This window comes from Alteribacter natronophilus, from assembly GCF_006007885.1.
GTDB lineage: Bacteria > Bacillota > Bacilli > Bacillales > Salisediminibacteriaceae > Alteribacter > Alteribacter natronophilus.
In genome coordinates, this window is record NZ_VCRO01000004.1 from 1 (window position 1) to 57,671 (window position 57,671).

The following is a 57,671-nucleotide window of genomic DNA, read 5'->3' on the forward strand; positions in this document are numbered from 1 at the left end:
AGGTCACACCCGTTCCCATGCCGAACACGGAAGTTAAGCTCTCCAGCGCCGATGGTAGTTGGGGGCTCTCCCCCTGTGAGAGTAGGACGCCGCTGGGCAGAAGAGACTCACTCGCATATGCGGGTGGGTCTTTTTTTGCGTTTCGAGGTGGGTGCAGGAGAGGAGAAGGAGGCATGGGGGAGTGAGAAGCGTCGGATTTTGTCGCTTCGCCGATATCGGGCCCTTGACCGTCGATTTCCCGGGTTTTACTGACGATTTCCCGGGTTTTTCTGTCGATATGAAGAAAACGGCAGTACATAAAACCGCAGCGGCCAAAGCCGCTGCGGTTTTCCAGGTTCAGCTCAGTTACTCAGCTATACTTGCTACAATTTTACCACGCACATGTCCCTCTTCAATTTCCCTGAGAGCATCCGGGATGTCCTCCATCTGCACTACTTTTCCAAGAAGAGTCTCGATCTTTTTTTCTGCAGCGAGGCTGCCTACTTCCCTGGCAATCTCACCGAGATCTCTGATCTGCCGCTCATCATCGCTTCGGTAGACAAATCCCAGGGCCACCTCGTGAATGGAGGGTGCCAGGGATTTTGGTTCGTACTCACTGAGATCAGGCAGACTTACCACACTGATCAGGTGGCCGTTAAAAGCAAGCATATCGAGTGCCTCTGTTGCGGTCTCCTTGCCCACCATATCCATTATGATATCCACACCACGTCCTTCGGTGTACTTGTGCACTTCCTCCAGGACATTTTGTTCATTATAATCGATAACTTTGTCTGCACCGAGCTTCGTTACATGCTCAATATTTTCCGGAGAGCACGTGGTCAGCACTTCAAGTCCCTGCAGTTTGGCAAACTGAATCGCAAAGCCGCCTACTCCGCCGGCCCCTGCCTGAACGAGGATCGTCTGCCCTTTTCGGAGGGGCACTTTACGGTTGAGGGACTGATAGGCGGTAAAGGCAGAAGTAGGAAGGGCAGCAGCTTCGTTGTAGCTCAGGCCGGGCGGCATAGGTGCCAAAACATCCTGGCGCGTCACAGCATATTCCGCAAAGCCGCCGTTACGGGCAAGGCTGCCGTGATAGTAAACCTCATCCCCGGGCTTCCAGTCAGTAACGCCTTCTCCAACTTCATCAACGACACCCGCCACATCGAGTCCGGGTACGTGAGGATACTCCCATTCGGGCAGGCCGTTCTGCGTCAGTTTGTAATCGACCGGGTTCAGGCCGACAGCGTGAACCTTTACCCTAACTTCGTGTTGCCCCGGGGCAGGGATGTCCATCTCCACCATCTTCAGGTGATCGATGCTCCCCGCTTTTTCAATAGCCAGTGCTTTCATGGATTAATCCCTCCTGTTCGTTTCCTTTCTGCTATTCCTTCTCATCCCTTCCTTTAAACCGGGTTGACTTCCTGGCAGAGGATGGATAAGATTAGAGTAACTATTCAGAGAACGGAGGTGGATGAGATGAGTCAGAATGTTTTTGATGCAGCACGTTCAGAACTCGATAAGTTTCTGTATATTGTTCGTGCTGTTTTTTATGTAACTGCCCTCAACGGGACACGTGTGTCCTTTTTTAAGCAGTTTCATAATGGGAAAACAGGAAGAACATCTCTCATCCACGTATAGAGGAACGTAATCCGGAGGCTGACGGCCACCGGAAATACTGATATACATGTGTGGACCACGGAGTTTTCTTCGTGGTCTTTTTATATTGGAAAAAAAGAGCGGAGGCGTACAGTATGATTTGCAGCGGAAAAGATATAACAATTAATTTTGGCGGAGACCCGGTTCTCGAGAAAGTCACGTTTGAGGCGTATGCAGGCGACCGTGTAGGCATCGTCGGGCGCAACGGAAGCGGCAAAACAACCCTGCTAAGTATCCTTGCAGGAAAGGAAACACCCGATCACGGTCAGGTACACTGGAAAAAAGGCTGCCGGGTCGGCTGGCTGGCCCAGCTCCCGGAATTTGCAGAAGACATGACGGTTTATGAGGTTATGGAAACAGCATTTGCGGAGCTTAATGACATTGAACAGCAAATGAAACGGCTGGAAAGAGAAATGAGTACAGCAACGGATGAAAAAGAGCTGACCCGAATGGCTGGAGAGTACGGAAATCTGCAGGAACAGTTTGAGCGGAATGGCGGTTACGGAAAAGAGGCGGAAATTGAGGGGGCTGCAAGGGGACTGCAGCTGTACCATCTTTTAAAGCAGCCGTTTCAGTCACTCAGCGGAGGAGAAAAGACGAAGGCAGGCCTGGCGGTGCTGCTGCTCGGAAAACCGGATCTACTTCTCCTCGATGAGCCGACGAATCATCTTGATCTCTCGGCGATCGAATGGCTGCAGGCGTTTCTGACTGACTACCCGGGGACAGTACTCACTGTCTCCCATGACCGGTACTTTCTCGATGAAACGGTGACGAAGGTCTTTGACCTGGAGAATGGCGAATTGACTGTCTACCACGGAAACTACTCGAGTTTTACCGAGGAAAAAGAGAAGTACCTCCTGCTGGAGTTTCAGAAGTACGAGGAGCAGCAGAAGAAAATCAAAAAGATGAAGGAAGCCATCAAGCGGCTGAAGGAGTGGGCCAATCAGGCGAACCCGCCAAACGAGGCGCTTCATAAAAGGGCACGGAATATGGAGCGGGCTCTGGAGCGGATGGAAAAAATCGACCGGCCTGTGCTGGAAAATAAGCGGATCGGTTTTGCACTTGATGCAGGAGGCAGAAGCGGTACCGATGTGCTGCTGGCTGAAGGCATCTCCAAAAGTTACGGTGAAAAGCAGCTGTTTGAGGGTGTGGATCTTCACCTGCGTTTTCAGGAACGTCTCGTGCTGATGGGGGACAACGGCTCAGGAAAGTCGACGCTTCTGAGAATTCTCCTGGGACAGGAAACGCCTGATTACGGGAAAGTAAAGACCGGCAGCCGGGTTAAAATCGGCTATCTCGCTCAGCACCTGCTGGAGAGCGAGGAAGAGAACATGTCAGTGCTCGATGCGTTCAGGGAAGAGGTGGCCGTCACAGAAGGAGAGGCCAGGCACATTCTCGCACGTTTTCTGTTTTACGGGTACGCAGTGTTTAAAAAGCTTGGACAGATGAGCGGCGGAGAGCGGATGCGTCTTCGTCTGGCCCAGTTTATGCATCAGGATTTAAACGTCCTCGTTCTCGATGAACCGACGAACCACCTTGACATTGAATCCCTGGAAGTGGTGGAGGAGGCTCTGTCCGGTTATACCGGGACCATTCTTGCTGTTTCCCATGACCGGTATTTTATCAATAAGGTATTCAACCGGGTGGCCTGGCTGAACGATGGGCGTCTCCACCACTTTACAGGCACGTACGAAGAAGTGAAGCACCGTATGAAGCGGGAGGAAAGCCGAATAGAGCCGCCGGAGGCTCATGAAGCTGAAAAAGAGGAACAGAAACCTTTAAAAAACAGCAGAAAAATTCAGGGTAAAACAGCTGCACAGCTGGAGACAGAGCTTACGGAGACAGAAGAGAGGATCGAGTCCCTCGACCGCCTGCTTTACGAAACGGGTGATCCGAAAGAGCTTGAAAAGCTGTACAGGGAAAAAGAGCAGATCGGGGAAAAAAGAGAAAAGCTGTACGATGAGCTGGCTATGCTTGAGGAGGAAACAGGATGAAAGAGATAGTGGAAAAAACGGAGCAGCTGAACACGGTGGAAACAATCACTGCAGACCTGAAAAAGCTTGGTGTAAAAGAAGGTGACACACTGCTTGTACACACGTCGCTCTCGGCCATCGGATGGGTGAACGGCGGGGCACAGGCTGTTATAGAGGCTCTAATCAGAAGTGTCGGAAAGAACGGCACCGTTGTCATGCCTGCACAGAGTGCCGACCTGAGTGACCCATCGGAATGGGAGGCACCGGCAGTGCCTGAGTCATGGTGGGAGGAAATCAGGGAGACGATGCCTCCTTACGACCCGGCTGTGACGCCAACGAGAGGAATGGGGAAAATACCGGAGCTGTTCAGGACCTGGCCCGGGGCAGTGCGGAGTGCTCATCCGGCTGTGTCCTTTGCTGCATACGGTGCAAAAAGCAGGGAACTGATGGCGGACCACGGCCTCGATTTCGGGCTCGGGGAGAAATCGCCACTTGCCAGGCTGTACCGTGAGAATGGAACAGTACTCATGATTGGCACGGAGTATGAAACGAACACTTCGTTTCACCTTGGCGAATACCGTGTACCGGAACCGAAAACGGAATCGAGGGGTGCGCCTGTTACCGATAACGGGAGGCGAGTATGGAAAACATACCGTGACATTGCTTTTCAGGATGAGCGGTTTGAAGAGGCCGGTGCAGAGTTTGAAAGACACTGCCCGGTTGTGACCGGCAGGATTGGGGAAGCCGGGTCACGCCTGTTTTCTTTGAGAGAATCAGTTGACTTTTCAGCGCGTTTTTTTACACGGGAATCGTGACTATCGGCTGAAAGGACACGTAGTGATTTTACAGGAAATTCCGGTAAACGACTGGCATACACAGGGCGTTAAGGTAAAATACAGATAAAAGCCCATGGAGTTAAAGGAAGTGGAGTTATTGTCAGTTATAAAGCTTGCAGCCGATCGCCCCGGAGCGGATCCGGGTCACGGGGAGTTTACAATTGAAATGGGGAAGGGAACGAGAACGGCAGTTCACCTGTATCCTGAAGTTCGCCAGAAGATGATTACCCGGCTCACGGGGAGAGGCAAAAAGGGCTCGTTTATTCTTACGGCTGATGGGAAAGACTGCCGGTCCGGGAGCCGTACATTTTTTGAAAAAACGGGATTCCTGCTGTTACAGGACGGCCATTACGAAAACCTCAGCGTCAAAGATCATCTGCTTTATTTCCGCAGGCTGTACAGTTCCGCTCTTGGCCTGGAGGATGCAGCCGGACTCGTGCAGCTTGACCGGAGCCTTTCTGTAAAGGTCAGAGACTTGACGCACTCTGAGAAACTGCGTCTCCGGTTCGGCACTCTCCTGTTTCAGGCTCCGGCGCTTTTTATCCTGGAGGAACCGGATCAGAATATCGATCTGGAAACGAAGCGGATTCTCGTCCATGCGATCGAGGTGCTTCAGAAGCGCGGGAAGACGTTTCTGACATTAACCGGCAACATGGAGAGTGCCTTTACGTTTGGGGAGCGGGTATACCGGCTCAGTGATCGCGGACTGGTGCAAGTGATAACCGAGTCTGCCCGCAGCAGTGATGATCAGACAGAGGAGTCAGCAGAAACGGCGGCTGAACCTGATTTTCAGTTTAATAAAATTCCCGCCAAAGTGAATGAAAAGATTCTCCTCTTCGATCCGCCGGATATTGACTATATTGAAAGTCATGATGGACAGTCCCACATTTACTCCCAGGGAGAATCGTACCCGTGTGTATTTACCCTGACGGAACTGGAGGACAAACTCCGCACATTCGGTTTTTTCCGCTGTCACCGTTCCTACATTGTGAACCTGCAGAAAGTGAGCCAGGTCATTACGTGGACGCGGAACAGCTACAGTCTCCGCCTTGAAAACAGGAGCAAATCCGAAATCCCCCTCTCTAAAAATAAAATGGCTGATTTAAAGGCGATGCTCGGTCTCAAATAAGCACCATTCACCCCCTGATCTGCTCTTTTCACCCGGAAACAGGTGTGCAGCACCCGCACGGCACGTACACTTAAAGCAGATCAGACGAAGGGGGACGTAATTATGAACGAGAGTATCAGAGTCGAGGGACTTGAAAAGGTGTTCGGCAATGAAAGGGCCATCGATGATATCACTTTTTCCGTCGGCAGGGGAGAGATTTTCGGTTTTCTCGGCCCGAGCGGAGCCGGAAAAACAACAACGATTAAAATTCTGACCGGCCAGCTGCGGGCAACCGGCGGTAAAGCGGAGGTGCTCGGCATCCCGGCAGAGAAGGTGAATACGCCTGATGTTTTGGGGCGGATTGGCGTTATGACCGATACGAGCGGGCTGTACGAACGTCTTACAGTCTATGAAAACCTGGCATTTTATGCGGATCTGTACGGGGTGTCAAATAAAAGGAAGCGGATCGGGGACGTGTTGGATGCGGTGAATCTTGGCGGTGAGGAAAAAAAGAAGGTGTCCTCCCTTTCAAAAGGAATGATGCAGCGGACCATTCTTGCCAGAGCCCTGCTTCACGAACCGGAGCTCGTGTTTCTTGATGAACCGACCGGAGCGCTGGATCCGGTGAACGCCAAGCATATTCACGAGGGGCTGAAGGAACTTAACCGTAACGGAACGACGATTTTTCTGACGACCCATAACATGCAGGAGGCGGAACTGCTCTGCGACCGGGTGGCTTTTCTCAATGGCGGGCAGGTCCGTCTGATGGATAATCCGTCAGTACTGAGACGGCAGTTTGCCGACGGCACGATCGTGGTGGAACTGGTCAGTGGAAAACAGGTAAGTCTGCCTAACCGGCCGGAGAGTGCCCGAAAACTGCATGACTACATGGCAGCAGGACAGGTGGCTTCCATTCAGACGAATGAACCGACACTGGGAGATATATTTGTAGACGTAACAGGGAGGGAACTGGCATGACATTTTCCATGCAGCGGATGTACGCGATTTTTGTTAAGGATCTGAAAGAACTGTCCAAGAATACATTTGTGCTCACCACGATCATTATGCCGGTGGTGCTTGCCCTTTTCTTCGGCAGAGGAGATGCCGTTCCCCTGGAGGTTCATTTTCTTGTTTTCAACACGGCGTTCGCGGCCGTAGCGGCCTATATTCAGAGTGTGGCAATAGCTGAGGAAAAGGAAAAGAACACGCTGCGGGGTCTGATGATGTCGCCCGCTACGACAGTGGAAATCCTGACAGGGAAAAGCATTGTCAGTATGGGGATGACTGTACTGACGATCGTTCTCTGTATCAGGCTGCTGGGGTTTGAAACAGCCAACTGGCTACTCGTAGGCGCGGGAATGGCAGTTTCTCTCGTTCTGTTCACGGCAATTGGTACGCTGATTGGTCTTCTGACCCGCACGCTGATGGAAGCATCGGTTGTCATCACTCCGTTTATCTTTATTCTCGGGATGGGGACGATCTTTGCCGAAATGCTGCAGGGGAACGTTATTCTGACTGTGGCAGAATACCTGCCGAACTTCCAGCTTGAGTACTTGGCTGCTGCCGTGGAAAGCGGAGCTGCAACCGGGGAAATTGCCGGGCACTTTGCCCTGCTCCTTGGATGGACCGCAGCTGTGATTGCCGCAACAGCACTAGTCTACAGGAAACGGGAAATGGGCAGCGAATAATGGGGAGATTTCCCGGGAAATGGCGAAAATAATATAGGTAAAGACTGGTGGCCGGGGCTTTAATAAGCGCCGGCTTTTTGTGCTGCCGGAATTTTCATTTCCATTTCGCAGGGGAAGATAAATATTTTGATTTATCTGTAAAAGGTTATATCCCTTGATAGATAAGGGTTTTTGGTACAAAATAGAATTTTTGTGTTATTGACACAAGGATAAATTATGCCTAAAATTAACTAGGAACTCGAAATAAATCTGGACAGGAGCAGTGGATATGCAGACAGAAGCCAGCACACCCCAGCAGGGATCCGATACCCGGGATATGATGGTTCGGATCGCCCATAAGCTTTTTATGGAGTACGGATACCGTTCGGTCTCCACGAGAAAGATAGCAGATGCGTGCGGCTTGACGCAGCCGGCTCTTTATCATCATTTTCCAAACAAAGAAGCGATATATCTTGAGGTTTTGCGCAGGGATCTGGGCCGTACCCGGGAAGCCCTCGTGAAGATGGAGGGACAGAAGGGGCCGACAGCCGATACGCTGTACGATATGGCCTACTTTATTATCGTAAATTCACCGGAAAACATGAGCCAGATGTTTCAGGATATCCGTCGTGAAACGAGCAAATCGTTCCAGGAGAAGATTAATAACTGGTGGCACGAAGCGTATCGCGTGCCGATATCTATAGTTTTTCAGCGCGGTATTGACCGGGGGGAACTTCGGGATCCTGCTGAATTTGGTGAGGATGCAGACAAGTATGTCTGCCTGATGGTAAATATGATCAGCCGCTCGATACCGTCTCCCGGTGAGGTGGCAGAGGGTGAAAATGATCAGCTGATCAAAAAGAGAGCATCTTTTGTTGTGGAAGTACTCCTAAACGGCGTCAGCAGCCGATAATACAGTTTGCCGTCCCAGTTATGGGCGGTTTCTTTTTTTTGTGTACTTATCGGTTGATAAATACTATAATGATAGATACTTACTTTTCAACTGTGGCCAGTGAGGCTGATCTCTCATGAAGGAGGATCCACCGCTGATGACGTGTAAACTGAACCTTGATCATTTTACAGGGCTTACTGTTACTGATGTGAAAAAAAAGAAACCGCACCCGCTCATTCTTGATTTCTGTTCCGGAGGGCTTTCGGTTGAATGCCCCTGGAGGCTCACTGCCAAGGGCAGTATAGTGGTCGGGCAGACGGATTTTCTTGCATCAGGGAAAAACGAATACTATAAGACGCTGCTGTCTGATTCCCTTGATAGAAAGACAGTCAAAAAGGCTGAATGGCTGGATGACTGTTATATGCTTCGGATTGTTCTGTCAGAAGGATACATACTGGATATGTTCCACGACAGCTCAGAGCAGGAAGGTTGGGAACTCTATCATCATGACGGCTTTTCTCTCATTTCCCTGCCGGGAGGAGAGCCTGAGATATCGGGTAAAAAGAGGGGAACGGAATGACAAAGGGTAAAAAAATACTGCTTTACACCGGTCTGTCGCTCCTGGCTGTTCTTGCAGCCGGGGCGGCAGGTTTTGTAATCTGGGCAGTAAATGGCTACACTGCCGAAGCGGAAGCCCGGTTATGTGCAGAACGGGCAGATGGGAATGATCCGATTACGTTCGGCGATGGCAGTGAAACAGCAGGATTTATCTATTACCCCGGTGCACGGGTTGAAAGCGGGGCCTACGCATGTTTTGCAGAGGAGCTTTCATCCTACGGCTATCTTACGGTTATACCGGACATGCCGCTGAACCTGGCAATTTTCGGCCGCTCACGGGCAGACGGGGTAATGGAGGCTTTTCCGGAGGTTGAGGACTGGTATCTGGGCGGTCACTCACTCGGGGGAGCAATGGGGTCGTTCTACGCTGCAGGGGAGGTGGATCGTCTCGCAGGTTTCATATTTACCGGCTCCTATCCAGGCGGGGATCTTTCCGAAACGAACCTTCCCGTTCTCTCGGTATACGGCGGCCGGGACGGGCTGTCGACGCCGGAGGATATACGGGAGCGGCGGGATCTGCTTTCCGAGGATACGGTGTATAAGGAGATCAAAGAAGGAAATCATGCGAATTTCGGGACCTACGGTGCTCAGAGCGGGGACCTTAAGAGCCCCCTTGCACCTGAAGAGCAGCAGGCCGAGACCGCCCGGCTGATTCATGAGTGGATTATGGAGACCGGGGAAAACAGCAGATAAAATGGCAGTCTGCAGACCACCGGGATCGTATTTTCCGTTATACTGAAGGAAATGAAAACGGGGTGGAACTATGAAATACAGCCTGCCTGCAGGAATTCTTACTCTGGCTCTTCTACAGCCTGTAATGTGGCTTATGGGAAATCCGGAGCGGGGTTACGAGATTTCCGGCTATATGGGCATCGGCGGTGTGATTTTTGCTGGTCTTTTATTCGGAGCTTTTCTTGCAGCGAGCAGGGAGTCTGCACAAAAGGGTGTACCCGACGACCGGGAGGGGCAGAAAAAAGTACAGCGGACCGGTATATACACGCTGTTTTTCTCTGTGCCGCACTTTGCATACGCCTTTACGTACTACCTGCTCACGGTATAACAAAAACGGATTGATTTTTGCTTTATAAAAATAATGATTGAGCGAAGGGCTGCAACTCCAGCGACGAGCGTTTACTCCGTGATTAACCTTCGAGCTGCTTCAACGCAGCCGGCTTCGAAGCTTAACCGGCAGAGGAAGAAGCAGGACCAATGCCCGCGGAAAGCATCAGCCGGCAGTGTAGAAAAACAACAATCTTTCCGAATAGAGCTAACAAAAAAGGACCTGTCCGGATTCGCCCGGAGAGAGGTCCTTTTCTATATCACTTCTCTTAAACAGGATATATAATTGCCTGAGGTGCCAATCGATTGTCCGGAGCCGGGTATTCCGGTACACTAAATAAAAAGGTTCAGTATAGGAAAGGAGCGTTCGGATATATGAAGTTTCATACGAAAAACGTGCATTTTCAGGAGAAGATGGATACAGCGGAAGTGAGTAAAACGAAGCCGATCTACCAGACATCGGCGTTTTCATTCAACGATCTCGAGGACATGGAGGCTTTTTTTGAGGGTAAGAAAGGTTTTATGTACACCCGGGTCGGAAATCCGAATACCGATGACCTTGGAAAAGGAGTAGCCGACCTTGAGGGGGCACCGGCCGGAGCTGCATCGGCTTCCGGTATTTCCGCGATTATGGGAGGCGTCCTTGCAGTTGCGAAAGCAGGTGACCACGTCATTGCCACAGAGGATCTGTACGGCGGTACATACCAGCTGTTTGCCGGCGAGTTGCCGGACTTCGGGATTGAAGTGTCGTTTGTGGACTTTTCCGATCACGAGGCCGTTGAAGGGGCTATCCGGGATAACACGGTTCTCCTCTACACAGAATCGGTAACCAATCCGCTTCTTCGGGTGGAGGATATTCCGGGGATTGTGGAGATTGCGAAAAAACACGGGCTGAAGACGATGGTGGACAACACCTTCCCGACGCCGTACCTGATCCGTCCGTACGAACAGGGAGCCGACCTGGTGGCCCACAGTGCCACGAAATACATCGGCGGCCACAGCGACGTATCAGCAGGTGTTGTGTGCGGGGATGAGACTCTCGTGAAAAAAGCGAGAAGTAAAATTGTCCACCTGGGAGCGAACCTGGGGCCGTTTGACGGCTGGCTCGGCTGCCGCGGGCTTAAGACGCTGTCGCTGCGGATGGAAAAGCAGAGTGACAACGCCCGGAAACTGGCGGATCACCTGACAAAGCTCGGTGTACTCGGCAAAGTGTATTACCCGAACAGCGTCTCCGAGCGGGGCCACGGAGCCATTGTTACGATCGATCTCGGGGAAAAGTACGACGTGCATGCGTTTTTCCGAAGCCTCGACTGGGTAAAAGTCGTGCCGACGCTTGCCGGTGTCGAAACGTCCGTTACCTATCCGGTGGGCACGTCCCATCGTCCGGTACCGAAAGAGACCCGTGACCGACTCGGTGTCACAGAACAGATGGTGCGGATTTCCGTAGGTATCGAGGATCCGGAGGACATCTGCGAAGCATTTGACCGGGCGCTGGAAGCGTCACGAAAGTAGGACGCTTCGACACGGTACGCCGCTTAAATAAACGTTTGTTTAACTTGCAGACCGCGCTTCTTTCTGTCGAAAGGAGCGCGGTTTTTGCGGCTTACGGGAGTTTGGGATGGCCTAATGCTGGGGGAGCTCCTGGTGTGATGGAGGAATGAAGAGACGGGAGCCGAATCGTATTAAACCCCGTTGTAAGTGATGGAGAAACGATGTGATAGAGGCCGAATCGTATTAAACCCCGTTGTAAGTGAGGGAGAAATAATGTGATAGAGGCCGAATCGTATTAAACCCCGTTGTAAGTGAGGGAGAAATAATGTGATTGTGGCTGAATCGCATTAAAACCCGAAATGAGTGATGCAGTTATGATGTGACCGACTTGGCACGCGTCATTAATTGATGAATTGCCCGCCCCATCGTTTTTTCCGGCGCCGTTTGCTATAATAGGAACAGTTTACAAACCGTGAAAATGTGGGATTCTGATAGAAAAGGAAACGGGGGCACGCCGGATGAAAGACGAATTTGCCTTTATCCGCTCAATTCAGCCGGGAAGTCACCACCAGCCGACTGTGGTGGCGGGTATCGGTGACGACGCAGCGCTTTACGACAGTGAGGACGGCTGGCACGAAATTGCCACCGTTGACACGCTGGTGGAGGATATTCACTTCTCGAAAAAGACAATGACCGCCTACCAGACCGGGCACCGTGCCCTCGCTGTCAATATCAGTGACATTGCTGCTATGGGCGGACGGCCTGTGTTTTACCTCGTTGCCATCACTGTGCCAAAGTCCGGTACCTGGACGGAGGACGAACTCGGTGACATCTACCGGGGGATGGGTGATCTTGCGGCAAAGTACAGGATGGACCTGATCGGCGGCGATACGAATTCAACCCATGATAAACTCGTCGTATCGGTGACGGTGATCGGCCGCGTGGAAAAAGGCGTGAAACTGCTCAGAACGAACGCCCGGCCGGGCGATTCGGTGTTTGTCACCGGTCCCGTGGGCTCATCTGCTGCAGGACTCGATCTGCTCCTCAATAAAGGACTGGAGGCGGGAAAAGAAAACAAGTGGGCTGCGGCTCATCAGACCCCGATGCCGCAGGTGCAGGCCGGCAGGATCATCGCCGAAGCGGGACTGCGGACGGCGCTCAACGATATCAGCGACGGCCTTGCAAGCGAAGCCCACGAAATTGCAGAGGCGAGCGGCGTGACCATCGAGCTTGAGTGGGAGCGGATTCCCCACGAGCTTGACGGGGAAGAGCGTCAGAAGGAATGGGCGCTCTTTGGCGGCGAGGATTTTCAGCTCATCGGCTGTGCGGGAAAAGAAGATGCAAAAAAGCTCAGGCAGCTGTTTGAGAAAGACGGACTGCCGTTTTACAAAATCGGCACGGTTACTGAAGGAAGCGGTGTGTGGCTGACAGAGCAGGGCGAGCGGACGCGGCTTGATAAAGGCGGCTACAATCATTTTACATAACGATTGAAGGTGAACGAACGTGAGTGAGTATGTGATGAAAACGGGTTCCCCTGAGGAAACGATGGCTCTGGCGGAAAAGCTGGCCGGTCACCTGAAGGCAGGCGACCTTATTACACTGGACGGTGATCTGGGAGCCGGTAAGACGAGTTTTACGAAAGGGCTCGCCAAAGGACTCGGTGTAAAGAAAAACGTAAGCAGCCCCACGTTTACGATTATGAAGGAGTATAAGGGCACTGATCTCGCCCTTTACCATATGGATGCGTATCGCCTGGAAGAGGGCGGCGCCGAAATGGGACTGGAAGAATACTTTGAAGGAGACGGGGTGTCGGTGGTGGAGTGGCCGGAGATGATCGAGAACGAGCTGCCGGCATATCGCCTGGCGATACACATCCGCCATATCGGCGATACGGCCCGGGAAATCCGCCTGGAGCCGGCCGGAGACCGGTACCGGATCCTTTGTGAGGAGTTAATGGAAAATGAACGTACTGGCAATTGATACATCCACATTTACGATGAGCGTGGCGGTTTTCCGGGACGGCTTACCCGCAGGCGAGCTCACGACCCATCTGAAAAAAAATCATTCCCTCCGACTCATGCCGGCAATCCGGGCCGTTATGGCGGAAGCCGATATGAAACCGGAGGAGCTGGACCGGATCGCCGTAGCTGAAGGACCGGGATCCTACACCGGTGTAAGGATTGGCGTCACGACGGCAAAAACGATGGCGTGGTCGCTGAACATTCCGGTTGTCGGCGTATCTTCACTGGAAGCCCTGGCGGCAAATGGACGCCACTTTGAGGGGCTTGTGTGCCCGTTCTTTGACGCCCGGCGGGGCCAGGTATTTACCGGGCTTTACCGGTTTGAAGACGGGGAGACGGTGCGTGTGGAGGAGGACCGTCTCGTCATGTTCGAGGAGTGGCTTGAGACCGTGGAGCGCTGCGGGGAACCGGTTCTGTTTCTGAGTCCGGACCTGGCAAAACATGAGGGAGCCCTCGGTGAGCGTTCCTCCCTTCGTGCGGGCACAGGAGCCCCAGTGGATCACCTGACGCGGGCCTCAGGTATTGCGTCAGCCGCAATGAAAAAGGCAGCGGACGAGGCGATTCACCTGTTTAGCCCGAACTATCTTCGTCTGGCGGAGGCTGAGGCGAAGTGGCGGGAAGCCCAGAAAGAAAAGGACGGCAGGTGAGGCCGGTGGGAGAGGAGATTTCGATCCGGCTGATGGAGCTTGATGATGTGGATGGTGTGATGGCGGTTGAGGAGGACTGTTTTCCGGTTCCGTGGAGCCGGAGTGCGTTTGTGAATGAGCTGCAGGCGAATCAGTTTGCTTACTACCTGGTGGCGGAAGCCGGTGAGCGGATTATCGGCTACTGCGGGGTATGGGTGATCATTGATGAGGCCCATATTACGAACATTGCGGTCCATTCGGATTTCAGGCGAAAGGGAATCGGCGAGGCGCTGTTAACGGGCGGGCTGGAGCTTGCCCGGACGTTTGGGGCGAAGAAGCTGACGCTCGAGGTGCGGGTGAGCAACGAGGCGGCGCAGCGGATGTATGAGAAGCACGGCTTTGAGCGCGGGGGCGTGCGGAAGAATTACTATACGGATAATCAGGAAGACGCGCAGATTATGTGGGTGATGATGGAATGAAGGATACATTGATACTGGGAATAGAGACGAGCTGTGATGAGACGTCGGCTGCGGTGGTCCGCGGCGGGACGGAGATCCTGAGCAACGTGGTGTCGTCACAGATCGAGAGTCATAAACGTTTCGGCGGTGTGGTGCCGGAGATTGCGTCGCGCCATCATGTGGAGCAGGTGACCTACATTCTTGAGCAGGCGCTCGAGGAGGCGGAGGTAACGCTCGATGAGGTGGACGCGATTGCGGTGACGGAGGGGCCTGGCCTTGTCGGTGCGCTTCTTGTCGGGGTGAACGCGGCGAAAGCGCTGGCGTTTGCAAAAGACAAGCCGCTGATCGGGGTGCATCACATTGCGGGGCACATTTACGCGAACCGGCTCGTGGAGGAGATGTCGTTTCCACTGCTGTCGCTCGTGGTTTCCGGTGGTCACACGGAGCTTGTGCTAATGCATGAGCACGGCCGGTATGAAGTGATCGGGGAGACGCGGGATGATGCGGTCGGTGAGGCGTACGATAAAGTGGCCCGGACGCTCGGGCTTCCGTACCCAGGAGGGCCGCAGATTGACAAGCTGTCTGCCGAGGGAGAGGCATCGATTGACCTGCCCCGGGCGTGGCTTGAGGCGGATTCATACGATTTCAGCTTCAGTGGGCTGAAGTCGGCGGTGATTAACACGCTCCATAACGCGAAGCAGCGGGGCGAAGAGCCCGCGGTTGCGGACGTGGCGGCGAGTTTTCAGGCGAGCGTGGTGGAAGTGCTCGTTGGAAAAACAATGCGTGCGCTCCGGGAACGGGGCGTGGATCGTCTCGTTTTGGCAGGCGGCGTAGCGGCGAACCGGGGACTCAGGGAAGCGCTGACGGCTGCGTGCGGGGAAGCGGGCGTGCGGCTGACGATTCCGCCGCTGTCACTGTGCACAGATAACGCAGCAATGATTGCGGCTGCCGGTGCTGTTATGTATGAGCGCGGCGAGTTTGCCGGCGACCGGCTGAACGGTGAGCCGGGGCTCGAGCTTGATCGTGAATGGGAGCAGTAGCTGACGGCTGCTTTGCAGGATTTCGCGGTTAGTTCAGGTGATTCAGCTTTTAGCTGCGATGATTTGGTGATTAGTTAAAGTTATTTAGCGATTAATTACGATGATTTGGTGATTAATTATATCGTTCAGAATTCAGGTGAAAAACCGGCTCCGGCCGGTTTTTTGCTGTTTAGGAAACTGCCGCTCTGTAAGTTAGAGTTTCAAATAGTCTAATGTGAAGCTTCGCTCCGGCAAGCAAGCGCTTTTGATTAAGAAATTCCTCGGAAAACCGCAAAAAAACGGATGTTCCCCTTGACTTTTCCGGAGTTATCAACACTATTCACAACCGGTTGTGGACAAAACGAATCTATGTTCGTGTGCATAACAAAGGTGTGTATAACTTGTGGATAGTGTGGAAAAACAGCTGAAAAGGCATTGCACCGCCTCTGTTCCTGTTTACAATTGAAACTGTGGATAAAATCCGGACAATGTGCATAACCTACCGAATTAGCGGAATAATCGCGGTTGGTCTGTGTATAACTCTGTGGATATTGTGGATATGTCAGAAAATACGCTGTTTTCAGGAGAGAATGCTGTGAAAAAGCTCATTGTAATTGTCCTTATTGCTGTGAACATGCTGTGGATGGTTCCTTTACCGGCCGGTGCGGAGGCGGGGGGGAAGGAAGAAGCCTCGCTTACTGTGGTGCTCGTGCCGGGACTGTCGCTGAAAGACGTGGAATGGCTCACAGAAAACGGAGATCATCCATCCCTGTGGGAAACAGGGTTTTTTGGTGCGGTAAACGTCAAGGGAGAAGGTGCCTATTCGTACCTGAACAATGCTGTGTCCATCGGTGCGGGCGGCAGTAGCACCGGGATCACAGTCTGGAACGGATATAAGCCGGGGGAAAAGCTGGATGGCACAAGAGTGGAGGATCTTTACGAACAGTGGACCGGTAAAAAGACGGATGAGCCGATCTACCATCCGCATGTACGCCAGCTTGTGGATAAAAACGAGGCAAGTCTCCGCCCGAGCCGGGTCGGTGCGTTCGGTGAGGAGCTCAAGGCCGGGGGAGTCAGCCGTCACGTGTACGGTCACAGCGATACGAGGTCAGAACCTGTACGGTTCGGAGCGCTTCTTGCCATGGACGAAGAGGGATTTGTGGATACATACACTGACCGTGCGGTGGAAAAAAACCGCTCACGGCCTTCCGGGATGAGGATGAACCCGGAAAAGCTGCTTGAGGAGATCGGCGGGGCAGCAGCCTCTGCGTTTCACGCTGTGGAATGGGGAGATCTACACAGGCTGTACAGTGAATCACCGAATATGACGCCGGTTCACTTCAAAAATCAGCACGTAACCGCGCTTAAAGAGCTCGAACAGTTTATCCACATGCTCTCCGCCTCTACCGATCATGAGATCTGGCTGTTAAGCCCGGCTGTGAATGCCCAGGCACTTGCGGAAAAATCAGAGCTGGCGCCGCTCTGGGTGTGGGAGCAGGATCGCGGGGCACGGGGAAACTGGTATGCAGGGACGACGAGGAGAGACCAGCTCGCGGCGGTCACGGACCTGGTACCGTCATGGATGGCTTTTTACGGGATCTCGCCGCAAAAGCAGTGGAACGGAGTGCCGCTGATGTTCACGGCCGAGCAGGCAGAAACGGGACCGCTTTTTGACACAAAGGGGTTTTTCCACAGGCTTGCGGCGGTGGAGGCGGTTTATGCGGGGCGTGGACCTGTGCTGTCGGGGTATGTGACGGTGCTTGTGGTGCTGCTTGTGGGTGTGAGTCTGGTGCTGTGGCTGCGGCCGGAGTCGGCGGGCTGGCGCCGTGGGGGGAAGCTGGTGCTGACGGGGGCGGTGAGTTCGCCGCTTTGGTTTCTGGTAACGGGGCCGCTTGTGCCTGAGTTATCCACACCTGGTTATGTAACGATGATTGCGCTTCTTGGTGCGGGAACGGCGTTTTTGGCTGAGCGGCTGCCGCGGCACGGTGTGAGTGTGGTATGCGGGCTGTTTTTCACGGCGGCGACGGTGGATCTGCTGCTGGGGGCACCGCTCATTCAGCGGTCGTTTCTCGGTTACGATCCGGTGATTGGTGCGCGTTTTTACGGGATCGGCAACGAGTTTGCCGGCGTTTACATTGTGAGCGGGTGGCTGATGATGGTGCCGCTGTTCCGGGGAGACGGCAGCCGTGGAAAAGTACGCACAGGTGTGGTGCTTACGGTGCTTGTGGCGATGCTTTTGTTCCTTGCTGCGTCGGGACTCGGGGCGAATGCGGGGGCGTCCCTTGCAACGGGCCTTATGATCGGGTTTATCGTCTGGCGGGTGACGGGGGTGAAAGTGAGTGTGCGACGGTTCTTCCTGTTTGCCCCGGCTGTACTGACGGTGCTCCTTGGGCTGCTTTACGTTCTCCAGCTCGGCCAGCCGGCGAGCCACATTCACTCGGCATTTGAAGTGCTGTTTAAAGGGGACGTGCAGGCGATTGGGAAAATTGTGCTGAGAAAACTTGAAATGAACTGGAAGATCTTTAAGATCAGCCACTGGACCGAGCTGTTTGTGACGACATATCTGCTCACGGGAGTGTACGTGTGGCGGAAGAAGAGGAAGGTGCTTGGGCCGGAGAAGGGGCTGGCGGTGCAGGGCTGCATCGTGGCATCGGTGGCGCTTCTGCTGCTGAACGATTCAGGCATTGTGGCGGCGGCGACGAGTATGTTTGTAACGCTCTGTGCCAGCTATGCATGGCTTTTGGAGGAGAAACCTTTACATTCAGAGTTCCAAAATTAGCCAAAAGTAACTAACATATTATGGATATTTCCTGCTATGATAAAGGTAAAACAGGCCGGTGTGGGCTCTCGTTTTACACAGCCGGCAGCGGGAGATGAGAGCAGGATGAGTATTGAGCATCTGGGTGAGGTGCACGGGGAGACTGATGCGGAAAAGGTGCGGATTCTTGAACGGGGACTCGGTCGGACAGGCAGTCCGAAGCGGATTACCGTCCTTGGTGCGGGGATGGCGGGACTGACGTCGGCTTATCTTCTGAGGCAGGCGGGGCACGATGTTACGGTTCTTGAGGCGAACAGTCGTGTTGGGGGACGGGTGCACACGATGAAGGAGCCGTTCGAGGGCGACGGCTATATGGAAGCAGGCGCCATGCGGATTCCGGTTAATCATCAGCTGACACGGACGCTTGTGGACAAGTTCGGCCTTGAAACGGAGCCGTTTATCAGCAGGGCGGCGGATGATCTGTACTTCATTAACGGGCAGCTTGCGAGGAGCTATCAGTATGAGGAGAATCCGGATATTTTTGATATCCCAGTGGATGAGCGGGAGAAAGGACTTCATGCCACGGCTCTTCTGATGCAGACCGCCGGCTCGTTCGGCCGGGCCTATGTGGATGCATCGCCTCAGGATCGTCTGCGGCTGATCGCTGCGTACGATCAGTATTCAAAGGAGATATTTGCGCGGCTGAACCCCGGCGGATACCCTCTGAGTACGAATGCGACTCACAAAATGAATTCGGTGCTCGGGATCGGCGGGTTTGCCCACTATTCGTTTGTGGATATCCTGCTCAATATTGTTGGTCCGCTTATTGGGGATAACGGTGAGTTTTTTCAGATCCGGGGCGGGAACGTGCGGCTCCCGGAGGCGTTTCTGTCAGACCTCGGGGACAGGATTTTTCTGGGAGAGAGTGTGGTGAGGATCGCTCAGGAAAATGACAGAACGAGCGTGACGGTGGAAAACATTGAGGGAGAGCAGCGTGAGGTGGAGTCGGATTACACGGTGTGCACGCTGCCGTTTTCGATTCTGCGCATGATCGAAACAGGGCCGGAGTATGAGTGGAGCTTCGGGAAGCGGCAGGCGATTCAGGATATGCACTACATTGCGGCGATCAAGGTGGGTCTTGAGTTTAAGCGGAAGTTCTGGGAGGACGATGCCCTGTTTGGCGGGAGTCTGACCACGGATCTTCCGCCGCAGCACTTTATTTACCCGAGCTCACGAGTCGGTATCCCCGGACCCGGTGTGATGAAGGGAGCGTATGCGTGGGGGGCGAACGCTTCTTTATGGGATGCGATGCCGGAGGATGTCCGCGTACGGCAGGCGCTCCGGTACGTGGCAAAAGTGCACGGGGATCATGTGGAAGATCTGTTTATGAACGGGGCTTCGTTCAGCTGGGGCACGAATCCGTTTTCGGCAGGCTGTTTTTCCATGTTCCGACCCGGACAGGCTTCCACGCTGCCGGGGGCGATCCGTCGTCCCGAGGGGCGGGTGCATTTTGCCGGTGAGCATACGTCGGATACCCATGCGTGGGTCGAGGGAGCGGTGGAGTCGGGCGTGCGTGCGGCGGTGGAGGTGCATGGACGTGGTGACTGATTCTGACTGAGTGTGCGTTGATTCTAACTAATTCAGCATTAATTCTAACTACTTTCCGGTTGATTCTAACTAATTCAGCATTAATTCTAACTACTTTCCGGTTGATTCTAACTAATTCAGCATTAATTCTAACTACTTTTCCGTTTATTCTAACTGATTTCACCTTAATTCCAACTACTTGAGAAAAACAATACAAAGGCCCCGGCACACGCGCGCCGAGGCCTTAAACGTCTATTCCTGCAGACTTTCCCACTCTTCCATCAGCTCATCGATTTCCCGCTTCAGTTCCTCGAGACGGGTGTTGAGCTCGAGGGATTTTTCGTGATCCTGATAAATCTGGGGATCGGCCATCTGTTCTTCGACGGCGGCGATTTCCTCCTCGTTCGATTCAATCGCTTTTTCAGCCGCTTCAATTTTCCGCTGGCGCTGGCGCTCCTGCTTTTTCAGCTCTTTGTCCCGCTCGTAGTCCAGCTTGGCGGACGTTTCCGCAGGTTCTGCGCTCCGGCCTGATGAAGACGGGTGAGCCGCAGCTTCCTCTGCCTTCAGGGCATCCCACTCGAGCTGTTCCGCTTTTTTCGCCGCATAGTAGTCGTAGTCACCGAGGTAGCTCGTAAGTCCTTCAGGTGCCAGCTCCACCACGCGTGTGGCCATCCGGTTAACAAAATACCGGTCGTGGGACACGAACAGAAGTGTCCCGGGATAGTCAATCAGGGCGTTTTCCAGCACCTCTTTGCTGTCGAGATCCAGGTGGTTTGTCGGCTCGTCCAGAACGAGGAAGTTGGACTTCTCCATCATCAGCTTGGCGAGTGTGAGGCGGGCTTTTTCCCCGCCGCTTAAGTCACGCACCGTCTTCAAAACGTCCTCCCCGCTGAACAGGAAGTTGCCGAGCACGGTGCGGATGTCTTTTTCGGGGGTGGTCGGGTACTCGTCCCACAGCTCCTGCAGGACGGTTTTACCGTCGCTCAGCTGGGTCTGCTCCTGGTCGTAGTAGCCGACACTCACGTTGCTGCCGTAGCGGACCGAACCTGCAAGGGGCTCGATCATCCGGTTGATCGTCTTCAGGAGCGTTGATTTTCCCACACCGTTCGGGCCGAGGAGAGCCACGCTCTCACCGCGGTTGAGAGTCAGGTTCAGGCTGCTCGTAAGCGCCTCACCGTCATAGCCTACGGCGAGGTTTTCCGTCATGAGCACGTCGTTGCCGCTCTGGCGCTCGATCTGGAAGCGGAACTGGGCGGACTGGTCGTCATCTTTCGGCCGCTCCATGAGCGTCATCCGCTCCATCTGTTTCCGCCGGCTCTGGGCCCGCTTGCTCGTGGAGGCACGGGCAAGGTTCTTCTGCACGAACTCTTCCATTTTCTTATATTCTTCCTGCTGTTTTTCGTACGTTTTCATCTCAAGCTCGAGGCGCTTCGCTTTTTCCTCGAGGTATTTACTGTAGTTTCCGGTGTACTTGGTTGTCTGCTGGAACGACAGCTCGTACACGTGGTCCACGATCCGGTCGAGAAAATAGCGGTCGTGGGAGACGATCAGAATCGCCCCGTCGTAGCCCGTCAGATAGTTCTCGAGCCACGTCATCGTATCGATGTCCAGGTGGTTGGTCGGCTCGTCCAGAATGAGGAGCTCGGGCTTTGTAAGCAGCAGCTTCCCGAGGGCGAGACGTGTTTTCTGTCCTCCGCTCAGTGAGCTGACGGGTGTGGCGTAGTCGAAGTCGGAAAACTGCAGTCCTGATAATATCCCGCGGATATCCGCTTCGTACTGGTAGCCGCCCTGATCCTTAAAGTCCTGCTGGAGCTGGTCGTAGTCCCTGAGCAGCTTTTCGTAGCGGGCGGGCTGCTCTGTTACCTCCGGGTTGCTCATGTCCGCTTCCATTTCACGGAGACGCCGCTCCATTTTCTGGAGCCCGGTAAACACGGTCATCATCTCGTCCCAGATGGAGCGCTCGGACTCAAGGCCGCTCGTCTGCGCCAGGTAGCCCACATTCACGTCCTTTGGAATAATCAGGTCGCCTGAATCGTAGGAAAGCTCGCCGGTAATCACTTTGAGCAGGGTCGATTTTCCGGCTCCGTTCCGGCCTACAAGCGCCACACGCTGGCCGCTCTGCACTTCAAGTTTTACATTTTCAAGAATCGGCTCTGCGCCGAATGATTTCGATAGCTGCACGCACTGTAAAAGTATCATGGAGTCAACATCCTCACTGTGTCTCTTCTTCCATTAAGTGTACCGCATCATACTCCCCCCAACAACTCACAGATGAAGAACGTCCTGCGGGAAAAGTGCAGTCCGGTCTCTTCAAAAACCCCGTCATGGCGGGAAAAAACAGCGGTAACTCCTACTAAAGTTGGTGGGCAGGCTGGTGGAAACCCCTTACAATAATTCACTAGATACTATTCCAAAAGAGGCAGAGGGAAAACAACAGGAAAACGGGAGTTGGAAAAGATGGGGAAACGATTTACGGGAATTGCGGCAGCGGCGGCACTGACGGCCTCTGTACTGGCAGGCTGCGGGGCCGACGATGAGGAAACGGCAGCGGGAACGCCGGCTGAAAACGAGGCGGATGAGGCTGAGGAACAGGCGGACGAAGGGGAGAGCGGTTCCGGTGACGATTCAATTGAAGCTCTCAGTGAAAAGCAGGGCATCGAACTTGAGGCTCTTGAGCTGTACGATGACTATGCCGATGAAATCGGGCTGACGTTTACGTCGCCGGAATACGGCCGGTTTGCCACCGGGGAAACGGTCGTTCTGGAAGGCCGGATCAACGAAATGGAGGAGCTGCACAGCGATCACCTATGGATCCGGATGAACTACACCGAACCTGGGGAGAAGCTGTTTGCAACGGACTTTACGTACTACGTGCCGATTGAGGACGACGGCACCTTCAGCAGCGAGCTGACGCTGCACTCCGGAAAAGGGCAGTACCGTATCGGAGTCCTTGCGCCGAGCAACAAGCCTGACGAAGATAACCAGTACTACGATGTGGCTTCCATTTATCCCTATAACATGGAAGAGGAACTGTCACGGGAAGTGGAGTACACGAGACGGGGGCTTGAAGAGGAGCTCAGTATCACCTCGCCGGGCGGCTACCTTGAAGCGGAGGGGACGTTTACCCTCGCCGGTGACGTGCCGAATGCAGAGGACGGTCACTTTGTCATGGTGCAGGTGCGTGAGTTTGGCAACGCCTTTAACAGCAACGACATGATGATTCCGGTCCACGACGGGCAGTTTGAGCGTGAGCTGCCGCTTTACTACGGGGAGAACCTTCACTTTGTGGAGGTAAAAGTGTTCGATCCCGAGGAGGAGCTCTACTACGACTCGGCCAATCTGTTCGTGAAAAACGAGTCCGATGAGCAGTTTATCCAGATCGAGGAGACCCGGGAGGCGCACGAGCGGGGCATCGCCCTGACGCATCCGTCACCGTCAGAGCCGCTGGAGTACACAGGTGATGAGGCGTACCGGATCGCCGGCGAAATCAACCCGGACATAGCCCATGCCGATGAAATTGAACTGCTGTACGTGACAACGAAGCTCGGCACCGAGGAGGCGACTTATCTCATCGATGTGGAGGACTACCGGTTTGACGATGATATCTGGCTCCGCTTCGGGGAAGGGGAGTACGAGATTACCCTGAGCGTGCCGGAAGTGGGCCACGACAGAAGCTGGTCGATGACGTACTACAGCGCCATCACTCTGACACAGGAAGTGACCGGCCTTGAGGATAAGCGCAGCCTGCTGCCGTCGCGGAGCATCCAGTCGGATCATCCGGACATTATCGCTCACGCGGAAAAAGTGACGGAAGGTCTCGATGACGATCGTGACATCGCGAAAGCGGTGTACGACTGGCTCGCCGAAAACATTGCCTACGACATTGCCAAGTGGCGCGACGATACGTTTGAGTACGACGACAGTGCCCTTAAGACGCTGGAAACACTGGAGGGTGTCTGCCAGGACTACGCGTTTCTCGCGGTTGCCATGTTCCGCTCCCTCGGGATGGAAGCGAACTACGTGAGCGGCTACACGAACGTGCGCCACGCGTGGGTGGATGTAAAAGTGGACGGCGAGTGGCTGGAGATGGACCCGACGTGGGGCGCCGGCTACGTGGAAGGGGACGAATTTACGTTCCAGTACAATGAAGACTACTTCGATCCGGACGAGGAGATGCTCGCCGAGACGCACCGCCGGATTGATGTGATGTATTAAGAGTGTGAATCATAAACTAAGACTGCAGTGTTTCTAAATGAAATGCTGCAGTTTTTTTGTGTGAGGGAGAAGGAATTAGAGCTGAAACAGGCGAAGCCTATTAACGAATTGGCAAAAGACGAAAGGGTGGCCGGACGAACCAGGGAACGAAGCTTTCTTCCGGTTATCTTCAGGCGGATAAATCTATTGACCACAGAGGAATATGGTGGTACTATTCAATAAGTCTGATCAAACCCTATTAAACAACTAGGAATTATCAGGAACACGTATAACATAGATTAAAGGGGATGGAAACATATGAAAAAAGCACTCGGAATTCTTAGTCTTACAGCCGTTGTCGGTCTTGCAGCATGCGGCGGAGCAGAGGAAGTGCCGGAGGAAAACGGCGCAACAGGAGATGACGGGGTAGAAGATGATACAGAAGATACGGAAGAAACAGCAGACGCTGACGAAGATGACGTCTGGGCTGAAATTCAGGAAGAAGGAACTCTCGTTGTCGGAACGTCCGGTACGTATGCGCCGGTTACGTTTTATGAAGGTGACGACCTCACAGGGTTTGACGTAGAACTCGTACGCGCCATCGGAGAAGAGCTCGGCGTGGAAGTGGAGTTTTCCACAATGGACTTTGACGGCATTCTTCCGGCGCTACGTAACGGCCAGATCCACATGGCAGCAAACGATTTCGCCATCACAGAAGAGCGTCAGGAAACATTTGAGCTCACAGAGCCGTACAAATTCTCCTACGGAAGTGCAATCGTGCGCGCTGAGGATGCAGACCGTTTTGAAAGTGCCCGCGATCTTGAAGGGGTACCGGTAGCTCTTGGCTCCCTCACAAGTAACTACGCCCAGTTTGCCGAGAACATCGGCGCTGACGGCACTGCCTACGACGGTGGTGTGGAAGCGATTCTCCGCGACGTGGTGAATGAAAACCAGGACGCGTACCTGAACGACTACCTCGTGCTTCAGCGCACGCTTGAAGGCTTTGACGATGACCGTCTGGCTATTGCCGAAGACGTAAAATATCACGCTACTGAAAGCGTCATGATGATGCGCCAGGGCAACACCGGTCTTAAAGAAGTGATTGACGAAGCGATCGCTACACTTCATGAAAACGGCACGATTGCCGAGCTCAGTGAGGAATTCTACGGCGAAGATGCTTCCGAGCCGGTGGACACGGACGACATCGTGACACTTGAAGGTGAATAAGAAGAAAAAGGTTCTGTGAAAAAGCGAAAGGCGGCGTTACCTGGGGTGAACGCTGGAGCTTAAGCCCCGGGGGACGGTTGGGCCCGGGGAGGCTGATGCCTTCCCTGGAGAAAGCGTCCGCCTGATGCTGTAACAGAACTCTCGAAAAAAGAAACAAGGGGCCCGCTTCCCTTGTTTCTTTTCACGAAAGAAGGGGTTTTACATGATCGAATGGTTCAGAGACATACAGTGGGAGCATCTGTTTGACCCGGAGCTTGCCTGGGAGAGCCTGCCGTTTCTCATGCAGGGACTGCAGATTACGATGCTCATCGCCCTTGCCGGGATGGTCTTTTCCCTGCTCCTCGGCCTCGTTCTTGCCATGGGGCGGATGTCAAAATACCGGCTTCTCCGCTGGCCGGCCAGGATGTATATTTCGTTTATGCGCGGTACGCCGCTTCTCGTGTTTTTATTTATCCTGTACTATGGCCTGCCGGTCATCGGCGTACAGTTCCCGAGCGCGATCGTCGCGGGGATTGTGGGCATCAGCATGAACTTTGCCGCCTACAGCGCCGAGGTTATCCGCTCGGCTATCATGAGTGTGCCGCGGGGGCAGTGGGAATCGGCAGCCTCGCTTCAGATGAACTACTGGCAGACGATGCGCCGGGTGATTATTCCCCAGGCGACGCGGATTGCCCTGCCGCCGACGACGAATATCTTTCTCGACATCGTCAAGGGGACGTCCCTCGTGTCGGTTATTACCGTCCACGAGCTTCTCTACAGCTCCCGGCTCGTGGCGGCCCAGTCGTGGGATGCCATGACGATGTACATCACTGCCGCGCTCATTTACTGGGCGGTGTGCGTGGTGATCAGCTACTTCCAGGAGCGGCTCGAAGTGCGTTACAGCCGCTATCTGAGCAAGCGGTAGGAGGTTGGATTTCCAATGATTGAAGTGAACAGTCTGAAAAAAGTGTTCGGCGATACGACCGTGCTCGAGTCGATTGATTTTTCTGTGGAAAAAGGGGAAGTGGTCTGCCTCGTAGGGCCATCAGGCTCCGGGAAAACGACGCTGCTCCGTTGTCTCAACCTTCTTGAAACCCCGGACGGCGGGACGGTCACGATCGGGAAAAAAACGATGGCGTTCGACGGGAGCGGCCGGGTGAAAAAGCGCGACGTAAACGACATGCGCACATACACAGGCATGGTGTTCCAGGGCTTTCACCTGTTTCCGCACCGGACCGTGATGGAAAACATCATCGAGGCACCGCTCACGGTGCAGGGCCGTAACCGGGCTGAGCTCGTGCGTGAGGGGGAGGAGCTTCTCGGAAAAGTGGGGATGCTTGAGCACAAGGACAAGTATCCCGATGCCTTGTCAGGCGGCCAGCAGCAGCGCGCCGCCATTGCCCGCGCCCTCATGATGCAGCCGGAAGTGATGCTGTTCGATGAGCCCACGTCGGCGCTCGATCCCCAGACGGTGGGCGAGGTGCTCCGGGTCATGGAAAGCCTCGCATCAGAAGGGCTCACGATGGTAATTGTGACTCACGAGATGAACTTCGCCCGCCGTGTCGCTGATAAAGTCCTTTTTATGGACGGCGGCTACATCGTGGAGAGCGGAACGCCTGCAGACGTGCTGGAAAACCCGAAAGAGGCCCGCACCCGCGAGTTTCTGCAGCTTCTGGAAGAATAAAAGCCCGGCCGCTGTGATGAAGCGGCCGGCTTCTTTTTTTGCGGGATGGTGGGTGAGGGGAGGTCCAATCTTTTGGGATTGTGGTCCAATCATTTTGATGCGTGGTCCAATTATTTCAGCTCGTGGTTCAATGAAGGGAATATTTGGTCTAATCACACTCATTGTCCAAGGAATGAATGTTAGAGACCTCCTGAAAGCCTCCCGGCATGATACGATAGAAGTACAAATGAGGTGATTGTCATGCTCGTCCGCAAACTGATCGCGGCACCGTTGGCTGCAGCTGTCGCTGTACTGGTTCTGAGTTTACTTATTCCTATTTTTGATGAAACATTTCTTCAGCGCATGCTCATTTACGCTCTCTACATCGTGCCGGTTATGCTGACATTCGGCACAGCGGCATCGTATTTTTCCGAAAAGCTCGCGGTGAAAACAAAGTATACGGAGACGGTAATGATCGCTCTTCACGTGTTTTTCGGCTGGTCTTTTTTTGCCGCTTACGGACTGTATGACTGGCTCAGGTGGGGGATGGGGACGGAACTCGCGCCGCATCTGTTCAATCTGCTGAGCATCGGCGGTATTTTCTGCGCGGTAACGTTTTACGTGACTGATTCGGTGTTTCGCCTAAGAAAAAACGAATCGGCTGATGTAACGGAGTGAGAGGCGGCGAACGTAAAAAGAGCCATCCGCTGAAAAGGGAACGGGGATACTTGAGAGTGTAAATCACACTGTTCCGCAACTGAAAGCACGATATTATTCTCATATTACAAAGGGACGAAGAACCGATTCTTCGTCCCTTTGTTTAATGTTCATGCCTGGATAATAGAAATCTTAACCCACTTCAAAGAAATGGATTAAGTTAGCGTTTATTCTTCAGGCAGCAATACAACCTTTCCCAGTTTTCCTGATTTTTTAAAATAAACTTGAGCTTCTCCTGCTTTTTCTAAAGGGAAAGTGCGATCGATTACTGGTTTGATTTTCCCTTCAGAAATAGCGTGAAGCATTCGTTCAAACTCTTCAGTCGTACCCAATACAGAGCCATAAAGCGTAATGTGCTTTAAGTATAAGGTTCTAAAATCAAGTTCTGTCTTTTGACCGCCGGCAGAACCGGATGTACAGAACTTCCCGCCCTTTTTGAGTACCTGAAGGGAAGTGGAAAAAAGAGCGTCTCCTACTACATCCAACACCGAGTCAATTGGACCTTCATTCACTCTTATTATTTCATCAGCAAGGTTTTTTGATTTATAGGACAATACATGGGCTGCTCCCAGCTCTTTCATTTTTTCTTCCAGGTCCAGGTCACCAACAATCGCAATGACTTCAGCACCAAATACTTTAGAGGCAATTTGTATATTTAATGAGCCCACACCGCCATTTGCACCGGTTACCATGATCGTCTCCCCAGGCTGAACCTGTATTTGCTCCACCATATGCCATGCTGTCAAACCACTAACAGTAAAAACAGCACTTTCTATATAGTCAGACAGAGGCATATCGTAACAAAGGTGAGCTGGCCACACGACGTATTGCGCATATCCACCATCATATTCCGATCCTATGAAGGACATATCTTCAGAAATATGTTCAAACCCATTTTCTCCACTGGATGTAAACGGGAAAAGGACTACGTTTTTCCCCATCATGGATTGATCAACAGAATCTCCAGTCTTTACTACGATTCCTGTTATATCAGAGCCGGGTGTACGGGGAAATTGCACTCCTTCAGGTTTCCATCCGGATTTGGAGCCAGTCCCGTAAGCCCCTTCCCTCATCCATATTTCTGTATTATTTATTGCACAAGCTTTTACTTTAATCAGCACTTCACCTTCTTTAGGCTCTGGAATAGCTTGTGTCACTACTTCTAACTTATCTACATCACCATATCCGGTCACTTGTACAGCTTTCATTCGTTTATCGCCTCGCTTGATTAAAATCATCAGATTCATTTATGCTTTTCAATTATAGGTTTTTTATCACTATTAATTGGTTTGATTTAAAAAAATCTACATATTCTTCACATAGTAAATCAGACGTGATTTCTGCTGTGAAGTTCATATGAATTTGCTTGTAAATTTGCGCCTCTGAAGTAAACCCGTTAATGAATGAAATGAGAGCGGCTCTTTTGCTGCAGAGGCTGGAAAAATAAACCTATAGTCCCGGAACTTCAGGCGCCGGCGTTCCGTACATACAGTCAGATAAGACGATACGTAACGTTCGGAGGACAGGAAAATGATGAATAACAAACGGATCCCGGTACTGGACATCGCCCGCGGGGCGGCGATTCTAGGTACACTTGGGACAAATATATGGCTTTTTGCGTACCTTGGAAACTACGAGTTCCTGCTCGGGGACCCGAGTGATTTTTACGGGACGTGGGAGGGGATTACCGAGCTTTTTTTCGTCTTTTTCATGAACGGGAAATTTCTCGGGCTTCTCACGATCCTGTTCGGCATCGGCCTTGAAATTAAGCGGCGGTCATACATACGGAACGGGGAGGAGCGGTACTGGCCGTGGCTTTACGTGTGGGGCATGATGCTTCTCTTTATCGACGGCTATCTTCACTACCTGTTCGTATTTGAATTCGATGTGCTCATGAGCTACGCCGTCACCGGCGTGATTGTGGCATTTTTACTCTCGCGAAAGCCCGGGACGATCAAGGGCGTGGCGATCGGGCTCGGAGCGGTGCACCTTGTGATCGTCGGACTTCTGGCACTCATGATGGAAGTGATCTTCCGATTTGAGGAATTCCGGGCGGAGTTTGTGGCTGAGATGCAGGCAGTGTCCGCCGTCTACCTCAACGGCACGTATGCGGACCAGGTGGCGATGCGCTTTACCGACTTCTGGGCAATGCGGTTTGAAGCGATTTCCATCATCCCGATGAACATTCTCCTGTTTCTTTTCGGGGTGTACCTGATCCGCTCCGGCGTGTTTGCCGCAACGGAAGAAGCGCGGATACGCCGCAGGAAAATGCTGTTCTGGGGTCTCGGAGTCGGCACGGTGCTGAATCTGCTCATGTTTTTGCCGTCATACTCCGCAGGCATCGTCGTGCGTTACGCCTTCGCCCCGCTTATGGCGCTTGGCTACCTGATGGCGTTTTACTGGCTGTGGGAAAAGAGAGGCAGCGGCTTTTTCTTCCGCCGGCTGTCCGAAGTGGGGCGCACGGCGCTCAGCTGCTACATGCTTCAGAACATTGCCGCATCAGCCATTTTTTACGGCTGGGGTCTCGGTCTCGGCGGCCGGCTCAATGCCTTTGAAGTAATCGGCGTCTGGACGCTCATCTGCGCGGGGATGATGCTGTTTGCCCACCTGTGGCTGAAGAAGTTCCCGACCGGCCCGTTCGAGCTCGTCTGGCGCTGGCTCATCCGCCTCCCGGTGAGGGGAAAAGAACAGCGGAAAGCGGCGTGAAGGGACCTTAAGAGCTGAAGTATATATTTTGAAAGGGTGCCTTGTTCATTTGGGCCATTCACATTCATATAATTTCAAAGAGGTGACGGGAGTGGCACATTACCGATTTGAAATTGTATTCTGGGGGCTCTGCTTCTGGGTGGTGGGGATTGGTTTTTTTAAATGGATTCTTGATACAGATCAGAGTACAGCAGCTGCGTATTCTGCGTACACGATTGTACCTTTGTATGGGGCCGCGATTTTATTTGTCTGGCTTAAAAAGCGGCCCAGGCAAAGGGGATCGGGATGAAAGGAAGGCATGCGCGTACTTGTGTTTTCACCCCATAATTGGGCGGTGATGGAAGGGCTCCGGCGAATACAATAATCCGGAAAGAGGGGATTCCGGATGAAGAAGAGCATCAGGCTCCGCGAGCTGCAGGAGCGGATCGGCGAGCGGGAGAAGAGCCGGGGGAAAAATGCCGCCTACTTCAAACTGGTGGAGGAAGTGGGGGAGCTGGCGGAGGTGATCCGCCGCAACCAACGGCTGAAGACGAAGCAGACCATTAAAGGGACGGTGGAGGAGGAGCTGTACGATGTGCTCCGCTCGGTCGTGGCGCTTGCGAATGCGTACAATATCGATCTTGAAGAGTGCCGGCTGCTGAAGGAAGCGTATCAGGACATGCGCCGGAAATGAAGGGAGGGAGCATTATGCCCCTCCCTGTTTTGCTTTTCCCGCAAGACGCCGGCCGGCTGTTTCAAGCTTACGGCTGACCGGGTGGCTCCCGAGGGCTCTGGAGAGTCCGAACCTTGGCATATTGCCGTATATGGATTCGTAGTTTCCTTTCGGCACGACGTATGTTTCATGGTAGATGCCGACAGCGTTGTTCCGGGCTGCTTTACTGTAGAAATTGTTCCATGCTTTCATATGCTTTTCGCCTCTGGCGTAGGCAAGAAGTTCCTCTTCCGAGCGCCAGTACTGCACCATGAGCGTAGTACGCAGACCGAAGAAGCTTTCGGCGGACAGGCAGCCGATGTCTTTATTCGTAAGGAGTTCGCGGATCATTGGCGGCATGGCGGTAAAAACGGGCCACCACCTGTTCACCGCGTGCCATTTGTTGATTCTCATACCGATGATAAAGACGACGAGATCCTCATCCTGAGGGGTAGTATAGCGGCCGGGATTGATCATTTTAGTTTACTCCTCTCCTGAATTAAGACTATCAATCGTATCTTTACACCAGCCGAGAGCGGCCTCGGTGCGTCGTTTACCGAAATCGAGCGTCATCAGCCAGTAGCGGGCATCAGGACTTGGGCAGTCTTCGTTTCGGATGCCCGCTTCGATTGTTTTATAGGTTTTGAGTCGGGCAGTGAGCTGCTCCTGGTAGTCGCTGAGAAGCTCTACTGTCGTCTCATGACTCTGATGACGGCTGAAAAACAGCTTTAAGAGAACTTCGTTTTTTTCGGCGGGCAGGTCTTTTAGAGGTAATTCGAGCCATTCGGTCAGGGCAGCCCTTCCTTTTTCGGTGAGGGTATACTCTTTTCTGGGAGTCCTGCCTGGTTCGTGGTGTTCGCTCACGTCTGCAAGTCCTTCTTCATGAAGCCGTGTAAGCATCGGATAAATCTGGCCGTAGCTGATTTTCCAGAAGTGATTCAGGCTGTTATCGATCATCCGCTTGATGTCATAGCCTGAGGAGCATCCTGCAGTCAGCAGGCCCAGGATCGCGTAGGTGGTTTCGTTTCTCGGGTTCATAGAGTGACTGGCCTCCTTATATCTATTTGATATGTATCATTATGATACATATAGATGGAAAAAGAAACAAATTTTTTGGCAAATACAAGAATGGTTTTTTATGCTCTCCTGTGCACATTGTCAGAGGATGGTGTACAATGGACAAAGAAGTGCGTGGAAGGAGATTGTGATGGGATCATTTACACATTTTAACGAACAGGGCAGAGCCAGAATGGTCGATATCTCCGAAAAAGACGTCACTGTCCGGACGGCTGTGGCCCGCTCAGGGGTCATAGTGACGAAAGAGATTTACGAGGGAATCACAGAGGGAACGATGAAAAAGGGCGATGTGCTCGCAGTGGCCCAGGTGGCCGGTGTAATGGCAGCAAAGAACACATCCCAGTGGATTCCCATGTGTCATCCTCTATCTCTCTCAGGCGTGGATATCCGCTTTGACTGGGAAACGGACGGAGAGTACAGGCTCCATATCGAAGTCCACGTTAAAACGAAGGGCAGTACAGGAGTGGAAATGGAAGCGCTAACAGCCGCATCGGCAACAGCGCTCACTGTTTACGACATGTGCAAGGCAATGGATAAGGGCCTTGTGATTATGCCGACCTTCCTTGCTGAAAAATCCGGCGGGAAAAACGGCGATTACAAACGAACTGAGTAGACAGACGGGAGACGGGACATATTTTTCCGCTGCACCGCTGCTTTTTGACAGGCGACGAGTGGGGCGAGGGTTGGAGGCGAACTTATGGATAACTTTGATCAGACCAAAATACCGCAGGCAACGGCAAAGCGCCTGCCGCTATATTACCGGTTTCTGGAGAGTCTGCAGGCCTCGGGGAAGCACAGGGTATCCTCATCGGAACTGAGCGAGGCGGTAAAAGTGGACTCGGCGACGATCCGCAGGGACTTTTCCTATTTCGGCGCACTCGGGAAAAAAGGCTACGGCTACAACGTGCATTATCTGCTGTCCTTTTTCCGGAAAACGCTCGATCAGGATGAAGTGACGCGCGTGACGCTCATCGGAGTCGGTAACCTCGGAACGGCGTTCTTAAACTATAACTTTACGAAAAGCAATAATACATTGATTGATATGGCGTTTGACGTGGACAACGATAAGGTGGGACAGGAAATTGGAAGCGTTCCCATCTACCACCTCAATGAATTCAAGGAGCGCATCGACTCCAGCGTGGAAGTGGCGATTCTCACCGTGCCGTCCCACGTGGCCCAGGGCATTGCCGATGATATCGTGGATGCGGGGATTAAAGGGATCCTCAATTTCACTCCGGCAAGACTGAGCGTGCCGGACGATGTGCGCGTTCATCACATCGACCTGAGCGTGGAGCTTCAGTCGCTAATCTATTTCCTTAAGCATTATCCGCTGTAATAGTAAGAGAGAGCTGCCTTAGCGGGCGGCTCTTTTTTTCGTAGGAGGAGGGGGAGGTGGTGTCGGTTTTTGTCGCTTCGCCGATATTCCTGAGTTGACTGTCGATTTCCCGGAATGACTGACGATTTCCCATGCGCGACTGTTGATTTCCCGGAATGACTGACGATTTCCCGCCTGCGACGGTCGATTTCTCTCCTGCAAAGGTCGATATATGCAAACGACGATCGATTCCCCCGTTCCCGCCCCCCTGATCAGATTACGAGCTGCCCCTCACCCGACTGCAGATCCGCAGACCGGGGGAGGGCAGTTTTTTTTATATACAGCCAGCCGCTCAAAGGTGTCTGTACTGCATAAATATGGGGTTTCCGCTAAAGATAACCTCAACCAGGAAATGAGGGGTTACAATGCGGGACCGGTTCGAGACAATTTCAATCTTTCATGCAAGTTTGCTGTTAATCACCTCTGTCGGGGTGCTCAATCACGTTGTCATCCTTCCTGCACTATTAAATGCGGGGAAGAGGGACGCCTGGATGTCAATTTTATTGTGCCTTCCTCTTCTATTCGTCTGGTTCGCGCTCCTCATTGTCATCAGCCGCAGGACCGGCCAGAAAAATCTGGTTGCCTGGCTGGAGGAAAAAACGAACCGATTTACAGCTTCGTTGTTCGCATTCGTGATTATTCTGTATCTGGTGGCTGCTTCTGCTGTTTCCCTGAAGGACATGGTCACGTGGACCTCCATTACGTACCTACCTGCTACACCGGAACTGTTTATTTCACTGAGCTTTCTGATTCTCTGTTTTTTAACTGCGCTTACGAATCTGCGGGCGATTGCCATAACAAACCTTATTCTACTTCCTACCATTGTTTTTTTTGGCTTCTTCGTTGCGATTGCCAACATTCCGAAAAAGGATTATACAGCGATGATGCCGATGTTTGAGCACGGCTACGGTCCGGTGATGAACGGGATGCTTTTCGCAGGGGCCGGCCTGGTTGAAATCACTCTCATTCTGTTTGTTCAGCATCGTGTGTCCTCAAAGATTAAATACTGGCATGTGGCTATTATAGGCACCATTCTGGCCGGGCTCATGTTCGGTCCTCTCACGGGGGCTATAGCCACCTTTGGAATTGATATGGCCATGTCATCAAGATTCCCGGCTTTTAACCAGTGGAGTCTTGTCACGCTTGGCCGTTTTGTGGAGCACGTGGACTTTCTGTCAATTTTTCAGTGGCTTTCGGGCAGCTTTATCCGCATCAGCCTGGCTCTGTTTATCATTCTCGATATTCTCGATCTTCCAAAAGGAAAAAAGCGGGCGATCCCTCTTCTGTTTATTTGTGTCCTTATTCTTGCGGGACTCCAGGTGCCGCTGTCGGACGAGCAGTTTATGAATATTATGAGCAGTATTTATCTGCCCGTTTCGTTTTTTGTCATGACAGGAACTGTTCTGCTCCTGTTTGTGATTGTGTTGGTAAAGAGGAAGGAAGGTGTACCGAGACGTGAAAAAGAAGTTTCCGGAAGGTGATGAACCGTTGGATAAGAGGGACGAAACGCAGAAGTTTAGCAGTATTTCCTTCCCCGGCCTTACGGGAGAATTCCGGAATAATAACGATGTCACCGTTGATCACATTCGGCTCGGGGGGGAAAGGGAACTGGAGTTTACCCTTTTGTACAGCCGTGGCCTCTGCAATATGAAAGTATTGAATGAAGACGTCATTCCCCGCCTGGAAAAGCACCTCTCCAGGGGGAGGGGGCTTGCCGCCTACGCAGAAAAATCATCGATAAAACAGGTGCCGAATCAGAAAGAGGCAGTCAAAAAGGTATTTCTAGGGGAGCTTGTAATTTTCGACCATCTCGAGGAAAAAGTCTACAGCGCGAGTATCGCCAGATATCCTCAGCGACAGACGGAGGAATCCAACGCCGAGCTTTCCTTTACAGGTCCAAGGGACGGTTTCATAGAAGATCTGGAAAGTAACATTGCTTTAGTAAGAAAAAGACTGAAGACCACTTCCCTGTATTACGAACCGTTTGTAATCGGTGAACAGAGCGGGACGAGAGTCGCCCTTCTTTACATGAACGATCTTGCCAAACCGGAGATGATTAACCACGTAAGGGGGCTGCTCGAAAATATCGATGTGGATGCCCTCCTGAGTGCCAACCAGCTTCAGGAACTGCTTTCCGAAAGCCCGTTTCGCCTGCTCCCGATCCTGCAGACAACGGGCCGGCCGGACTTTGTATGCAACTCGCTCCTGCGGGGGCGGTTCGCCATTCTCATGGAAGGTGTACCGGTTGCCCTCCTCGGACCTGTAACTTTGACCACGCTGATAAAAACAGCTGAGGATGAGGACGCGAACTGGCTTTACGGTTCATTCGAGCGTCTGCTTCGAATCACGGGAATTCTGACAGCCACTTTTCTTCCGGCGTTCTGGGTGGCCCTGTCCGGCTACCATCAGGATCAGATTCCGTTCGTCCTGCTTGCCAGTGTGGCGGAGGCGAGAATGGGAGTCCCCCTGCCGGCACCGGCTGAGGCCATTTTACTTGTGCTGTTATTTGAACTGTTCAAGGAGGCGGGGCTGAGGCTGCCGTCTGCGATCGGCCAGATTCTTGCTGTCGTCGGCGGGATTATTATCGGAGACGCAGCTATCAATGCAGGGCTGACCAACCCCGTGATGGTTGTGGTTGTCGCCATTTCCACCGTGGCCACATTTACCCTGGTGAGTCCGACTCTCCAGGGGACGGTAACCATCTTCCGTTTGTTTGTTCTGATTAGTGCCTCCATAACTGGCATGTTCGGCTTTTTTGTGAGCTCATACCTGGTTCTCGTCTACGCTGCACATCTCAGGTCATTTAATATCCCTTTTCTCGCACCTCTTGCCCCGCTGGACTTTAAGGATATGGTCCTGTCTGTTTTTAATCCCTCTGCAAAGCTGAAAACACGGACGAGGAAGTCATCCATTCTGAGGTGGGGAAGCAGTGAGAGGGGGCAGGGAGGGTCATGAAGAAATGGCGCTGCCGGCTGCTGCTGCTCCTGATGCTCATCATGCTTCTTCAGGGCTGCTGGGATGCAGAAGAGCTGGAAGGGATGTTTTACATTCATTCCATCGGGATTGATTACGTGGAAGGTGAGTACGTAGCCTACGCTCAGATTATGAACTTTACCGGCACGGGAACAGGTGAACAGCAGGGGGAGATCACGCCGGAAGTGGTAAAGGTGGCCGTAGGCAAAGGGGAAAGCGGCACCACTTCCATTCACAGTCTTTATACGTCAATACAGAGAAGGGTGTACTGGGGGCATCTGAGTTCGCTTGTCTTCCATGAACGGGCGATGGAAGCAGGGAAAGTTAAAACGATCCTCGATGAATTTTCACGGTTTCCTGAAATCAGGCCCACGTTATGGATGTATGTCACTAGTGAGCCACTTGACCAGGTAATGGTGAGTTACCCTATCATGGAAATCAGCAACCTGTATTCTTTTCTGGGAGAGCCTGTGGAGAGCTACGAACAGAGTTCGAGGGTGACCCCGGTCATGAAACACAGGTTTATGGCGGATTTGTACGAGCCGGGTAAAACGCTTGTGGTTCCGAAAATCCGGGTTGCAAAGCATAAGTGGCGCGATCAATCCGGTGCCCAGGAGAACCTGATGCTGAATTCCGCTTCTTTCTACGGCGGTAACGAATTCAAAGGCACTCTGCATGCCGAGGATATAAAAGGTCTTATCTATATGGATCCGGATGCCTCCAGGATTCCGCTTCTTGTGAGGGAAAACGGGGATCCTGCAGCAACAGTCATCCTGGCTGAGCCGGAGATGGAGATTACCCCAAACCTGGAAGGTTCCGAACCCACGTTTGATATTAATGTAACGGTGGGAGGGAACGTGATTGAAATTCTGGAGAACGTGACGGAGGAATTCATTAAGGAACAGGCGGCAAAAACGGTGGAGAGTCAGATCAGGCAGACGTTTGAAAAAGGAATCGGGCTGGGTGCTGACGTTTACAGCTTTGGCGAAAAGATTTACAGGAAAGATGTGAAGAAGTGGCACGAACTTTCGGAGGAGGGAGAGCTGCCTCTAACAGAGGACTCGCTTAATGATATTACCGTGGAGGTGGAAATCATCCACGGCGGAGAAGAGAGGCTTCCTTCATAGCGGGAGCACGATACTGAGGAAACGGGACGGGCGGCGCCGGAGCAGCCCGTCTTTTAGTGTATGGAAAGTGGAGGGGGAGCGGGCTTCGGGTTTCGTTCTGGCGGGTGTCGATTTTTGTCGCTTCGCCGATATTCCTGAGTTGACTGACGATTTCCCGGAATGAGTGTCGATTTCCCACGCGCGACTGACGATTTCCCGGAATGAATGACGATTTCCCAAAACGACGTTCGATTTCCCGGACTCAGCAAGCCGCTTCTTTACTTCCAGCCAGCTGAGCACCAGCGTCGGCCACCACCGACCCAACGTGATAAACTAAAAGAAGAGACTACACAGCACAGAGGAGGTGGCAGCGGTGAAAAAAGGAACCAGGAAACGGGGACCGGCCCGTAAAAAGGGCTTTTTCAGCAAAAACAGAACGCCAGGAAGAAAACGAAAGACGAATAAAAGCGCTATGTTCCTGATTCGCCAGTACACGGTGACCGGCGTCGCTGTCACGCTGTCACTCGCCATGGCGGCAGCACTCATCTTCGTTTTCGTGCTGTTTTCCGATCTATTTATGCCCGGGGAAGAGGAACCGGGCGAGTGGGGCGGGGAAATTTCCGCTGCCGGCGAGCGTGATATACCCGAAGAGTATCTGCCAATCTACTACGCGGCGGAGGAGGAATACGGCGTTCCCTGGAACCTGCTCGCTGCCGTCCACAGAGTGGAAACGATCTTTTCAACCATGGATCCTCTCATCTCACCGGTTGGTGCCGAGGGACACATGCAGTTCATGCCGTGTACGTGGACGGGCTGGTCCCACCCATCGTGTAACGGACTCGGGGAGGGCGACATTCCCGACGACGAGAAAACCGACCCGGAGCGGATTGACCAATACGGCGGATACGGAGTGGACGCCAGCGGTACAGGGGAAGCTGATCCTTGGGATATCGAGGACGCCGTTTTTTCAGCAGCCAATTTCCTCGCCTCAAACGGCGCGGCGGACGGAGACTACGAGCGGGCGGTATTTGCCTACAACCGTGCCGGCTGGTACGTGGACGACGTGCTCGATTACGCCGAGCGTTATGTGGAAGGCTATCTGGAGCGGTAGGATTTTGGGGCAATGTACCGCGGTCGTAATAAAGAAGCTCTGGGGCCGACCACGTCGAAAGCCTTTGAAACGGCCTCCAACTTCCGCTCCCTCGACCCCTGCCTTCAAAACGCCCCTCTACAACCTCCAGGGAATGTGCTATACTAAAACTATTATTTCGAGAAACGAAACATGGTTCAAAACCCTCCACTAAGGCAATAGACTACCAGACTCAACTTCCATGACCCCCACATCAGAACCGAACAACGATCAGAACCGAACAACGATCAGAACCGAAACAACGACTCAACCAAAGCAGGTGACATGCAGCGTGGCAAAAATACCGCACAAATGGCTCGTCCTGATTTCCGTCCTTCTCGGTACATTTACAATTATTCTTAACAACAGCATGATGAACCCGGCGGTCCCGCAGTTTATGAACGTGTTCGACGCCGATGCGGTTGCCACCGGCTGGGTGATCACCATATTCATGGTTACGATGGGGATCACGATGCCCCTGACCGGCTACCTCGGTGATAAATTCGGCAAAAAGAACCTGTACCTCTTCGGTGTAGGTCTTTTTATCCTCGGATCCATTCTCGGCTCGTTTTCATGGAGTCTCTCATCCCTCATTGCTTTTCGGGGAATCCAGGGAATTGGCGGCGGCTTTATGATGCCGCTGTCTCTCGTGTTTATTTTCGAAGCATTTCCGAAAAAGGAACGGGGCATGGCGATGGGCGTCTGGGGTGTTGCGGCAATGATGGCGCCGACAATCGGCCCGACGCTTGGGGGCGTTATCATCGAACTCGGCTCGTGGCAGTGGCTGTTTCTGTGCAACATTCCGACCGGTGTCCTCGGCCTTGTATTCTCAGCGCTATACCTGAACAAAAACAAGCCGAACACGCAGATTACATTCGACGCGAAAGGCTTCGTGACGGTCACCATCGGAGTGGGGGCGGTGCTGCTCGCGCTCGGACGGATCAACGAGCTGGCGCATCTTACCGATCCGTTCAACATCACGCTGATCGTGGTCGGGACGCTGTCACTCATCGCCTTCGTCCGGATCGAGAACCGGACCGAGCAGCCGCTGCTCGATTTGTCTATTTTCAAAGTAAAGGCCTATTCGATCAGCGTCTGGATCGCGATCATCAGCTCCATCAGCCTGTTCGGCGGCATCTTTCTCATCCCGCTTCTCGTTCAGAATGTGTACGGCTACGGGGCAATTATGACTGGACTCGTCTTCCTGCCGTCGGCTCTGTTCATGGGGCTGTGCATGACGATCGGCGGACGGATTCTCGACCGCCGCGGCCCGACCGGCGTGGTCACCATCGGTCTTACCATCAGCTTTATCGGAACGGCCGCTTTCGGCTTCATCTCCATGGAAACAGCCCTCTGGATGCTGTTTTTCCTGAACGCCGTGCGCGGCATCGGCATGGGGCTCAGCATGATGCCGTCCACCACGACTGGGATGAACGCCATTCCCGAGACGATGATCTCACGAGGATCGGCGATGAACAACGTCCTCCGTCAGATGAGCTCGGCTCTCGGCGTCGTGTTCATGAGTGTGTACTTTGAGGTCCGCCGCGCCCAGCTAATGGCTGCCAACGGCATGACGATCGAGGAGGGAAGCCTTCAGGCGATTACCGAAGGCTTCACCGTCATCTCCGTCCTCATGCTCATCTCCATCCCCGCCGGCTGGCTCCTCGGCCGCGAGGCAAAAAAGCAGGAGGAAGCGGAAAGACAAAAAGAAACGACCCGTGAGGCCTGATCCGATTAAAACGTGCAGGAGAGAAACCCTCTCCGCACGTTTTCTTTTGATAAAATAGAGAAAACACGCGAGGAGGCCGGGCGACTATGAAACAGAACAAGTACGACGAAGCTGCATTTTTTAACACCTACAGCCGGATGAACCGGTCGGTAAAGGGACTGGAAGGAGCGGGGGAGTGGCCGGTGTTCAGGGAACTGATCCCTCATCTTCAGGGAAAAAACGTCCTCGATCTCGGCTGCGGATTCGGCTGGCACTGCAGGTATGCTGCAGATCAGGGGGCGGCGGAGGTGACCGGCGTCGACATTTCCCGAAACATGCTCGAAAAAGCCCGCGAAAAGTCCCCGGATAAAGAAATCACATTTGTCCGTAGACCTCTGGAAGATTTCGAGTACGAGTCTGACACGTATGATGTGATCATCAGTTCCCTGGCCTTTCACTATGTGCGCGATTTCAGGCAGCTCTGTCACAGTCTGTACAAAGCCCTTAAACCCGGCGGCACGCTTGTGTTTTCGGTGGAACATCCGATTTTTACGAGCCGCGCGGAGCAGGACTGGTTCTACAGTGAAGACGGCAGACGGCTGCACTGGCCGGTGGATCGTTACCAGGAAGAGGGGGAGAGGCGGACGAATTTTCTTGCCGAAGACGTCGTGAAATATCACCGGACCGTCTCCACTTACATAGAATCCCTTCTGCAGGCCGGTTTTTTGATCCGCTCGGTTAAAGAACCCGCTCCCTCACAGGAACGTATCCTGGAAAACTCCGAATGGCAGGATGAAGCAAGACGGCCGATGTTTCTCATCGTATCGGCAGCAAAGGAGCAGCAGGCAGGTATCACCGTCATTCAGGCGCATGCATAAACTGGATCATCCTGAACGAGGAGTGGAACGCCTTGTATTACAACCCTTACCACCAGGCAAGGCAGTATGATTATCAGATGTACAAACGCTACCTCCAGTACCTGCCGAGACAGATTTCAGCACAGCAGGCAATGGAAATCGCCACTTCTGAAGTGCCGGGACAAGTGGTGGATGTGGATCTGGATCAGGAAAACGGGATGCTCGTGTGGGAAATCGAGATCATTACACCACAGGGCATCAAGTACGAAGTGGACATCGACGCCAACACCGGTAGCATTCTAAAAATAGAACTTGACTGACATGCAAAAGGGGCGGACCGCAGCCGAGGCTCTCCCCCTTTCTCAGCAAAACTACTTTTCATTGATCCTATCCTCGAGCTCCCTGACCCTCTTTTCAAGTTTCTTCACTTTTTTATCGGAAAGTAAGAACAGGGAAAACGCAAGAAACGCCAGTGAAATAGCCAGGATTTCAAAAACACCCAATGTTAAAACCTCCTGCTGTTTCTATACTCAAATTTCTATATCATATTCCATCCTCTCCGCTGTCTTCCGGGCAACCCCTGTACCGAAAAGCCTGGCCACAATGTGAAACGACATGTTGATCCCCGCCGAAATTCCGCCGGACGTAAGCAGGGCACCTTCATCCACGAACTTAACGTCCCGGACGAGTGCGGTCCCCGGGTATTTAACCTCAAATTCGTCAAAATACGCCCAGTGCGTCGTGGCCCGGTGTCCGCTCAGGAGTCCTGCTTCAGCAAGCAGGTACGCCCCGGTGCAGACAGACGCCAGTGTCGGCGTCTTCTCCCGGCGGTCGCGGATCCAACTGAGCGCTCGCTCGTTATGGACTACCTCCTGCGTCGCCCCGATCCCGCCGGGTACGATGAGAATGTCATAATCCTCCGGTGCATCGGCAAAACTGAAGTCCGGCTGCACGTGAAGCCCGTTTCGCGCACGCACCATTCCGCCGTCCTCCGAAACCGTCGTCACATTGAACGGCTGCGAGTCATCTTCCAGCCTTGTGACCGAAAACACCTCAAACGGCCCGGCAAAATCGAGCACCTCAACATCGTTGAACAGAAAAATACCTACATTATACTGCTTCATCGCGCATTCCTCCCCGTTCATTTCGTAAAGCAAAGACCACCATCACCACACCGAGAATCACCAGAAAAATCTCGATATAAATCGCTTCCCATCCGTATGTAATCCGGTGCAGACCAAAGATCCAGTGAATGAGCACCATATCGACCGTGGCAAAAAAGCCGGCCGCAAATATCACCCCGTGGAAAAAGGAGCGGGAAAAGAATGCCCAGCTCGCCCAGAACACCGCAAGCGTCACCACGCCTGCAAACCCGAGCGCCCCGATCCGCTCCCAGAACGTGTCCACCGTAAATCCGAACGCGTGGACCTGTCCCTGGTGGAACCAGAAATCCATCACAAAAATCCCAATCAGAAAACTCGCCAGCCGGCTGATGACCGTCATCGCCCGTGCCACCTCCTTCTATACTAATGACGTATTCTCGATCGAGGTGAGTGAGTCCTCTTTCGGAGAAACAGCCACCTGCAAATCAATATGAATCTGGTATACTTTAACTGACAGACCAAAGAAGCTTCAGATGGAACAAAACATTCTTTAAAAAGGAGTGTATTCCTCATGACAGGTGTAGAATTTAACATGGTCGTAAAAGACAGCTTAAAGGCATTGGACTTGTACGAAAAGATCTTTGAAATCGAGCGCGTGGAAGTATCTGACCTTCCCACTGGCGAAAATGAAGCTGTGTTCAAGCTGTACGGCGTCCAGTTTCACATGCTCGACGAAAACCCGGATTTCCACCTCATCGCCCCCACCCCTGAAGACCCGAAAACAAGCTGGGTGAACGTGACCGTCCCGGACATTCAGGAAACCTACGGAAAAGCCATGGACTCAGGCTGCACAGAAATTCAGCCCGTAACCGAACTTCCGGATTACGGCGTATCTAACGCCATATACATGGATCCCTTCGGCTACGTATGGATGCTCCACCAGGTGCACAAGGAAGTGAGTCACGAAGAGCGCATCAGGCTGTGGGAGGAAAAAAAGGACAGCAAATAATAAGGATAAAACAGGAGCCGGGTCACATTGAGTACTGGTTCCTAACGGAAAACCGATACTGTTTACCGTGATTTAATCAAAGTACTGTGCCGGCACTCGGATACGTTTTATTTCGTAACGCGACAACAGTATAGGCGTTAGCCCGATCTTTACGGGTGCAACCGGACGATGCTGAGCAGAGAGTACTACAATTTTTTAAAACCAGGGCCCCGGTTAATCACTGAAAGTAAAAGGGGAGGAAAGCAGATGGGGAATATCGATAAAAGAAATCGTCTGAACGAACTCCCTTTCAGTTATCAGGTCACCAAAAATAACACAGTCTTTCTGATGTATGAGGGAAAGCAAATCAAAACATTAAAAGGAAAAGAGGCAGAGAAGTTTTTAAGAAAAGCTGAGGCTGCTGAAAACGAAAAGGAAATTCAATTACTATTAGCGAAAGTCACAGGAAACTTCAAAAGAGGGAACGAAGGAAATTAAGCCCCACCTGCAGCGCTCCTGTTTCAACGAATCTATAAAAGAATGTTGTTTTTCATGAGCGGGGTAACACGAAGAAAGCTCAGACTCCGGTGAGGACACAAAAGGAAAAAAGCTGATCGGTAAACTGCATTCGCAAAATTATTAATTCACTAATGCGAGCTCCACGCCAGCAGCGACACTCCTGCGGCAGCCGGGGCCAGGGGGAGACCCCGCAGGGCGAAGGCCCGAGGAGGCTCCCCGGACCGCCGCGGAAAGGGAGCGGATGGCGTGGAGCGGAGCTTTCGAAAAAAGTACGCCTAGCGACTTTGTCTGAGAAGCAAGCTCCCAGCAAAAACATCGCACCCAAAAGGAGCCCGGGCACAACAGCCCAGGCTCCTTTTCCAGTACTATTTTTTATCCTGTTTCGCCTTCCGCGCCAAACCAAAAAAGCGGAAAGCAATCACATAATCAATCGCCGCAACGGCCATCAGGAGAATCGTAAGAAAATCCCAGCCGTCCGACCGGGCATTCGTCTGCGTAGCCAGCACAAGAAACATCGTCGCCAGCCCGAAATACAGAACCGCCCAGAACATCGGTGATCCACGCATATTACATTAAGCCTCCAATAAACAGGAGAATCGCCTGCAGGTCGAGCGCCTGCTGCTCCTGAAGTTCCATAATCCGCTCGATCTCCTCACGAAAGACCACCTGCACCAGCATCACAAACCCGTTAATACCAGCATGGGCAATGATCGGCACAATAATGCGCTTCGTCTTCACATAAAGGTACGAGAACACAATCCCCATAATCAGATACACAAGGATATTCTGGAAATCGGTGTGCACCACCGCGAACAGAAATCCGCTTCCAAGCGCCCCGATCCAGAAACCCCATTTCCGGTACAGCGCCCCGAAAATCACCTGGCGGAACACAATCTCTTCCATAACAGGCGCAAAAATCGCCACCGCAAACGCCATCAGCGGCACCGCAAGCGCCATCTCCACAATCTGCTCCGTATTCTCCGAGCCCGGCTCCGTGCCGAACAGATTAATCTGAATCAGGTTCGCCACAATCTGCGCCGCGAACGCCATAAAAATACCGATAACCGCCCACATAGCCGTAAACCCGGCCGACGACTTGCTCCGGACATCGAAGTCCCCTTCCTTCCGAAGACTCGACCAGCCCAGATACCCGATAATAATCGTCCCGACCGTAAACGAAATCAGAATCGCATACCCGAACACCTCCGCCTCCGAAAGCCCCGCATTCGCCAGCAGCGGAATCAGCGGAATCGGAAACAGCAGCTGCACACAGATAAACGTAATCAGAATCAGCCAATATCTCTTCGTCACATGTATGTCCCCTTTTTTCATTATTCCTATGAGACACAGGACGTGTCCTATGTACACGCAATCCCCACCATTGTACCACAGCAGTACACGGGAAAAGAAAACAAGTGCACCTGTCACCAAACTGCCAAACTTCGACTCCAAACGACGATAAAACCGGTTTTCCACTCCACGGTTCAGGGAAGATACCCCGAGGACGTTCGCCCCGCGAAAAAACAGGAAAAAAGATTCACAAAAAAATACGGCAAATACTTGCAAAACCTTTTCACAGTTATTATTATAATAATTGTGTTAGCACTCATCGAAACCGAGTGCTAATAACCCAAATATACTTACACGCGCAGACCGGATTATTCCCGGAATGTCGCAAATACATTAAGGAGGGTGTTTTCCTTGTTAAAACCTTTAGGTGATCGTATTGTCATTGAACTGGTAGAGCAGGAAGAAAAGACAGCCAGCGGAATCGTACTTCCTGATTCAGCGAAAGAAAAGCCGCAGGAAGGTAAAGTCATCGCCGTAGGCTCCGGCCGCGTAACCGAGCAGGGTGAGCGCGTAGCACTAGAAGTCGCAGAAGGCGACAGCGTCATCTTCTCCAAGTACTCCGGTACAGAAGTGAAATACGGCGGCAAAGAATATCTTGTCCTTCGTGAAAGCGACGTACTGGCCGTTATCGGCTAAGTCTGTGCTTCCAACATACTTAGATTAGAACGATATGAAGCTCAGGGCGACAGCTTTCGAAGCTGTCCGCCAAAAGCGAACTCAAATCTTCGATTTGAACAACAAAACAGCGAAGCGAAAGCCGGAAGCGAGACTCCTGCGGCAGTGGGAGCCAGGCGAGACCCCACAGGGCAACAGCCCGAGGAGGCTTGCCGGCACCGCCGCGGAAAGCGAGCGTACGGCTGCAGCTGAGCGATTGTAACGACTAAATCAAAACCATACAGGAGGCTGATTTACCATGGCTAAAGACATTAAGTTCAGTGAAGACGCTCGCCGCTCCATGAAGCGAGGCGTTGACGCACTTGCAGATGCGGTAAAAGTAACACTCGGTCCAAAAGGCCGTAACGTTGTACTTGAAAAGAAATTCGGTTCTCCGCTAATCACTAACGACGGTGTAACAATCGCGAAGGAAATCGAACTCGAAGACAACTTCGAAAACATGGGCGCCAAGCTCGTTTCCGAAGTAGCTTCCAAAACTAACGACATCGCCGGTGACGGTACGACTACTGCGACAGTTCTTGCACAGGCTATGATCGCGGAAGGTCTTAAAAACGTTACTTCCGGTGCAAACCCAATGGTCATCCGCAAAGGAATTGAGAAAGCGACGAAGGTTGCTGTTGAAGAACTCAAGTCCATCTCAAACCCGATCGAAAGCAAAGAGTCCATCGCACAGGTTGCTGCCATCTCTGCAGCTGACGAAGAGGTAGGCCAGCTTATTGCAGAAGCAATGGAGCGCGTTGGTAACGACGGCGTTATCACTGTTGAGGAGTCCAAAGGCTTCAACACTGAGCTTGAAGTGGTTGAAGGTATGCAGTTCGACCGCGGATATGCGTCTCCTTACATGGTGACGGATTCAGATAAAATGGAAGCGGTTCTTGAAGATCCGTACATCCTTATCACTGACAAAAAGATCGGCAACATCCAGGAAGTACTTCCTGTTCTTGAGCAGGTTGTTCAGCAGGGTAAACCGATCCTCATTATCGCTGAAGACGTTGAAGGCGAAGCCCTTGCTACACTCGTAGTGAACAAACTTCGTGGAACGTTCAACGCTGTTGCTGTTAAAGCACCAGGATTCGGCGATCGCCGTAAAGCGATGCTCGAAGACATCGCGACACTTACTGGCGGTGAAGTCATCACTGAAGACCTCGGTCTTGACCTTAAATCTGCCAACATCACGCAGCTCGGCCGCGCTTCAAAAGTAGTTGTATCCAAAGATAATACAACGGTTGTTGACGGAAACGGCGACGCAGCTGAAATCGCAGCACGCGTAAATCAGATCAAAGGCCAGCTCGAAGAAACAACTTCTGAGTTCGATAAAGAAAAACTTCAGGAGCGTCTTGCTAAACTTGCCGGCGGTGTAGCCGTAGTTAAAGTTGGTGCCGCAACTGAAACTGAACTTAAAGAGCGTAAGCTTCGCATCGAAGACGCCCTCAACTCCACTCGCGCAGCAGTGGAAGAAGGCATCGTATCCGGTGGTGGTACAGCACTTGTGAACGTAATCAACGCGGTTCGCGGCGTGGAAACCAACGGCGACGAAGCAACTGGTGTTAACATCGTTCTTCGTGCCCTCGAAGAGCCGGTACGCCAGATCGCGCACAACGCCGGTCTTGAAGGCTCCATCATCGTTGAGCGTCTCAAAGGCGAAGAAGTAGGCGTCGGATTCAACGCAGCTACTGGCGACTATGTAAACATGGTCGAAGCCGGAATCGTTGACCCAACAAAAGTAACTCGCTCCGCACTCCAAAACGCAGCATCCGTAGCAGCTATGTTCCTAACAACAGAAGCTGTAGTCGCAGACCTTCCAGAAGAAGAAGGCGCTGGCGGCGGCGGAATGCCTGACATGGGCGGCATGGGCGGAATGGGCGGCATGATGTAAGGCCAACACGACGTTGGTCACTCGGACGGTGCGACAGGACGTCGCGGTTTTAGTCCGAGATCTGCTTCATCCACACCCATCCGGCCACCAGGCCCGGATATACAGAACCCCCTCATCAGATTTTTCTGGTGAGGGGGGTTTGATTTTTAATGCAATTTAATTATTCCATTTACTTTACCTGAGAGCAGGCTTTTAAATAAAAATCAAACTTTTGAGCAGCATCATCAAGAGAACCGAGTGCAAAATATCCTTCCTTTGTTGAACTAACACAACCTACTAATGGCGATGATAGGAACTTTAACATCGTATTTATTTCTTCTAATGTTGGAGGTGTGTCAAATTGGTTTTGATTTTTTAAGAGATGATAAATCTCCCGAGGCTGGATAATTCCTTCTGTTATAGGATCATTGCTTTCTTCTGAGAGGCACTTTAACACTGCTTGAAGGAGGGAGCCTTCTCTTATAACCGCATTTCTATCTTTTTCAATCACATTTAAACTAACTAAACCTTTCTGCATGAATACTTTTTTATAAGAGTCAGATTTTAAAGGCACCTCATCATGCCATCTAATAAGTCTCTCTAATGTATCTATATTAATTAACGCCACTTCATGCTGCTTAGCTCTATTTATTAAACGTTCTCCTTGAAATTCTCGAGCTACTACAGCGGAATAGTTTGCACCGTGAATTTTTTTATGATCTTTCAATGTGTCAAAGTTAATTTGACTTTCGGTAATTCCGCCACTATAGGTAGTTTTGGCGTCTAGAGCAACTGAGTAAGCAAACCTAGGAGTTGTGGGAGCTTGAAGAAGTACATCAGTTTTACCAGAGCCACCTAACCATTTGGCATTGAATCCTAGTATTTTAAAACAATCACATAATGTTTTTTCAAATCCATCGGGGTTAGAGGAATCACTTGAAGTTAACCTAAGATCATTTAAAACTTTATCAATTACATTGGTGGTTTCCTGAGAATTTTGCTTGGTCTCCTCATTACTATTTTTTAGGTGTTTACCTACTCTCATATACTCTTCATCTTTAATTTGATCTAATAGGAGTTGTCCCCTATGGGTTAATGAGAAGTTATTTGAAGGCATATCTTGAATTAATTCAGCGTTTCTCAGTATAGAAAGTCTTTTGTTGATATCAGACTTATTTTCATTACGAAAGCCGTACGATACTTTAGCGATCACAGCAAGTTGTTTTGTGGATAAGCTTGACTCTTTTAAATGAGGTAGGATTTCAAATACAAAAGTATATTTCTTGTTTATAATACAAGCAAAATCTAATTCATAGCTACTTTCGGTTAATTTTTTGCCAAGATTGTTAGTTTGATATACAGTTTTTGATTTTCTATCAATTAAATCCAAAAAATCAAGATTGTACAAAAAGGATTTTGTTGATGTCTCAGCTATACCATAAGACTCCAGCGAGTATTTTAGTATGTGGGTGAGCTCAACTGGAGTGTTCATCATTAACAAGTAATCATCTACAGTTGCCTTAACTGAGGTATTACTGCCTGGGAAGTACCCAAAACTTGTTTTTCTTTCTGTTAATTCATCTTGATTTAAACTGGTCAATTTCAACGCCCAGTTAGACAAGGGAATACTTGTTTCGGATGAGGTAGGATCTGTATCTAAAGTGAAACTTGACGGTTTTGTATATTGGACCTTTTCTAACAACCTTTTTCCGGCTTCTGTTATAGAATACTTTTGTGTATAATCTTGATGACTTATCATTCCCAAATCCGTTAACCATCCGATACGAGCACGAATTTCTGTATTAGTCTTCCAATTTAAAAGGTATTCTTTATTAGCAATGGATTGTAGCTCACTTGCTTTTTTGGGGTCATCCAGTAAAACGGCCAACATTTCTGCAAAAAAACGAATTTTGGCAGTGAGTAGTGCTGTTAAATAATATGGATCTTCTGTTTCAAGCCATAATTTTGCTTCTGGAGAAAGGTTCCAGCCAGCTGAATTCTTAGTAACAATACCGGAGGGTCTAAGTTTTATACATAAACCTTCTAAGGTGTTAAAACTTTCGCTTCCAGGAATTTTAACAGTAGTATTATAAGGAGTATTCTTAATTAATTGCTCAAGTATGATCTTTAAGGATTTGGGAAAACCTTCTTTACCGCGAGGGATGTTGGGGACAGCGAAGACTTTTGCTTCCCAATCTCTAGGTTTGGGTAGGTTTTCTTGTGTTAATATTTGACCTGTTTCCATTAATATCCCACCTTGAAATTGAAGTATTTGTAATATTTTATCATACTAGGAGGATCTGTAAGAGCATGGACTCAGGCATATTGGTGTGTAACTACACGATAGCTGTCGAATATCTATACTGTACTCTCGGCTCATCACACTAAGAATTTAGTGACTAATATCTATACCAATGACTTAGCAGGTATGTATTAACATCGTTATCTGTTCTTCGTACTTTCGTAGAGCCCGTAGGCCAGGTCACTCATGACACCGGTTTTCAAGACATTATTATCGTTGAACACTCAAGGCGAAGAAGTGGGCATCGGATTCAATGCAGCAATTGCCGGCTACTTAAACTTGTCCAAACCGGTATCGTTGAATCAATAAAAGCAACACCTTCCGCACTGCAAAAACAGCACGTAAAATAGAAGACAGTAAAGAGGTGATTTTACCCGACTGTTTTATCCTTTCAGGGAAGAGTGGCGGAAACTGGTGCTCAGTAAATAAGAGAAGGTATGGTAGAGGTGCTGCGAAGTGAAAACATTCCCCATAGGTGAAAAATGATACAACTAAGGTTTCCCCTGAGTTCCTTTAACTTTTGGGAAGCTCTTTTTCTTTTGCTGCATGTAAGAGGGTTTATTTAGTGATTTCAACAAGAAACGTTACGGTCATCTCTACGGATTCTTCTCATCCATACATCGAAATGGAGGGAATTGCAAATCCGGAGAAGATCCGTTGTAAAGTCATGAAGCGCGTTGTTGAGAAGAAGCGGGGAGTTCAACTTACTGAGAGTATATAACATTGAATCTAAGGTTACATTCACTGCCCTTTGTCTGTATAATACTAGGGGAATCTATAATAATATATAAAATTATGGGGGAATAATTTCGTGGGGAAACTAAAAGAAATGTCACAGAAAGCCTGGGCGCCATTTGTATTGGTACTACTTATCGCTCCACTGTTCGCTTTTAGTGTAACGCCTTTTGCTGGGGTAGTTATTGCAGGGTTCGGTCTTTATCTATTATGGAAGCATGAGCACTTTGCAAAGGCAGGGAGAATTGCTACTACTGGAGCGTTGTCCTTTATCGCACTGATCGGGTTTGTCGTCGCCGCAGTAGCATCAGGCGGCGATGAGGTAGCCGAGGATGAGCCAGAAGCGGAAGAAGCATCTGCCGCTGAAGCTGAGGAAGAAGAAGCTCCGGAAGAAGAGGCTACCGAGGAAGAGGAAGCTACCGAGGAAGAGGAAGCTACGGAGTCGAAAGAATACGCGGTTGATCCTTCTATTGAGTTTGGGGATGACTCCGTGTCGATTACGATTGAGACGGACGTTCCTGACGGAATTGAATTTGGTTACGAAGTTGAGCACGTGGAAGACTTTGATTACTGGGAGGACGGTGATCTGCTAATCGAAGACGGTCGGGCTTCTGTTGAGGTGGATGTCTCTGAATATCCGGGTGGAGAAATCCTGGTATGGGTTGGCCTGTCCGGTGCTACAAACGACGAGGACTTGGTAGAGGAAGCGTTTGGTGACTGGCAGGGATCGGAAGTTTCCGGTGATCTGTCAGAAGATGAATACGGTATGCTTTACACGTATGAAGAAACGTTCCAAAGAGAAGGGGAACCGGAGGAAGAACTGACACTTTCACAGGAAAACGCGATTGGAAGCGCAGAAGACTATCTGGCTTATACCGCCTTCTCAAAAGAGGGTTTGATCGACCAGCTAGAGTTTGAAGGATTCAGCAACGAGGAAGCGACATTCGCCGTTGAATATATCGACCCGGATTGGTACGAACAGGCCGTAAAAAGTGGCGAACAGTATCTTGATTACTCGAACTTCTCCAGAAGCGGCTTAATTGACCAACTGGAATTTGAAGGCTTTACAAACAGTCAGGCAACACACGCAGTAGACGAAATCGGACTATAAAAACACACACGAGGAAGTAACTTTATCGTGATGCTGAACAACTCGGGTCTGCTGGTTAATGAAATCGGCTCCTATGAGGGAAGTGGCACACAACAGTTCAAAACTAGGGTATTTATATGTTCAACGTTGAAGCTGACGGTGATTGGGCTATTGAAGTGGAAGAGTATAATATAGGCAATAAGGACGACACCAGCAAGTTTGTGGTGTCGTCTTTTTAAGTAATTAGTGTCCGGAAAGGTGACCGAACCACTTATCAATCAGTGGTAACGTTTTATTTGGCGGGGTTAACGGTGGTGGCTTTAGGAGGTATGGTCGTCTTTTTTGTCCTGGCCTTTGTAAAAGGAAAGGATAACAGACTGAGATACTTTGCAATGTCGGGTGGCTGCCTGGCGGCAATTATCGTCATCGCACTGATGGGTTCATCGATAGGGGAAGAAGCTCCTGATACAGAAGATGTTACAGCTGAAGCTTCCGGAGAAGAAATAGAGGACGAAGAAAAGGTTAAACAGGAAGAAGGTTAATTGGCAGGAACAAGCCATTCAGATGGCTGAGGATTATCTGCGTTACACGTCTTTTTCTAAATCAGGATTTATCGAGCAGTTAGAGTATGAAGGCTTTAGCAAAAAAGATGCAGCATATGGTGTGGAAAGCATCTCGGTTGATTGGAAAGAGCAAGCCGTTCAGATGGCTTAGGATTATCTGAATTACAGCTCTTTTTCAAGGCAGAGTTTAATTGACCAGTTAATATATGAAGGATTCAGTAAAGACCACGCAACATACGCTGTCAATCAAGTTGGCTTGTAGCGAAGTGCAGGGACGGTTGAAACTTTTCCCGGGTGTAAAATAGATCATTCCGAATCGGGACGCCTATGTGTCTGAACGGATAAAACAGGTTAATCGACGGATCGTTCATCAAAGAATAAAAGCGCATCTTCCAAGGGGAATAGGAAGGTGTGCTTTTACTTATTACGGGATGAAGAAACAGATTCGGATAAAACATTTTCATTGATCTGTCAGTGGTGTTTTCGGCATCCCGATGGTGGCGAATTATACAGCTGTGTCCATTAAAGAAAACGTGGCTGCTCCGGAGGTGGAAGGCGAGCAGCTGACGATTTCACCAAACCGGACAGGTCAGACAAAAATCAGGTGACTGCTGATGATGGGGGATGCGGTACAGTAGACACCTGGTTTAACGCAATCTTTAACCCTGGGAGAGGGCATCGGTAACGAACTGTTTTATAAATGTTTAGTTAGGCTAAATTCTGTGTATTAGCAGACTAACCCCTTATTTTATAAGTTATGAAAGCTATATGGAATGGAGGAATACCATTGATTACACAGGAGCAGATAAATATATTAGAAGAAAAATTACTTGAAATGAAGGAAGACCACAAACAACGGCTTGCTGGTGAAGAAACGGAAACAGACAGTGACAAGAGGCCGGAAGATACAGGCGAAATTTCAAATTATGATAACCATCCTGGTGACCAGGCAACTGAGCTGTTTGAAAGAGAAAAAGATGCAGCTATAAATAATCATGCACGTCATCAGCTGAATGAAGTGAAGAATGCATTAGAGGCGATAGAAGAAGGTGAATACGGAAAGTGTGAAGTTTGCGGAGACCCAATTCCGTTTGAACGTCTGGAAATAGTTCCTGAATCGGTAAAATGTGTAGAGCATGCCGAAGAGGCAAGCCGCGATAGAGATCGCCCAGTGGAAGAAGAGATACAAAGAGCTTCCCTGGAGGATGATTCGAAAAGCAAGGAGAGGGTTGCGTTTGACCGGGAGGATGCCTGGGAGTCGGTGAGTGATCACGGTTCATCCCAATCACCTTCAGACTTTGTAAATTCAGAACGGCAGTACAATAACCCCAAGGGAGATTCAGAAAACGATTCCGGGGTTACGGAAGAAGTGGACGATGTTCCGGTTTCTGATATTGAAGGTAACGATACAGGCAGAACTTCCAGCAGGAAAGAGCATGAAGGCGGGTCCGGAAGCAGTTCAGACCTCGAAGACGACCCGAAAAAACGCTAGGTTCAGTTTTCGTCCTGGACTTATCGGGTCTGAAAAATAATGAGTATTCATTTTTGAACACCTCCATGGTGTTCTTTTTTTGATGGAAGTGAGAAGAACAAAGGGTTGATGCAGGAATATCACTGCATGACTGGTTAAAAAGGTATAAATAAAATCAAATAAGTGGGAAAAGGGCGGCTTTAGGCAGAATATATAAGTATGAGAATAAAAACTGAATATGGGGGAGATTCATCAGTGGAAACATTCTTAATCACTTTAACGTTAGTGGCTTTAGCGGGTGTGGGAGTCTTTTTTGTCTTGGCTTTTGTGAAAGGGAAAAGAATCAGACTCAGGAACTTTTTGAAATCAGGTGGCTGCCTGTTTGCACTTCTGGTTATAGCACTGATGGGAGCATGTGAAGAGCCTGCTGCTCAAGAGGATGCAGCTGCAGCTTCCGCGGAAGCAGAAGATCATGAAGCTGAAGAGAAGGCTAAACAGGAAGAAGATAAAAAAGCCGAGGAACAGGCACAGAAAGAGCTGGAAGAGCAAGAAGCTAAGGAGCAGGCGAAGAAAGAAGAGGAAGAGAAAGCCAAGATAGAAGAAGAGGAACGAAAGGCTAAAGAGGAAGAAGACCGTAAAGCTAAAGAGGAAGAGGAACGTAAAGCTAAAGAAGAGGAGGAACGAAAGGCTAAAGAGGAGGAAGAACGTAAAGCTAAAGAGGAAGAAGAACGTAAGGCTAAAGAGGAAGAGGAACGAAAGGCTAAAGAGGAAGAGGAACGAAAGGCTAAAGAGGAAGAGGAACGAAAGGCTAAAGAGGAAGAAGAGCGTAAAGCTAAAGAAGAGGAGGAACGTATAGCTAAAGAAGCTGAAAAAGCCAGCGTCACTGTCTCTCAGGAGCAGGCGGCTGATAAGGCTCAAGACTATTTGAGGTACATGGCATTTTCTAAATCAGGATTGATTGATCAATTAGAGTATGAGGGCTTTAGCAAAGCAGATGCCACATACGGTGTGGAAAGTATCGCGGTTGACTGGCGGGAACAGGCAGTTATTAAAGCGCAAGACTATCTGGACTACATGGCATTTTCTAAATCAGGATTGATCGATCAATTAGAGTATGAGGGCTTTAGCAAAGCAGATGCCACATACGGAGTGGAAAGTATCACGGTTGACTGGCGGGAACAAGCAGTTAATAAAGCTCAGGACTATCTTGATTACACTTCTTTTTCAAGACAGGGTTTAATTGATCAGTTGATTTATGAAGGGTTCAGCAAAGAGCACGCAACCTACGCTGTTGATCAGGTGGGTTTATAGTAGATATAAAGAAGGGAGCAGCTATTTGCTGCTCCCTTAAGTAATGGAGAATGGTTCTTATTATACCGTGACATGAACTGCCAACTTCTTTTTAAAAGGATTCCTTCTCCTCTTAAGAAACTATCTTCTCCTGAACAGATGCCTCGGTGTACGTGAGCTGGCGCTGGACACAGCAGAATCAGCGGATCATCTGATCGCCTATTATCAGAAGAGAGGGTATCGATTTGTTGAGCATAACGACTCCTAACTACCGCAGGTGATTTTAAGTAAGAAGCTTCGGCAGGGCTGTAAGTGAATTTGGTTATGAAAAGCGTACACTAAGTGGCGGCTCACGATCGCCTTCACCAGGTTCATATGTCTCACAATGAAAATAACCCCCTATGCTAATAGCGTAAGCGCAGGGGGAGTCTTAGCCAGACACCTGTCATTATCCGACGGGTACATTTTCATATGACAAAAATTATCCCTATTGCTTTTTTGTAAACAGGATTGCATGACCCCAGATAATGTCAAAGGGAGCTGAAGCGACTTTGGTTTTTTGATTGACATAATTTCTTATGACTACGAAAGCATCTTGATTGTTGTCAATCCCATAGGCTGATCCCTGAGGGTTGCCGGTACTGTAAGGTATGATGATTTCGTTGCCTTCTGTGGTGTTTCTGGACAATTTTGCTACATAATAGTACTTGTCGTTTTTATACCATTCAGGAAAATATTCATCGGCGGGATACTGCAGTTCATTTGTAAACGCGGTTCCTGCAACGCCGTTCCAGAGTTCATCTCCGTAGAAACTGAGGTTGATATACGTGGCAAATCCCGTTTGGGTGTTGTTGACACCGTATATGATCACAAAATCATCATCGGTGGCTAATTGAAAGGTTTCCGATTTAACGTAGATCGTGTCTCTGTTATCGATCCAGACATTAACATCCTGTAATATTCCCTCGTAGGCATCAGGGATGGCGAGATTTAACTCCAGATCCACAATGTCATAGTCCGGATCTCCGTACTTACGGATAATTTGATTTCTCAGATAATCCACGGTATCCCTGGCATTGGGAACAACCTGGAATTCAGTCGTACCTGTCTCCCTTATTCTGAGCGCCGGTATGGGCCAGGGGTTTACAGCAGGATAGGGTTTTTCAGGGGTAATGCGTAACACGGTAAAATACCTTTCAAGATGATTAATATAATCCCAGCCCGTATCAGGGTTTTCAAAGAGTGCAGCTCTCATGACAAACATAAAGTGATCTTTGCCACTTTCCAGCCCTGTTCTGACCAGACCTCCAGGGATAATATCACTGTTCATGATACCCGTGTTAAAGCCTGATTCAGCAAGTGCATGACGCATCTGCTGATCGATGGCCTGATCTGCAGTGGTTATGACAATGGTGGAACTGTCGTTGGGATTGCCGGGGCTTCCGTAAGGTGTACGATCAGTCCAGATAAAGTTGTTACTTATCTGATCCCCCAAACTGGCACCGATAAAATGATAAAACCCAGTATGCTGATCCCCTGTTGTAACTGTGTCACTGTAGTCCTTGGCAGGTTTATTTTCAACAAACGAGAGGTAACTTCTGAAACTGAAGTAAACTGTCGGAGGCGGCGTCTGTCCGATTAATACAATGGCCTCGTCAGGACGGAGCTTATAGTTAACGCCCGGTTCTATATAATCAAGGTTCGCTGGATAATTTTGCGGATCTTCAGGATTGTAACCTTTTGGTGGTCTCTGCCCGGGAGACGGTTCCTGATTTGGTGCCGGGGGAAGGAGGTAGGCCGCATAGGGTGCTCCTACAATATTCCCGAAAGCCGTGCTGACTTTACCTTCACTGGCCAGCTGCAGGATATCAATATATCGCAACGTTCCTTCCTGAACAATAAAGCCTCTTTCTTCCAATGTCGAAATGAAATTCGTTATACCGTCTTCTTCATTGAAGGCGTGGTTATAGGCAGGTGTGCGCCCCCAGTGAGAAAAATACGGGTATGTTCTGTAAGTATTATACATATCAGGTGAGTGATAGAGTGGCGGGTTAAAGCTGTAAGGGTGAAAGAAGGGGTTATAGACGTTAGACATTCGGCTCATTCCCTTCATAGGCATGCCGCTCTTAACAGCAGCTAATTAAACCGGGTATCTATCTCAATAAAGCAGCAGTAAAGTAATAACGAGCAGTTCATAAAGAACAAGATAGATTATAAAATCATCGTAACTGCGGCCATACCATTCAGGGTGATCTGCACGAAGGTATAACAGTCCTCTATCACAGTTAACGATTGTTCCTTCGTAAACCAATCCATCAATCGTCTGGACTCTGACTCTCTGATTCATAAATCGACTGCATATGTTTTGCAGATGTTCACGAAGTGGTATCAACTGCTGAACCAGATAAGGATCTGCCTGATACAGAACCTGTGACTGCGGTGTGCCGGGGACATGGTAATGCAATGTTAATCCCACCTCATTTGTTTTGTAGTATTCAGGTTTATTTTATTCCTTCACATATTTGTACTATGCCTCTTTTATGTTTTTACGGCAGGACGGTGAATGAGTGTTTAAAGTAA

Annotated in this window: 57 protein-coding genes, 1 rRNA gene and 1 pseudogene; 46 read left to right on the forward strand and 13 right to left on the reverse strand. The window is 50.9% G+C overall.

Annotated features, from left to right (window positions below):
• A 5S ribosomal RNA gene (gene rrf, locus FGB90_RS12815) occupies nucleotides 1-98 on the forward strand; the annotation flags it as partial.
• 247 nt (nucleotides 99-345) lie between these two features.
• On the opposite strand, the gene FGB90_RS12820 is transcribed toward rrf, so the two are convergent.
• Nucleotides 346-1,329, reverse strand: a complete 984-nt coding sequence (locus FGB90_RS12820; protein ID WP_138811252.1) for a zinc-binding dehydrogenase — start codon at nucleotides 1,327-1,329, stop codon at nucleotides 346-348.
• Nucleotides 1,330-1,455: 126 nt separating this feature from the next.
• Between FGB90_RS12820 and FGB90_RS19715 the strand changes: the two genes are divergently transcribed.
• The 18 genes from FGB90_RS19715 (at nucleotide 1,456) to FGB90_RS12905 (ending at nucleotide 19,769) form a co-directional block, all read left to right on the forward strand.
• Nucleotides 1,456-1,617, forward strand: a complete 162-nt coding sequence (locus FGB90_RS19715; protein ID WP_171051812.1) for an RAxF-45 family protein — start codon at nucleotides 1,456-1,458, stop codon at nucleotides 1,615-1,617.
• Between the two features lie 113 nt (nucleotides 1,618-1,730).
• Nucleotides 1,731-3,629 (forward strand): ribosomal protection-like ABC-F family protein, encoded by a 1,899-nt coding sequence (gene abc-f, locus FGB90_RS12825; RefSeq protein ID WP_138811253.1) that lies wholly within the window; start codon nucleotides 1,731-1,733, stop codon nucleotides 3,627-3,629.
• On the forward strand, nucleotides 3,626-4,423 hold the full coding sequence (locus FGB90_RS12830) for an AAC(3) family N-acetyltransferase (RefSeq protein WP_138811254.1): 798 nt from the start codon (nucleotides 3,626-3,628) through the stop codon (nucleotides 4,421-4,423). Before abc-f ends, FGB90_RS12830 begins: the two co-directional genes overlap by 4 nt.
• Nucleotides 4,424-4,541: 118 nt before the next feature.
• Nucleotides 4,542-5,573, forward strand: coding sequence for a LytTR family transcriptional regulator DNA-binding domain-containing protein (locus FGB90_RS12835; protein ID WP_171051813.1), 1,032 nt, complete (start codon nucleotides 4,542-4,544; stop codon nucleotides 5,571-5,573).
• 102 nt (nucleotides 5,574-5,675) lie between these two features.
• Nucleotides 5,676-6,530, forward strand: a complete 855-nt coding sequence (locus FGB90_RS12840; RefSeq protein ID WP_138811256.1) for an ABC transporter ATP-binding protein — start codon at nucleotides 5,676-5,678, stop codon at nucleotides 6,528-6,530.
• Nucleotides 6,527-7,240 carry an ABC transporter permease gene (locus FGB90_RS12845; protein ID WP_138811257.1) on the forward strand — a complete coding sequence of 238 codons (714 nt, stop codon included), beginning with the start codon at nucleotides 6,527-6,529 and terminating at the stop codon, nucleotides 7,238-7,240. Before FGB90_RS12840 ends, FGB90_RS12845 begins: the two co-directional genes overlap by 4 nt.
• A 268-nt stretch (nucleotides 7,241-7,508) precedes the next feature.
• A complete protein-coding gene (locus tag FGB90_RS12850; RefSeq protein WP_138811258.1) occupies nucleotides 7,509-8,132 on the forward strand; it encodes a TetR/AcrR family transcriptional regulator in 624 nt (207 codons plus the stop codon).
• Between the two features lie 136 nt (nucleotides 8,133-8,268).
• Nucleotides 8,269-8,691 (forward strand): DUF6188 family protein, encoded by a 423-nt coding sequence (locus FGB90_RS12855; RefSeq protein ID WP_138811259.1) that lies wholly within the window; start codon nucleotides 8,269-8,271, stop codon nucleotides 8,689-8,691.
• Nucleotides 8,688-9,422, forward strand: a complete 735-nt coding sequence (locus FGB90_RS12860) for an alpha/beta hydrolase (protein WP_138811260.1) — start codon at nucleotides 8,688-8,690, stop codon at nucleotides 9,420-9,422. Before FGB90_RS12855 ends, FGB90_RS12860 begins: the two co-directional genes overlap by 4 nt.
• A gap of 70 nt (nucleotides 9,423-9,492) precedes the next feature.
• A complete protein-coding gene (locus FGB90_RS12865) occupies nucleotides 9,493-9,789 on the forward strand; it encodes a DUF5316 family protein (RefSeq protein WP_138811261.1) in 297 nt (98 codons plus the stop codon).
• 374 nt (nucleotides 9,790-10,163) lie between these two features.
• Nucleotides 10,164-11,300, forward strand: coding sequence for a trans-sulfuration enzyme family protein (locus FGB90_RS12870; RefSeq protein ID WP_138811262.1), 1,137 nt, complete (start codon nucleotides 10,164-10,166; stop codon nucleotides 11,298-11,300).
• A gap of 497 nt (nucleotides 11,301-11,797) precedes the next feature.
• Complete coding sequence (gene thiL, locus FGB90_RS12875; protein WP_138811263.1) at nucleotides 11,798-12,763, forward strand: thiamine-phosphate kinase; 966 nt, start codon at nucleotides 11,798-11,800, stop codon at nucleotides 12,761-12,763.
• A gap of 19 nt (nucleotides 12,764-12,782) precedes the next feature.
• The gene (tsaE, locus tag FGB90_RS12880; protein ID WP_138811264.1) at nucleotides 12,783-13,259 is read left to right on the forward strand and encodes a tRNA (adenosine(37)-N6)-threonylcarbamoyltransferase complex ATPase subunit type 1 TsaE; all 477 of its coding nucleotides are present in this window, start codon (nucleotides 12,783-12,785) and stop codon (nucleotides 13,257-13,259) included.
• Nucleotides 13,240-13,947 (forward strand): tRNA (adenosine(37)-N6)-threonylcarbamoyltransferase complex dimerization subunit type 1 TsaB, encoded by a 708-nt coding sequence (gene tsaB / locus FGB90_RS12885; protein ID WP_138811265.1) that lies wholly within the window; start codon nucleotides 13,240-13,242, stop codon nucleotides 13,945-13,947. The genes tsaE and tsaB overlap by 20 nt, the downstream gene beginning before the upstream one ends.
• A gap of 5 nt (nucleotides 13,948-13,952) precedes the next feature.
• Nucleotides 13,953-14,405 carry a ribosomal protein S18-alanine N-acetyltransferase gene (gene rimI, locus FGB90_RS12890; RefSeq protein ID WP_138811266.1) on the forward strand — a complete coding sequence of 151 codons (453 nt, stop codon included), beginning with the start codon at nucleotides 13,953-13,955 and terminating at the stop codon, nucleotides 14,403-14,405.
• The gene (gene tsaD, locus FGB90_RS12895; protein WP_138811267.1) at nucleotides 14,402-15,424 is read left to right on the forward strand and encodes a tRNA (adenosine(37)-N6)-threonylcarbamoyltransferase complex transferase subunit TsaD; all 1,023 of its coding nucleotides are present in this window, start codon (nucleotides 14,402-14,404) and stop codon (nucleotides 15,422-15,424) included. Before rimI ends, tsaD begins: the two co-directional genes overlap by 4 nt.
• Before the next feature lie 574 nt (nucleotides 15,425-15,998).
• Nucleotides 15,999-18,182, forward strand: a complete 2,184-nt coding sequence (locus tag FGB90_RS12900) for a hypothetical protein (RefSeq protein WP_138811268.1) — start codon at nucleotides 15,999-16,001, stop codon at nucleotides 18,180-18,182.
• Nucleotides 18,183-18,287: 105 nt separating this feature from the next.
• Entirely contained in the window at nucleotides 18,288-19,769 is a 1,482-nt protein-coding gene (locus FGB90_RS12905) for a flavin monoamine oxidase family protein (RefSeq protein WP_171051814.1), read from the forward strand.
• A 231-nt stretch (nucleotides 19,770-20,000) separates the two neighbouring features.
• On the opposite strand, the gene FGB90_RS12910 is transcribed toward FGB90_RS12905, so the two are convergent.
• Nucleotides 20,001-21,947, reverse strand: coding sequence for an ABC-F family ATP-binding cassette domain-containing protein (locus FGB90_RS12910; RefSeq protein WP_138811270.1), 1,947 nt, complete (start codon nucleotides 21,945-21,947; stop codon nucleotides 20,001-20,003).
• Nucleotides 21,948-22,205: 258 nt separating this feature from the next.
• Between FGB90_RS12910 and FGB90_RS12915 the strand changes: the two genes are divergently transcribed.
• From FGB90_RS12915 to FGB90_RS12935, 5 genes are all read left to right on the forward strand, one after another.
• On the forward strand, nucleotides 22,206-23,963 hold the full coding sequence (locus tag FGB90_RS12915) for a transglutaminase domain-containing protein (protein ID WP_138811271.1): 1,758 nt from the start codon (nucleotides 22,206-22,208) through the stop codon (nucleotides 23,961-23,963).
• Between the two features lie 297 nt (nucleotides 23,964-24,260).
• A complete protein-coding gene (locus FGB90_RS12920) occupies nucleotides 24,261-25,169 on the forward strand; it encodes a transporter substrate-binding domain-containing protein (protein WP_138811272.1) in 909 nt (302 codons plus the stop codon).
• Nucleotides 25,170-25,371: 202 nt separating this feature from the next.
• Complete coding sequence (locus FGB90_RS12925) at nucleotides 25,372-26,073, forward strand: amino acid ABC transporter permease (RefSeq protein WP_138811273.1); 702 nt, start codon at nucleotides 25,372-25,374, stop codon at nucleotides 26,071-26,073.
• 15 nt (nucleotides 26,074-26,088) lie between these two features.
• A complete protein-coding gene (locus tag FGB90_RS12930) occupies nucleotides 26,089-26,832 on the forward strand; it encodes an amino acid ABC transporter ATP-binding protein (RefSeq protein ID WP_138811274.1) in 744 nt (247 codons plus the stop codon).
• A 240-nt stretch (nucleotides 26,833-27,072) separates the two neighbouring features.
• Nucleotides 27,073-27,489, forward strand: a complete 417-nt coding sequence (locus tag FGB90_RS12935; RefSeq protein WP_138811275.1) for a hypothetical protein — start codon at nucleotides 27,073-27,075, stop codon at nucleotides 27,487-27,489.
• 206 nt (nucleotides 27,490-27,695) lie between these two features.
• Here the strand turns inward: FGB90_RS12935 and FGB90_RS12940 are convergent, their stop codons facing one another.
• The gene (locus FGB90_RS12940; RefSeq protein ID WP_138811276.1) at nucleotides 27,696-28,736 is read right to left on the reverse strand and encodes a zinc-binding dehydrogenase; all 1,041 of its coding nucleotides are present in this window, start codon (nucleotides 28,734-28,736) and stop codon (nucleotides 27,696-27,698) included.
• Between the two features lie 322 nt (nucleotides 28,737-29,058).
• Here FGB90_RS12940 and FGB90_RS12945 point away from each other — a divergent pair, with 322 nt between their 5' ends.
• The 3 genes from FGB90_RS12945 to FGB90_RS12955 all read left to right on the forward strand — a co-directional run bounded on the left by FGB90_RS12945 (nucleotide 29,059) and on the right by FGB90_RS12955 (nucleotide 30,907).
• Nucleotides 29,059-30,234 carry a DUF418 domain-containing protein gene (locus FGB90_RS12945; protein WP_246056174.1) on the forward strand — a complete coding sequence of 392 codons (1,176 nt, stop codon included), beginning with the start codon at nucleotides 29,059-29,061 and terminating at the stop codon, nucleotides 30,232-30,234.
• 91 nt (nucleotides 30,235-30,325) lie between these two features.
• Nucleotides 30,326-30,523, forward strand: coding sequence for a hypothetical protein (locus FGB90_RS12950; RefSeq protein WP_138811277.1), 198 nt, complete (start codon nucleotides 30,326-30,328; stop codon nucleotides 30,521-30,523).
• Between the two features lie 96 nt (nucleotides 30,524-30,619).
• The gene (locus FGB90_RS12955) at nucleotides 30,620-30,907 is read left to right on the forward strand and encodes a MazG nucleotide pyrophosphohydrolase domain-containing protein (RefSeq protein WP_138811278.1); all 288 of its coding nucleotides are present in this window, start codon (nucleotides 30,620-30,622) and stop codon (nucleotides 30,905-30,907) included.
• A gap of 12 nt (nucleotides 30,908-30,919) precedes the next feature.
• On the opposite strand, the gene FGB90_RS12960 is transcribed toward FGB90_RS12955, so the two are convergent.
• A complete protein-coding gene (locus tag FGB90_RS12960) occupies nucleotides 30,920-31,402 on the reverse strand; it encodes a DUF4188 domain-containing protein (protein ID WP_138811279.1) in 483 nt (160 codons plus the stop codon).
• Between the two features lie 6 nt (nucleotides 31,403-31,408).
• A complete protein-coding gene (locus tag FGB90_RS12965; RefSeq protein WP_138811280.1) occupies nucleotides 31,409-31,963 on the reverse strand; it encodes a PadR family transcriptional regulator in 555 nt (184 codons plus the stop codon).
• Nucleotides 31,964-32,132: 169 nt separating this feature from the next.
• Here FGB90_RS12965 and moaC point away from each other — a divergent pair, with 169 nt between their 5' ends.
• From moaC to FGB90_RS13010, 9 genes are all read left to right on the forward strand, one after another.
• Nucleotides 32,133-32,615 (forward strand): cyclic pyranopterin monophosphate synthase MoaC, encoded by a 483-nt coding sequence (gene moaC, locus FGB90_RS12970; protein WP_138811281.1) that lies wholly within the window; start codon nucleotides 32,133-32,135, stop codon nucleotides 32,613-32,615.
• An 84-nt stretch (nucleotides 32,616-32,699) separates the two neighbouring features.
• A complete protein-coding gene (locus FGB90_RS12975) occupies nucleotides 32,700-33,338 on the forward strand; it encodes a redox-sensing transcriptional repressor Rex (protein ID WP_138811282.1) in 639 nt (212 codons plus the stop codon).
• Between the two features lie 404 nt (nucleotides 33,339-33,742).
• Entirely contained in the window at nucleotides 33,743-34,858 is a 1,116-nt protein-coding gene (locus tag FGB90_RS12980; RefSeq protein ID WP_138811283.1) for a GerAB/ArcD/ProY family transporter, read from the forward strand.
• The gene (locus FGB90_RS12985) at nucleotides 34,833-36,332 is read left to right on the forward strand and encodes a spore germination protein (protein WP_171051815.1); all 1,500 of its coding nucleotides are present in this window, start codon (nucleotides 34,833-34,835) and stop codon (nucleotides 36,330-36,332) included. Before FGB90_RS12980 ends, FGB90_RS12985 begins: the two co-directional genes overlap by 26 nt.
• Nucleotides 36,329-37,477: a Ger(x)C family spore germination protein gene (locus FGB90_RS12990; RefSeq protein ID WP_138811285.1), complete on the forward strand. Its 1,149-nt coding sequence runs from the start codon at nucleotides 36,329-36,331 to the stop codon at nucleotides 37,475-37,477. The genes FGB90_RS12985 and FGB90_RS12990 overlap by 4 nt, the downstream gene beginning before the upstream one ends.
• 352 nt (nucleotides 37,478-37,829) lie before the next feature.
• On the forward strand, nucleotides 37,830-38,567 hold the full coding sequence (locus FGB90_RS12995; protein ID WP_438502700.1) for a lytic transglycosylase domain-containing protein: 738 nt from the start codon (nucleotides 37,830-37,832) through the stop codon (nucleotides 38,565-38,567).
• A gap of 310 nt (nucleotides 38,568-38,877) precedes the next feature.
• Entirely contained in the window at nucleotides 38,878-40,314 is a 1,437-nt protein-coding gene (locus FGB90_RS13000) for an MDR family MFS transporter (RefSeq protein ID WP_138811286.1), read from the forward strand.
• An 86-nt stretch (nucleotides 40,315-40,400) separates the two neighbouring features.
• The gene (locus FGB90_RS13005) at nucleotides 40,401-41,171 is read left to right on the forward strand and encodes a class I SAM-dependent methyltransferase (RefSeq protein ID WP_138811287.1); all 771 of its coding nucleotides are present in this window, start codon (nucleotides 40,401-40,403) and stop codon (nucleotides 41,169-41,171) included.
• Nucleotides 41,172-41,203: 32 nt separating this feature from the next.
• Nucleotides 41,204-41,470, forward strand: a complete 267-nt coding sequence (locus FGB90_RS13010; protein ID WP_246056175.1) for a PepSY domain-containing protein — start codon at nucleotides 41,204-41,206, stop codon at nucleotides 41,468-41,470.
• A gap of 51 nt (nucleotides 41,471-41,521) precedes the next feature.
• On the opposite strand, the gene FGB90_RS20135 is transcribed toward FGB90_RS13010, so the two are convergent.
• Genes FGB90_RS20135 through FGB90_RS13020 form a run of 3 tightly spaced genes read right to left on the reverse strand, consistent with a single transcriptional unit; the run spans nucleotide 41,522 to nucleotide 42,653 of the window.
• Nucleotides 41,522-41,653, reverse strand: coding sequence for a hypothetical protein (locus FGB90_RS20135; protein ID WP_281280051.1), 132 nt, complete (start codon nucleotides 41,651-41,653; stop codon nucleotides 41,522-41,524).
• 27 nt (nucleotides 41,654-41,680) lie between these two features.
• Nucleotides 41,681-42,274, reverse strand: coding sequence for a DJ-1/PfpI family protein (locus tag FGB90_RS13015; RefSeq protein WP_138811288.1), 594 nt, complete (start codon nucleotides 42,272-42,274; stop codon nucleotides 41,681-41,683).
• Complete coding sequence (locus FGB90_RS13020) at nucleotides 42,261-42,653, reverse strand: hypothetical protein (RefSeq protein WP_138811289.1); 393 nt, start codon at nucleotides 42,651-42,653, stop codon at nucleotides 42,261-42,263. Before FGB90_RS13020 ends, FGB90_RS13015 begins: the two co-directional genes overlap by 14 nt.
• 171 nt (nucleotides 42,654-42,824) lie before the next feature.
• On the opposite strand from FGB90_RS13020, the gene FGB90_RS13025 reads away from it, so the two are divergent.
• A complete protein-coding gene (locus FGB90_RS13025) occupies nucleotides 42,825-43,262 on the forward strand; it encodes a VOC family protein (protein ID WP_138811290.1) in 438 nt (145 codons plus the stop codon).
• Nucleotides 43,263-43,508: 246 nt separating this feature from the next.
• Entirely contained in the window at nucleotides 43,509-43,739 is a 231-nt protein-coding gene (locus FGB90_RS13030; protein ID WP_138811291.1) for a hypothetical protein, read from the forward strand.
• Nucleotides 43,740-44,125: 386 nt separating this feature from the next.
• On the opposite strand, the gene FGB90_RS13035 is transcribed toward FGB90_RS13030, so the two are convergent.
• Both FGB90_RS13035 and FGB90_RS13040 read right to left on the reverse strand, forming a co-directional pair.
• Nucleotides 44,126-44,326: a YdiK family protein gene (locus FGB90_RS13035; RefSeq protein WP_138811292.1), complete on the reverse strand. Its 201-nt coding sequence runs from the start codon at nucleotides 44,324-44,326 to the stop codon at nucleotides 44,126-44,128.
• A gap of 1 nt (nucleotide 44,327) precedes the next feature.
• Entirely contained in the window at nucleotides 44,328-45,071 is a 744-nt protein-coding gene (locus FGB90_RS13040; protein WP_138811293.1) for a CPBP family intramembrane glutamic endopeptidase, read from the reverse strand.
• Between the two features lie 390 nt (nucleotides 45,072-45,461).
• On the opposite strand from FGB90_RS13040, the gene groES reads away from it, so the two are divergent.
• Together groES and groL are read left to right on the forward strand one after the other, a co-directional pair.
• A complete protein-coding gene (gene groES, locus FGB90_RS13045; protein WP_138811294.1) occupies nucleotides 45,462-45,746 on the forward strand; it encodes a co-chaperone GroES in 285 nt (94 codons plus the stop codon).
• A 277-nt stretch (nucleotides 45,747-46,023) separates the two neighbouring features.
• Nucleotides 46,024-47,661 (forward strand): chaperonin GroEL, encoded by a 1,638-nt coding sequence (gene groL / locus FGB90_RS13050; RefSeq protein WP_138811295.1) that lies wholly within the window; start codon nucleotides 46,024-46,026, stop codon nucleotides 47,659-47,661.
• Between the two features lie 169 nt (nucleotides 47,662-47,830).
• On the opposite strand, the gene FGB90_RS13055 is transcribed toward groL, so the two are convergent.
• On the reverse strand, nucleotides 47,831-49,885 hold the full coding sequence (locus FGB90_RS13055) for a hypothetical protein (protein WP_138811296.1): 2,055 nt from the start codon (nucleotides 49,883-49,885) through the stop codon (nucleotides 47,831-47,833).
• Nucleotides 49,886-50,753: 868 nt separating this feature from the next.
• Here FGB90_RS13055 and FGB90_RS19975 point away from each other — a divergent pair.
• From FGB90_RS19975 to FGB90_RS13080, 6 genes and pseudogenes are all read left to right on the forward strand, one after another.
• Nucleotides 50,754-51,788 carry an Ltp family lipoprotein gene (locus FGB90_RS19975; protein ID WP_246056176.1) on the forward strand — a complete coding sequence of 345 codons (1,035 nt, stop codon included), beginning with the start codon at nucleotides 50,754-50,756 and terminating at the stop codon, nucleotides 51,786-51,788.
• Between the two features lie 293 nt (nucleotides 51,789-52,081).
• Nucleotides 52,082-52,309, forward strand: coding sequence for a hypothetical protein (locus FGB90_RS13065; protein ID WP_138811297.1), 228 nt, complete (start codon nucleotides 52,082-52,084; stop codon nucleotides 52,307-52,309).
• Nucleotides 52,310-52,319: 10 nt separating this feature from the next.
• Nucleotides 52,320-52,481 (forward strand): annotated as a pseudogene (locus FGB90_RS19980) (Ltp family lipoprotein); the annotation flags it as partial.
• Nucleotides 52,482-52,487: 6 nt separating this feature from the next.
• Nucleotides 52,488-52,592, forward strand: a complete 105-nt coding sequence (locus FGB90_RS19985; protein WP_281280059.1) for an Ltp family lipoprotein — start codon at nucleotides 52,488-52,490, stop codon at nucleotides 52,590-52,592.
• Between the two features lie 525 nt (nucleotides 52,593-53,117).
• Nucleotides 53,118-53,822: a TraR/DksA C4-type zinc finger protein gene (locus tag FGB90_RS13075; RefSeq protein WP_171051817.1), complete on the forward strand. Its 705-nt coding sequence runs from the start codon at nucleotides 53,118-53,120 to the stop codon at nucleotides 53,820-53,822.
• 234 nt (nucleotides 53,823-54,056) lie between these two features.
• The gene (locus tag FGB90_RS13080) at nucleotides 54,057-55,112 is read left to right on the forward strand and encodes an Ltp family lipoprotein (protein WP_171051818.1); all 1,056 of its coding nucleotides are present in this window, start codon (nucleotides 54,057-54,059) and stop codon (nucleotides 55,110-55,112) included.
• A 466-nt stretch (nucleotides 55,113-55,578) separates the two neighbouring features.
• Here FGB90_RS13080 and FGB90_RS13090 read toward each other — a convergent pair whose 3' ends face one another.
• Both FGB90_RS13090 and FGB90_RS19990 read right to left on the reverse strand, forming a co-directional pair.
• On the reverse strand, nucleotides 55,579-57,186 hold the full coding sequence (locus FGB90_RS13090; RefSeq protein ID WP_210237240.1) for a hypothetical protein: 1,608 nt from the start codon (nucleotides 57,184-57,186) through the stop codon (nucleotides 55,579-55,581).
• A gap of 63 nt (nucleotides 57,187-57,249) precedes the next feature.
• Nucleotides 57,250-57,438 carry a hypothetical protein gene (locus FGB90_RS19990; RefSeq protein ID WP_246056178.1) on the reverse strand — a complete coding sequence of 63 codons (189 nt, stop codon included), beginning with the start codon at nucleotides 57,436-57,438 and terminating at the stop codon, nucleotides 57,250-57,252.
• Between the last annotated feature and the right edge of the window lie 233 nt (nucleotides 57,439-57,671).

Coding starts and splice junctions, on each gene's coding strand:
- FGB90_RS12820 (WP_138811252.1), bottom strand. CDS start 1,329: ATGAAAGCACTGGCTATTGAAAAAGCGGGGAGCATCGATCACCTGAAG.
- FGB90_RS19715 (WP_171051812.1), top strand. CDS start 1,456: ATGAGTCAGAATGTTTTTGATGCAGCACGTTCAGAACTCGATAAGTTT.
- abc-f (WP_138811253.1), top strand. CDS start 1,731: ATGATTTGCAGCGGAAAAGATATAACAATTAATTTTGGCGGAGACCCG.
- FGB90_RS12830 (WP_138811254.1), top strand. CDS start 3,626: ATGAAAGAGATAGTGGAAAAAACGGAGCAGCTGAACACGGTGGAAACA.
- FGB90_RS12840 (WP_138811256.1), top strand. CDS start 5,676: ATGAACGAGAGTATCAGAGTCGAGGGACTTGAAAAGGTGTTCGGCAAT.
- FGB90_RS12845 (WP_138811257.1), top strand. CDS start 6,527: ATGACATTTTCCATGCAGCGGATGTACGCGATTTTTGTTAAGGATCTG.
- FGB90_RS12850 (WP_138811258.1), top strand. CDS start 7,509: ATGCAGACAGAAGCCAGCACACCCCAGCAGGGATCCGATACCCGGGAT.
- FGB90_RS12855 (WP_138811259.1), top strand. CDS start 8,269: ATGACGTGTAAACTGAACCTTGATCATTTTACAGGGCTTACTGTTACT.
- FGB90_RS12860 (WP_138811260.1), top strand. CDS start 8,688: ATGACAAAGGGTAAAAAAATACTGCTTTACACCGGTCTGTCGCTCCTG.
- FGB90_RS12865 (WP_138811261.1), top strand. CDS start 9,493: ATGAAATACAGCCTGCCTGCAGGAATTCTTACTCTGGCTCTTCTACAG.
- FGB90_RS12870 (WP_138811262.1), top strand. CDS start 10,164: ATGAAGTTTCATACGAAAAACGTGCATTTTCAGGAGAAGATGGATACA.
- thiL (WP_138811263.1), top strand. CDS start 11,798: ATGAAAGACGAATTTGCCTTTATCCGCTCAATTCAGCCGGGAAGTCAC.
- tsaB (WP_138811265.1), top strand. CDS start 13,240: ATGAACGTACTGGCAATTGATACATCCACATTTACGATGAGCGTGGCG.
- tsaD (WP_138811267.1), top strand. CDS start 14,402: ATGAAGGATACATTGATACTGGGAATAGAGACGAGCTGTGATGAGACG.
- FGB90_RS12905 (WP_171051814.1), top strand. CDS start 18,288: ATGAGTATTGAGCATCTGGGTGAGGTGCACGGGGAGACTGATGCGGAA.
- FGB90_RS12910 (WP_138811270.1), bottom strand. CDS start 21,947: ATGATACTTTTACAGTGCGTGCAGCTATCGAAATCATTCGGCGCAGAG.
- FGB90_RS12915 (WP_138811271.1), top strand. CDS start 22,206: ATGGGGAAACGATTTACGGGAATTGCGGCAGCGGCGGCACTGACGGCC.
- FGB90_RS12920 (WP_138811272.1), top strand. CDS start 24,261: ATGAAAAAAGCACTCGGAATTCTTAGTCTTACAGCCGTTGTCGGTCTT.
- FGB90_RS12925 (WP_138811273.1), top strand. CDS start 25,372: ATGATCGAATGGTTCAGAGACATACAGTGGGAGCATCTGTTTGACCCG.
- FGB90_RS12930 (WP_138811274.1), top strand. CDS start 26,089: ATGATTGAAGTGAACAGTCTGAAAAAAGTGTTCGGCGATACGACCGTG.
- FGB90_RS12935 (WP_138811275.1), top strand. CDS start 27,073: ATGCTCGTCCGCAAACTGATCGCGGCACCGTTGGCTGCAGCTGTCGCT.
- FGB90_RS12940 (WP_138811276.1), bottom strand. CDS start 28,736: ATGAAAGCTGTACAAGTGACCGGATATGGTGATGTAGATAAGTTAGAA.
- FGB90_RS12945 (WP_246056174.1), top strand. CDS start 29,059: ATGATGAATAACAAACGGATCCCGGTACTGGACATCGCCCGCGGGGCG.
- FGB90_RS12955 (WP_138811278.1), top strand. CDS start 30,620: ATGAAGAAGAGCATCAGGCTCCGCGAGCTGCAGGAGCGGATCGGCGAG.
- FGB90_RS12960 (WP_138811279.1), bottom strand. CDS start 31,402: ATGATCAATCCCGGCCGCTATACTACCCCTCAGGATGAGGATCTCGTC.
- FGB90_RS12965 (WP_138811280.1), bottom strand. CDS start 31,963: ATGAACCCGAGAAACGAAACCACCTACGCGATCCTGGGCCTGCTGACT.
- moaC (WP_138811281.1), top strand. CDS start 32,133: ATGGGATCATTTACACATTTTAACGAACAGGGCAGAGCCAGAATGGTC.
- FGB90_RS12975 (WP_138811282.1), top strand. CDS start 32,700: ATGGATAACTTTGATCAGACCAAAATACCGCAGGCAACGGCAAAGCGC.
- FGB90_RS12980 (WP_138811283.1), top strand. CDS start 33,743: ATGCGGGACCGGTTCGAGACAATTTCAATCTTTCATGCAAGTTTGCTG.
- FGB90_RS12990 (WP_138811285.1), top strand. CDS start 36,329: ATGAAGAAATGGCGCTGCCGGCTGCTGCTGCTCCTGATGCTCATCATG.
- FGB90_RS13005 (WP_138811287.1), top strand. CDS start 40,401: ATGAAACAGAACAAGTACGACGAAGCTGCATTTTTTAACACCTACAGC.
- FGB90_RS13015 (WP_138811288.1), bottom strand. CDS start 42,274: ATGAAGCAGTATAATGTAGGTATTTTTCTGTTCAACGATGTTGAGGTG.
- FGB90_RS13020 (WP_138811289.1), bottom strand. CDS start 42,653: ATGACGGTCATCAGCCGGCTGGCGAGTTTTCTGATTGGGATTTTTGTG.
- FGB90_RS13025 (WP_138811290.1), top strand. CDS start 42,825: ATGACAGGTGTAGAATTTAACATGGTCGTAAAAGACAGCTTAAAGGCA.
- FGB90_RS13030 (WP_138811291.1), top strand. CDS start 43,509: ATGGGGAATATCGATAAAAGAAATCGTCTGAACGAACTCCCTTTCAGT.
- FGB90_RS13035 (WP_138811292.1), bottom strand. CDS start 44,326: ATGCGTGGATCACCGATGTTCTGGGCGGTTCTGTATTTCGGGCTGGCG.
- groL (WP_138811295.1), top strand. CDS start 46,024: ATGGCTAAAGACATTAAGTTCAGTGAAGACGCTCGCCGCTCCATGAAG.
- FGB90_RS13055 (WP_138811296.1), bottom strand. CDS start 49,885: ATGGAAACAGGTCAAATATTAACACAAGAAAACCTACCCAAACCTAGA.
- FGB90_RS13090 (WP_210237240.1), bottom strand. CDS start 57,186: ATGTCTAACGTCTATAACCCCTTCTTTCACCCTTACAGCTTTAACCCG.
- FGB90_RS19990 (WP_246056178.1), bottom strand. CDS start 57,438: ATGAATCAGAGAGTCAGAGTCCAGACGATTGATGGATTGGTTTACGAA.